The 56,391-nt window shown below is 66.9% G+C and carries 53 protein-coding genes (1 of these 53 only partly in view); 25 read left to right on the top strand and 28 right to left on the bottom strand.

The window, feature by feature from the left end; translation table 11 throughout:
* Positions 1–55 precede the first annotated feature (55 nt).
* Together AC5JLE_RS14785 and AC5JLE_RS14780 are read left to right on the top strand one after the other, a co-directional pair.
* Positions 56–379: a hypothetical protein gene (locus tag AC5JLE_RS14785; protein WP_496065424.1), complete on the top strand. Its 324-nt coding sequence runs from the start codon at positions 56–58 to the stop codon at positions 377–379.
* A gap of 3 nt (positions 380–382) precedes the next feature.
* Positions 383–2,815 (top strand): bifunctional diguanylate cyclase/phosphodiesterase, encoded by a 2,433-nt coding sequence (locus AC5JLE_RS14780; RefSeq protein WP_496065437.1) that lies wholly within the window; start codon positions 383–385, stop codon positions 2,813–2,815.
* A 124-nt stretch (positions 2,816–2,939) separates the two neighbouring features.
* Here AC5JLE_RS14780 and AC5JLE_RS14775 read toward each other — a convergent pair whose 3' ends face one another.
* The 7 genes from AC5JLE_RS14775 to AC5JLE_RS14745 all read right to left on the bottom strand — a co-directional run bounded on the left by AC5JLE_RS14775 (position 2,940) and on the right by AC5JLE_RS14745 (position 7,923).
* Positions 2,940–3,446 (bottom strand): hypothetical protein, encoded by a 507-nt coding sequence (locus tag AC5JLE_RS14775; RefSeq protein WP_478444559.1) that lies wholly within the window; start codon positions 3,444–3,446, stop codon positions 2,940–2,942.
* Between the two features lie 67 nt (positions 3,447–3,513).
* Complete coding sequence (locus tag AC5JLE_RS14770; protein WP_049403982.1) at positions 3,514–3,729, bottom strand: hypothetical protein; 216 nt, start codon at positions 3,727–3,729, stop codon at positions 3,514–3,516.
* 98 nt (positions 3,730–3,827) lie between these two features.
* Positions 3,828–5,018 carry a methyl-accepting chemotaxis protein gene (locus AC5JLE_RS14765; protein WP_014647075.1) on the bottom strand — a complete coding sequence of 397 codons (1,191 nt, stop codon included), beginning with the start codon at positions 5,016–5,018 and terminating at the stop codon, positions 3,828–3,830.
* A 218-nt stretch (positions 5,019–5,236) separates the two neighbouring features.
* Positions 5,237–5,851 (bottom strand): high frequency lysogenization protein HflD, encoded by a 615-nt coding sequence (gene hflD, locus AC5JLE_RS14760; protein WP_032961893.1) that lies wholly within the window; start codon positions 5,849–5,851, stop codon positions 5,237–5,239.
* Positions 5,848–6,990 carry a tRNA 2-thiouridine(34) synthase MnmA gene (gene mnmA, locus AC5JLE_RS14755; RefSeq protein WP_049403980.1) on the bottom strand — a complete coding sequence of 381 codons (1,143 nt, stop codon included), beginning with the start codon at positions 6,988–6,990 and terminating at the stop codon, positions 5,848–5,850. The genes hflD and mnmA overlap by 4 nt, the downstream gene beginning before the upstream one ends.
* Entirely contained in the window at positions 6,987–7,448 is a 462-nt protein-coding gene (locus tag AC5JLE_RS14750; protein ID WP_053495616.1) for an NUDIX hydrolase, read from the bottom strand. Before AC5JLE_RS14750 ends, mnmA begins: the two co-directional genes overlap by 4 nt.
* A 1-nt stretch (position 7,449) precedes the next feature.
* The gene (locus AC5JLE_RS14745) at positions 7,450–7,923 is read right to left on the bottom strand and encodes a hypothetical protein (RefSeq protein WP_014647079.1); all 474 of its coding nucleotides are present in this window, start codon (positions 7,921–7,923) and stop codon (positions 7,450–7,452) included.
* A 112-nt stretch (positions 7,924–8,035) separates the two neighbouring features.
* On the opposite strand from AC5JLE_RS14745, the gene clpS reads away from it, so the two are divergent.
* Positions 8,036–8,362, top strand: coding sequence for an ATP-dependent Clp protease adapter ClpS (gene clpS / locus AC5JLE_RS14740; RefSeq protein WP_005416477.1), 327 nt, complete (start codon positions 8,036–8,038; stop codon positions 8,360–8,362).
* A gap of 161 nt (positions 8,363–8,523) precedes the next feature.
* Here clpS and AC5JLE_RS14735 read toward each other — a convergent pair whose 3' ends face one another.
* Positions 8,524–9,336 carry an APH(6) family putative aminoglycoside O-phosphotransferase gene (locus AC5JLE_RS14735; RefSeq protein WP_049405424.1) on the bottom strand — a complete coding sequence of 271 codons (813 nt, stop codon included), beginning with the start codon at positions 9,334–9,336 and terminating at the stop codon, positions 8,524–8,526.
* Between the two features lie 138 nt (positions 9,337–9,474).
* Between AC5JLE_RS14735 and clpA the strand changes: the two genes are divergently transcribed.
* The 3 genes from clpA (at position 9,475) to AC5JLE_RS14720 (ending at position 12,514) form a co-directional block, all read left to right on the top strand.
* Positions 9,475–11,760 carry an ATP-dependent Clp protease ATP-binding subunit ClpA gene (gene clpA, locus AC5JLE_RS14730; protein ID WP_032961881.1) on the top strand — a complete coding sequence of 762 codons (2,286 nt, stop codon included), beginning with the start codon at positions 9,475–9,477 and terminating at the stop codon, positions 11,758–11,760.
* Positions 11,761–11,942: 182 nt separating this feature from the next.
* Positions 11,943–12,218: a type II toxin-antitoxin system RelE/ParE family toxin gene (locus AC5JLE_RS14725; protein ID WP_423172614.1), complete on the top strand. Its 276-nt coding sequence runs from the start codon at positions 11,943–11,945 to the stop codon at positions 12,216–12,218.
* A gap of 8 nt (positions 12,219–12,226) precedes the next feature.
* Complete coding sequence (locus AC5JLE_RS14720; RefSeq protein ID WP_241883843.1) at positions 12,227–12,514, top strand: HigA family addiction module antitoxin; 288 nt, start codon at positions 12,227–12,229, stop codon at positions 12,512–12,514.
* Positions 12,515–12,562: 48 nt separating this feature from the next.
* Here the strand turns inward: AC5JLE_RS14720 and AC5JLE_RS14715 are convergent, their stop codons facing one another.
* Positions 12,563–12,937 (bottom strand): hypothetical protein, encoded by a 375-nt coding sequence (locus tag AC5JLE_RS14715; protein ID WP_229767389.1) that lies wholly within the window; start codon positions 12,935–12,937, stop codon positions 12,563–12,565.
* Here AC5JLE_RS14715 and AC5JLE_RS14710 point away from each other — a divergent pair.
* Positions 12,930–13,091, top strand: a complete 162-nt coding sequence (locus AC5JLE_RS14710) for a hypothetical protein (RefSeq protein ID WP_153643327.1) — start codon at positions 12,930–12,932, stop codon at positions 13,089–13,091. The genes AC5JLE_RS14715 and AC5JLE_RS14710 overlap by 8 nt on opposite strands.
* 55 nt (positions 13,092–13,146) lie before the next feature.
* Here AC5JLE_RS14710 and infA read toward each other — a convergent pair whose 3' ends face one another.
* From infA to AC5JLE_RS14695, 3 genes are all read right to left on the bottom strand, one after another.
* The gene (gene infA / locus AC5JLE_RS14705; protein ID WP_005409596.1) at positions 13,147–13,365 is read right to left on the bottom strand and encodes a translation initiation factor IF-1; all 219 of its coding nucleotides are present in this window, start codon (positions 13,363–13,365) and stop codon (positions 13,147–13,149) included.
* Positions 13,366–13,451: 86 nt separating this feature from the next.
* Positions 13,452–14,192, bottom strand: coding sequence for a leucyl/phenylalanyl-tRNA--protein transferase (gene aat, locus AC5JLE_RS14700; protein WP_134966824.1), 741 nt, complete (start codon positions 14,190–14,192; stop codon positions 13,452–13,454).
* A gap of 65 nt (positions 14,193–14,257) precedes the next feature.
* The gene (locus tag AC5JLE_RS14695; RefSeq protein ID WP_496065423.1) at positions 14,258–15,382 is read right to left on the bottom strand and encodes a GNAT family N-acetyltransferase; all 1,125 of its coding nucleotides are present in this window, start codon (positions 15,380–15,382) and stop codon (positions 14,258–14,260) included.
* Between the two features lie 192 nt (positions 15,383–15,574).
* On the opposite strand from AC5JLE_RS14695, the gene AC5JLE_RS14690 reads away from it, so the two are divergent.
* Positions 15,575–17,053, top strand: coding sequence for an N-acetylmuramoyl-L-alanine amidase family protein (locus AC5JLE_RS14690; protein WP_496065422.1), 1,479 nt, complete (start codon positions 15,575–15,577; stop codon positions 17,051–17,053).
* A gap of 93 nt (positions 17,054–17,146) precedes the next feature.
* Here the strand turns inward: AC5JLE_RS14690 and trxB are convergent, their stop codons facing one another.
* A complete protein-coding gene (gene trxB, locus AC5JLE_RS14685; RefSeq protein ID WP_100450018.1) occupies positions 17,147–18,118 on the bottom strand; it encodes a thioredoxin-disulfide reductase in 972 nt (323 codons plus the stop codon).
* 233 nt (positions 18,119–18,351) lie between these two features.
* Here trxB and AC5JLE_RS14680 point away from each other — a divergent pair, with 233 nt between their 5' ends.
* From AC5JLE_RS14680 to AC5JLE_RS14660, 5 genes are all read left to right on the top strand, one after another.
* Positions 18,352–20,712: a DNA translocase FtsK gene (locus AC5JLE_RS14680; RefSeq protein ID WP_197561075.1), complete on the top strand. Its 2,361-nt coding sequence runs from the start codon at positions 18,352–18,354 to the stop codon at positions 20,710–20,712.
* 39 nt (positions 20,713–20,751) lie between these two features.
* Positions 20,752–22,695 carry a DUF3857 domain-containing protein gene (locus AC5JLE_RS14675; protein WP_197561076.1) on the top strand — a complete coding sequence of 648 codons (1,944 nt, stop codon included), beginning with the start codon at positions 20,752–20,754 and terminating at the stop codon, positions 22,693–22,695.
* A gap of 111 nt (positions 22,696–22,806) precedes the next feature.
* On the top strand, positions 22,807–23,445 hold the full coding sequence (gene lolA, locus AC5JLE_RS14670) for an outer membrane lipoprotein periplasmic chaperone LolA (protein ID WP_005413289.1): 639 nt from the start codon (positions 22,807–22,809) through the stop codon (positions 23,443–23,445).
* A 230-nt stretch (positions 23,446–23,675) separates the two neighbouring features.
* Positions 23,676–24,953: a replication-associated recombination protein A gene (locus AC5JLE_RS14665; RefSeq protein WP_262217303.1), complete on the top strand. Its 1,278-nt coding sequence runs from the start codon at positions 23,676–23,678 to the stop codon at positions 24,951–24,953.
* A 225-nt stretch (positions 24,954–25,178) separates the two neighbouring features.
* A complete protein-coding gene (locus AC5JLE_RS14660; RefSeq protein ID WP_014647091.1) occupies positions 25,179–25,550 on the top strand; it encodes a DUF805 domain-containing protein in 372 nt (123 codons plus the stop codon).
* 74 nt (positions 25,551–25,624) lie between these two features.
* Here the strand turns inward: AC5JLE_RS14660 and AC5JLE_RS14655 are convergent, their stop codons facing one another.
* Entirely contained in the window at positions 25,625–25,999 is a 375-nt protein-coding gene (locus AC5JLE_RS14655) for a hypothetical protein (protein ID WP_014647092.1), read from the bottom strand.
* A 281-nt stretch (positions 26,000–26,280) separates the two neighbouring features.
* Here AC5JLE_RS14655 and AC5JLE_RS14650 point away from each other — a divergent pair, with 281 nt between their 5' ends.
* The 9 genes from AC5JLE_RS14650 to AC5JLE_RS14610 all read left to right on the top strand — a co-directional run bounded on the left by AC5JLE_RS14650 (position 26,281) and on the right by AC5JLE_RS14610 (position 36,389).
* A complete protein-coding gene (locus AC5JLE_RS14650; RefSeq protein ID WP_496065421.1) occupies positions 26,281–27,309 on the top strand; it encodes an alpha/beta hydrolase in 1,029 nt (342 codons plus the stop codon).
* Positions 27,310–27,431: 122 nt separating this feature from the next.
* Complete coding sequence (locus tag AC5JLE_RS14645) at positions 27,432–28,808, top strand: YncE family protein (RefSeq protein ID WP_032961048.1); 1,377 nt, start codon at positions 27,432–27,434, stop codon at positions 28,806–28,808.
* Positions 28,809–28,859: 51 nt separating this feature from the next.
* The gene (locus AC5JLE_RS14640; protein WP_401732787.1) at positions 28,860–29,906 is read left to right on the top strand and encodes a heme/hemin ABC transporter substrate-binding protein; all 1,047 of its coding nucleotides are present in this window, start codon (positions 28,860–28,862) and stop codon (positions 29,904–29,906) included.
* A complete protein-coding gene (locus tag AC5JLE_RS14635; protein WP_053494715.1) occupies positions 29,903–30,946 on the top strand; it encodes a FecCD family ABC transporter permease in 1,044 nt (347 codons plus the stop codon). Before AC5JLE_RS14640 ends, AC5JLE_RS14635 begins: the two co-directional genes overlap by 4 nt.
* Positions 30,943–31,704, top strand: a complete 762-nt coding sequence (locus AC5JLE_RS14630) for a heme ABC transporter ATP-binding protein (protein ID WP_049403890.1) — start codon at positions 30,943–30,945, stop codon at positions 31,702–31,704. Before AC5JLE_RS14635 ends, AC5JLE_RS14630 begins: the two co-directional genes overlap by 4 nt.
* Positions 31,705–31,767: 63 nt before the next feature.
* A complete protein-coding gene (locus tag AC5JLE_RS14625) occupies positions 31,768–32,517 on the top strand; it encodes a hypothetical protein (protein WP_032961060.1) in 750 nt (249 codons plus the stop codon).
* A 442-nt stretch (positions 32,518–32,959) separates the two neighbouring features.
* Positions 32,960–34,996 carry an elongation factor G gene (gene fusA / locus AC5JLE_RS14620; protein ID WP_197561082.1) on the top strand — a complete coding sequence of 679 codons (2,037 nt, stop codon included), beginning with the start codon at positions 32,960–32,962 and terminating at the stop codon, positions 34,994–34,996.
* 254 nt (positions 34,997–35,250) lie between these two features.
* Positions 35,251–35,523 carry a hypothetical protein gene (locus AC5JLE_RS14615; protein WP_005409616.1) on the top strand — a complete coding sequence of 91 codons (273 nt, stop codon included), beginning with the start codon at positions 35,251–35,253 and terminating at the stop codon, positions 35,521–35,523.
* A gap of 110 nt (positions 35,524–35,633) precedes the next feature.
* Entirely contained in the window at positions 35,634–36,389 is a 756-nt protein-coding gene (locus tag AC5JLE_RS14610; protein ID WP_032961063.1) for a SapC family protein, read from the top strand.
* Here AC5JLE_RS14610 and AC5JLE_RS14605 read toward each other — a convergent pair whose 3' ends face one another.
* The 12 genes from AC5JLE_RS14605 to AC5JLE_RS14550 all read right to left on the bottom strand — a co-directional run bounded on the left by AC5JLE_RS14605 (position 36,390) and on the right by AC5JLE_RS14550 (position 51,427).
* Positions 36,390–38,717, bottom strand: coding sequence for an ATP-binding protein (locus AC5JLE_RS14605; protein ID WP_241883847.1), 2,328 nt, complete (start codon positions 38,715–38,717; stop codon positions 36,390–36,392).
* Complete coding sequence (locus tag AC5JLE_RS14600) at positions 38,714–39,340, bottom strand: response regulator transcription factor (RefSeq protein WP_032961138.1); 627 nt, start codon at positions 39,338–39,340, stop codon at positions 38,714–38,716. Before AC5JLE_RS14600 ends, AC5JLE_RS14605 begins: the two co-directional genes overlap by 4 nt.
* Before the next feature lie 261 nt (positions 39,341–39,601).
* Positions 39,602–43,081, bottom strand: coding sequence for a DEAD/DEAH box helicase (locus tag AC5JLE_RS14595; RefSeq protein ID WP_496065420.1), 3,480 nt, complete (start codon positions 43,079–43,081; stop codon positions 39,602–39,604).
* 306 nt (positions 43,082–43,387) lie between these two features.
* A complete protein-coding gene (locus tag AC5JLE_RS14590) occupies positions 43,388–43,921 on the bottom strand; it encodes a lipocalin family protein (RefSeq protein WP_111206860.1) in 534 nt (177 codons plus the stop codon).
* Between the two features lie 8 nt (positions 43,922–43,929).
* Entirely contained in the window at positions 43,930–45,003 is a 1,074-nt protein-coding gene (locus tag AC5JLE_RS14585; protein WP_241883850.1) for an SAM-dependent methyltransferase, read from the bottom strand.
* A complete protein-coding gene (locus AC5JLE_RS14580) occupies positions 45,000–45,785 on the bottom strand; it encodes a DUF1295 domain-containing protein (RefSeq protein WP_126412147.1) in 786 nt (261 codons plus the stop codon). The genes AC5JLE_RS14585 and AC5JLE_RS14580 overlap by 4 nt, the downstream gene beginning before the upstream one ends.
* Positions 45,782–46,327, bottom strand: a complete 546-nt coding sequence (locus AC5JLE_RS14575; protein ID WP_262217305.1) for a DUF2878 domain-containing protein — start codon at positions 46,325–46,327, stop codon at positions 45,782–45,784. Before AC5JLE_RS14575 ends, AC5JLE_RS14580 begins: the two co-directional genes overlap by 4 nt.
* Before the next feature lies 1 nt (position 46,328).
* Positions 46,329–47,588, bottom strand: a complete 1,260-nt coding sequence (locus AC5JLE_RS14570) for an SAM-dependent methyltransferase (protein ID WP_041863424.1) — start codon at positions 47,586–47,588, stop codon at positions 46,329–46,331.
* Positions 47,585–48,352 (bottom strand): DUF1365 domain-containing protein, encoded by a 768-nt coding sequence (locus tag AC5JLE_RS14565; protein ID WP_164109217.1) that lies wholly within the window; start codon positions 48,350–48,352, stop codon positions 47,585–47,587. Before AC5JLE_RS14565 ends, AC5JLE_RS14570 begins: the two co-directional genes overlap by 4 nt.
* Positions 48,349–49,626: an NAD(P)/FAD-dependent oxidoreductase gene (locus AC5JLE_RS14560; RefSeq protein ID WP_496065419.1), complete on the bottom strand. Its 1,278-nt coding sequence runs from the start codon at positions 49,624–49,626 to the stop codon at positions 48,349–48,351. Before AC5JLE_RS14560 ends, AC5JLE_RS14565 begins: the two co-directional genes overlap by 4 nt.
* Position 49,627: 1 nt before the next feature.
* On the bottom strand, positions 49,628–50,578 hold the full coding sequence (locus tag AC5JLE_RS14555) for an acyl-CoA desaturase (RefSeq protein WP_075075970.1): 951 nt from the start codon (positions 50,576–50,578) through the stop codon (positions 49,628–49,630).
* Positions 50,579–50,659: 81 nt separating this feature from the next.
* Entirely contained in the window at positions 50,660–51,427 is a 768-nt protein-coding gene (locus AC5JLE_RS14550) for a hypothetical protein (protein WP_262217307.1), read from the bottom strand.
* Between the two features lie 134 nt (positions 51,428–51,561).
* Here AC5JLE_RS14550 and AC5JLE_RS14545 point away from each other — a divergent pair, with 134 nt between their 5' ends.
* From AC5JLE_RS14545 to AC5JLE_RS14535, 3 genes are read left to right on the top strand one after another with little or no spacing between them, the layout of a single operon-like run.
* Positions 51,562–52,185 (top strand): sigma-70 family RNA polymerase sigma factor, encoded by a 624-nt coding sequence (locus AC5JLE_RS14545; RefSeq protein WP_164109223.1) that lies wholly within the window; start codon positions 51,562–51,564, stop codon positions 52,183–52,185.
* Complete coding sequence (locus AC5JLE_RS14540) at positions 52,182–52,856, top strand: ChrR family anti-sigma-E factor (RefSeq protein WP_046430513.1); 675 nt, start codon at positions 52,182–52,184, stop codon at positions 52,854–52,856. Before AC5JLE_RS14545 ends, AC5JLE_RS14540 begins: the two co-directional genes overlap by 4 nt.
* A gap of 13 nt (positions 52,857–52,869) precedes the next feature.
* Positions 52,870–53,562, top strand: a complete 693-nt coding sequence (locus AC5JLE_RS14535; RefSeq protein ID WP_032961090.1) for a Rossmann-fold NAD(P)-binding domain-containing protein — start codon at positions 52,870–52,872, stop codon at positions 53,560–53,562.
* Between the two features lie 2 nt (positions 53,563–53,564).
* On the opposite strand, the gene AC5JLE_RS14530 is transcribed toward AC5JLE_RS14535, so the two are convergent.
* Positions 53,565–55,964, bottom strand: a complete 2,400-nt coding sequence (locus AC5JLE_RS14530; RefSeq protein ID WP_164076853.1) for a response regulator — start codon at positions 55,962–55,964, stop codon at positions 53,565–53,567.
* Positions 55,957–56,391 carry the 3' portion of a response regulator gene (locus AC5JLE_RS14525; RefSeq protein WP_046430516.1) on the bottom strand. The gene runs 33 nt beyond the window's last position, so only the last 435 of its 468 coding nucleotides appear in the window; the start codon falls outside the window, past its right edge — the gene reads right to left on this strand; it ends in the stop codon at positions 55,957–55,959. The genes AC5JLE_RS14530 and AC5JLE_RS14525 overlap by 8 nt, the downstream gene beginning before the upstream one ends.

Genomic DNA, 56,391 nt, shown 5'->3' with positions numbered 1-56,391 from the left:
CGCCGTTAACCACTGCGTGCCCCGCTGACGGGCGTGTCATCCGGAGCAAGATCGCGTGGACCAAGGGATCATCGCCAGCCTGCTGCAGCACCCGCTTGCGTCGGCGCTGGTCATCGTCGACCGTGCCGGGCGCCCGCTGGCGGCCAATCCGGCCGCGCGCGAGCATGGCCTGCCGGCCACCGTGGCGGCCTATGCGCCGATGCTGGAAGATCTGCGCCTGATGGCCGCCGATGGTGGCATCGTTGCCTGCACGCTGCCGGGCGGCCCGCGGGGGCACTACGACGGTCACCTGCGTGCGGTGCACGACGGTGCCGGCAACCTGCTGGCGTTCACCCTGAGCATTCCCGAGCCGGTGCCGGTCGATGGGGGCGGGCGCTAGGAGCTGGCATTGGACAGCGCCGGCCACAGCCTGTGGGACTGGGACATCCCCAGTGACCGGGTGGCGCGCACGCCGGCGCTGGGCGACGAGACCGCCACTGAATTGCTGTCTCGCGTGCACGGCGAGGACATCGCCCAGGTGCGCGCCGCGCTCGACGAGCACCTGCGTGGGCACAGCGAGCAGTACAGCGCACAGTTCCGTTTCCGCCAGGCCGATGGCCAGTGGCGTTGGGTGCTCGATCGCGGCCGGGTGGTCGCTCGCACCGCCGATGGCCAGCCCCTGCGCATGGTCGGCACGCATACCGATATCGAGCAGCAGAAGCAGCTCGAATCGCTGCTGCAGGAACAGCAGCTGCACCTGAGCGAGGCCCAGCGCATCGCCAGCATGGGCAGCTGGTCGTTTGACCCCAACAGCGGGCACTTCTGGTGGTCGCCGGAACTGCGTTCGCTTCTGGCACTGGAGCAGGGCGCCGTTCCGGGCCAGCGGCGGTGGCTGAAGCAGCTGCATCCACGCTCCCGCGGCGCGCTGCGCGCGGCATGGCGGCGGTTGTGGCGCGATGGCCGCGCTGCCAACCTCGAGCTGGAGCTGACCCGCGGCCATGAGCCTTCGCAGCACCTGCGGCTATGGATGCAACCGCTGCTGGACATGGACGGGCAACCCAAGCGCTTGCTCGGCCAGGTACAGAACATCACCGAACAGCACCAGACCGATGCGTTGATCCGCTGGCGCACCGAACTGCTGAACCGGGTCTCCGCGCTGGGCCGCATCGGCGGCTGCGAGATCGAAGTGCAGACCCGCAGCATGCAATGGACCGAGGAGTGCTACCGCATCCATGGCCTGCGCAAGGAACCGATCACCCTCGACCAGGCGCTGGCGCTGTACACGGAGGACTCGCGCAACGCGTTCGAGGCGGCGCTCGCCCGTATCGCCAACGGCGGCCTGCCCGAGCAGCTGGACCTGTGCTTCTACCGCCAGTCCGGCCTGCGCGTCTGGGTGCAGGTGCTGATCGAACTGGACCGCCGTGACGGCCTGCCGCCGCGGTTCGTTGTCCTGTTCCGTGACATCACCCGCGAGCGCGAAGCCAACGAGCGCATCGAACTGCTGGCCCACTACGACCTGCTGACCGGCCTACCCAATCGCGTACTGCTCGGCGAACAGACCGCCGAAGCCATCGAGGAAGCACGCGACCGCGGTACCTCGCTGGCCATGCTGTTCATCGACCTGGACGGCTTCAAGACCATCAACGACAGCTTCGGCCACGCCACCGGCGATGCGCTGCTGAAGGCCGCAGCCACCCGCCTGCACCAGAACCTGCGCAACAACGACCTGTTCGGCCGCTTCAGTGGCGATGAGTTCATCGTGGTGCTGCGCGACCTGGCCGAGCCGGAAGATGCCGGTCATGTCGCCCGCAAGCTGATTGCCTCGCTGGCTGAGCCGCTGCGCCGTGGCGAGACCACGTTGAAAGTCGGCGCCAGCGTCGGCATCGCGATGCTGGGCGATGCGCAGACCGATTTCGACTCACTGCTGCGCGCGGCCGACGCCGCGATGTATGCGGCCAAGGAAGCCGGGCGCAACACCTACCAGTACTACAGCCAGGACGCCCTGGCCCGCATCCAGCGCCGGCTGGACGTCGAGCATGCCCTGCATGGGGCGATCGAGCGCGACGAGTTCAGCCTGGCCTACCAGCCGCTGCTGCACGCCCACCACGGCGAGCCACCGGCGATCGAGGCACTGTTGCGCTGGCACCGCCCCGGCATCGGCTACTGCAGCCCGGCCGAGTTCATTCCCATTGCCGAAAAGTGCGGCGAGATCGTGCGCATCGGCGACTGGGTGCTGAACGAGGCCTGCCGCCAGGCGACCGCCTGGGACCGTGCCGGACTGCACTTTGATCGCATCGCGGTCAACGTGTCGGCGGTGCAGCTGCGTGATCGCGGCTTCGCCGAGCGCGTGATCGAGATCTGCCATGCCCATGGCTGGCCGCCGCAACGGCTGGAACTGGAGCTGACCGAGTCGGCGCTGATCCGTGATACCGACATCCTGCGCCATTGCTTCGACGTGCTGGAACGGCACGGCGTGCCGCTGGCGGTGGATGACTTCGGCACCGGCTTCTCCAACCTCAATTACCTCAATCGCTTCCCGGTGGGGCGCCTGAAGATCGACCGCAGTTTCGTGCAGGGCATGCTGCATGATTCGGGCACGGCCGAAGTCACCCAGGCCATCGTCCACCTGGGCCACGCGCTGGGCATGAAGGTGGTGGCCGAAGGCGTGGAAACCCACCAGGAAGAAGACATGCTGCGCCGCCAGGGCTGCGACGAGATCCAGGGCTACCTGTACTCGCGCCCGCTCAGCCCGCGTGATCTGGCGCAGTGGCTGCGCCAGCAGCGCCCGGCGCCGATGCGCACCGACGCCGGCGGCGAAGCGGTGCTGGTGCGCTGAGGGTCTGCGCTGGCGGATGCCGGCGCGGTGTGGCCTGACTCTGGTGCGCCCAGCTCTGGTGGGTGCCGACCGTTGGTCGGCACGGATGCCCTGGCGCTCGCGATCATCCACGCATGGCGTGGAACTACCTGGGAAACTCCGCCTTCAACTGCATGCGCAGGGCCTCGACGATGGCCGCATAGCGCCGCTTCTGGACCAGATAGCTGGCCAGGAACAGCGGCAGCACCAGCAGCATCGGTGCCACCATCGGGCGCACCGCCACCAGCGGCAACAGCAGCAGCGACAGGATTGCCACGAACCAGCTGCACAGGCCGATCACCCGCACCTCGTGCCGTCGCGCGTTGAGAACGATGCGTCCACGCATCACCGGGAAGTAGCGCAGGCCGAAGCTCGGTGCGAAGCTCTCGCGGAACGCCATGCTGCCATCGGGCAGCGCATGGAAGGCCAGTTGCAGCCATCTGTCCTGCGGCAGGTCACGTTCCAGGCTGCCCAGCGAGAGCCGGGCCTGCATGGCCGGTGACGCCGCGATGCGTTCGTTGAACAGGGTGATGCCCCAGCTGAAATAGCCGGCCACCCAGGCCATCAGAAGGACGGCTTCGATGAGGAGCACTGCGATCAGGGCGATGGCCATCGGTCTTCCATGAACGGGACCGGTGGATCATGCCATGCGGGACGGCCCATCCACGCAGGACGTGGATCTACTTCAGGGCTCCGCCATCCAGGCCCAGGTCCCATGCCAGGCCCAGCAGTTCATCGTCGGCTCGGGAGGGGGCGGGGCGCGCATCGGCCAGCTGCTGCAGTTCGAGCAGTTCCTCGCGGGCCACGTCTTCCAGCCGCTGCAGCTGCTCACGCACGCTCGCGTTGTGCGGGCGCTCGGTATCGGTGAGGGAGGGCAGGGCGCGGATCAGGGTCATGGTGCGCGTACAGGATGCATCCAATGGCGGGTTACAGGCAAAGGCCCCGGACGAACCGGGGCCTTGCGGGCTGCCGGCGAGGGCAGCGGACATCAGGATCAGAACAGCTCGACGGTGCCGGCGCCCATGCTCTGCTGGGCGACGGGCTTGTGCGGCGGGCGTTCCCATTCGCTGCGCAGCTCGCGCAGGCGATTGCCGGTGCGCTGCAGGGCGCTGGCGATCTCTTCGTCGAACACGCCGCCATTGCGGTGCAGCAGCTCCTGCAGGGCCACCGCTTCGCGGTTGATGGCAGTCAGGCGGTCCAGGTGGGTGTGCACGCCGCCCAGCGCCTGGGTGGCGATGTCTTCGAACTGCAGGGCACGCACGGCTTCGGCCACGCTGCCATCGATCGCACGGGCGCACTCGGACACTTCGCGCATGCCGTCGCCCAGCGAGGCGTTGATCTGCGCGACGTTGTCGAGCATCGCTGCTGCTTCCTGGCGGGCTTCGCGGGAGCGGTCCATATCGCGCGAGGCCATGTGCGAAACCGTCTCGCGCACCTTGGCGATGGCGTCCTTGGAGCTGTGCGCCAGCTTGCGGATCTGCTCGTTGAAGGTGGTCGAGCGCTCGGACAGGTTGCGCACTTCGTCGGCGACCACGGCGAAGCCACGACCGGCTTCACCGGCGCGCGCCGCTTCGATGGCCGCGTTCAGCGCCAGAAGGTTGGTCTGGTCGGCGATCGACTTGACGTCTTCCAGCAGCGCGAAGATGCCATCCAGGTGCTGCGCCATCTGGTCGATGTGCTGCACGGTGGTGCTGCTCTGGCCGCTCACCTGTTCCAGCGCTTCCACCAGCTGTTCCATGCGATGGCTGGCGTGCTGGGCGAAACGGGCGACGTCGAGGCCGGCATTGCCTTCATCACCGGCGCGGTCGACGATGCGCGACAGGGCCTGGCTCTGCTGGCGCGACTTGCGGTTCATGGCATCGAAGCTGCCGCCCAGGCTGGAGACGGCCTGGCGGATCAGGTCACGGGCGCGTTCCACTTCGCCACGCGAACCGTCGATCTCGTTGCCGACGAAGTTGCGCAGCTCGGTCAGCAGCTGGTCCTGTTCGCGCAGGACACGGGCGTGCTCGGGGGAACGATGTGCCTGGGCGCGGGTGGTCCACCACGCAAAGCCGAGCCAGCTCAGCGTCATCGTGGTCAGGATCGCCCAGCGCAGGGCGGCCGGCCATTCGAAACCGATGGCGAAGGGGAGCAGCAGGGTCAGAGCCAGGGGGGCGGCCAGACGGATGAAAATGCGTGAGTACATGGACGTTCTCGGGAGGTGCACGGAGGATGTATCGGCCGTACCCCCTTTCTCTTTAACGTCGATGTGCCTCGAAGTGCATTCTGAATGCGCCGGTTTTCCGGCGCCTTGGCGGCCTCGGGGTCAGAGCCCTTTCCGTGCCGGAAAGGGATCCGACCCCTTGGGCAGGCGCAACGGGGTCGGATCCCTTTTCCATGGAAAAGGGCTCTGACCCCACACCCTCAGGCCAGCAGGCGGTCCACGGCCTCGATCATCGCCTTGCGGCTGAACAGGAAGTCCCAGTAGCTGCCGCCCAGCTGGCGCCACAACACCGCCGAACGCACCGCGGCCAGCAGCAGGGCACGGATCTCGGCGACCACGCCGGCCTGGCCCAGGTAGTGCGGGTTGCCCTGCACCATCACCCGCGGTTTCAGGTGGCTGATGGTGTCGGCATACAGGCCGCCGAGGTTGGCCAGTACGTCCGGGTGGCCACTGTCGCCCAGTTCGGTGGCCTGGCGCTGGGCGCGCTCGATGCCCGAGGCGACCTTGTTCACGGTCGCCCCATCCTGCACGAAGCGGCGCTCCAGCTGCAGCACCGACAGGGCCAGCTTGGGCAGGATCGGGTCCTGGCCCTGGCTGCGGAAGTAGTTGTGCAGCAGGCGCAGGCCGGACTTCAGTGCATGACGGTCACCGAACACCGCCTGCGGCGAGGACGCATCGACGCGGAACACGCTGTCCACGGCGGTGCGCACGGCGGCGGCGTCGGAATGGCCGGTATCGGCGATGCGGCGCACCTGCTGCAGGGCCTGGGCAATGCCGGCCAAGGCCAGGACGCGGTCGTCGACAGTGAAACTCATGCAGCGATTACCTCAAAAGGGGAGGGGGTGGTGCGCAGGCGTTGTTCCAGCGGCGCATCGGTGGCGGCGATCACCGCGCCGCCCAGGCACACATCACCGTCATACAGCACCAGCGATTGACCGGGGGTAACGGCACGCTGCGGGCGCGCAAAGGTGACCAGCACGCTGCCATCGTCCAGCACCTGGACCGTACACGGCTCGTCGGGCTGGCGGTAGCGGGTCTGGGCGGTGCATTCGAAGCGCCGTGCCGGCGGTGAGCCGGCGATCCAGTGCGCGGTTTCCGAACGCAGGCGGTCGGACAGCATCCACTTGCTGTCGCGGTCCTGGTCCACGTACAGCACGTTGCTGGCCACATCCTTGCCAACCACGTACCACGGCGCGGCCGGGCGGCCACGCACGCCGCCGATGTTCAGGCCCTCGCGCTGGCCCAGGGTGAAATAGAACACGCCCGGGTGTTCGGCAATCACGCTGCCGTCGGCCGGGTCGAGGATCTGGCCGGGCTTGGCCGGCAGGTAGCGGCCGAGGAACTCACGGAAGTCGCGCTCGCCGATGAAACAGATGCCGGTGGAGTCCTTCTTGGCGTGGGTCGGCAGGCCGACGTCGCGCGCGATCCGGCGCAGGTCGCTCTTTTCAAGGTCGCCGATCGGGAACAGGGTGGCTGCCAGCTGTTCCTGGCCCAGTTGATGCAGGAAGTAGCTCTGGTCCTTGGATCGATCGGCGCCGCGCAGCAGCAGCCACTGGTGGCCGCGCTGGGTCACCCGTGCGTAATGGCCGGTGGCGATGCGCTCGGCGCCCAGCTCGCGGGCGGCGTCCAGGAAATGCTTGAACTTCACTTCACGGTTGCACAGCACGTCCGGGTTCGGGGTGCGGCCGGCCGCGTACTCGGCCAGGAAGTGCTCGAACACGCCCTGCCAGTACTCGCTGGAGAAGTCCCGGAAGTGGAACGGGATGCCCAGCAGGCCGCACACGGCCACCGCGTCGCGACGGTCATCCTCGGCACGGCAATCACCGCTGCCATCGTCGGCCCAGTTCTGCATGAACAGGCCGGCCACGGCCTCGCCCTGCTGTACCAGGCGCCAGGCGGCGACCGAGGAATCGACGCCGCCGGAGACACCCACCATCACACGCGGAGTGCTCATGCGACCTCCCGGACCAGCGAAAGCGGGTGGCGCTGGCCACCCAGGTAATCCGCCACCACCTGCCACACCAGCGGGCTGCGCTGGCGCTCGCCGGCGGCCTGCAGCTCGGCCGGGGTCAGCCACAGCGCGCGGTCGATGCCGGTGTCCAGCGGCTGCGCCGGATCGTGCGAAACCGGGTGCGCCGCGTAGCAGAAGCGCAGGAAGGCCGTGCCGTCGCCGGCAGTCCACTGGTAGCAGCCGATGAAGTGGGTCAGCTGCACCGTCCAGCCGGTTTCCTCGCGGGTCTCGCGCAGGGCGGCCTCGGCCAGGCTTTCGCCCGGCTCGAGGTGGCCGGCCGGCTGGTTCAGCACCTGGCGGCCGTCAATGGTCTCCTCGACCAGCAGCACGCGGCCGCCGTCGATCACCACGGTGGCAACGGTGGCGTGCGGTGCCCAGCGCGGGTCCGGCGTGGCGTTCAACTCAGAACTCGTCCTTCTTGGTCAGTTCCAGCTCCATCGCGTCGGCGGTGCGGATGGCCGCATCGATGGCGTCGCTGAGCTGGTCGGCGGTGGCATCGGCGTCGATCTTCACCACGAACATGGCGGTGGTGTCCTGCTTTACCCAGCCGCCCATCTTGGCGTCCTGCGAATCTTCCAGCAGGCGATTGGCCACGGCCACCGGGAACTGCTTGGTCTTGGCGCTGTAGGCCGGCGACCAGATCTCGCGGATGTTGTGGCTGCCGAAGTCTTCCACCGCCGAGCGCACGTAGACCATCTGGGTGCGGTCACCCTCGACGTCGAAGACCATGCGGTAGTCGCCATCCTCGTCGACTTCGTAGGTATAGCCCAGCTTGTCCAGGTGGCGCGCCACGGACTTGTCGGCCTGGGGCGCGGCGGTGGCAGCACCGGCAGCGGCCAGGGTGATCAGCAGGGCGGGCAGAAGGGTCCTTTTCATGAAGATCCTGTGAAGCAGTGTTGAAAGAAGCTGCAATTGTGACGTTGGGCGTGCGTGCCGTCCAATCCGCGGCGGGCCGACGCAGGTCCGGCGCTACCCCTATAATGGAAGGATGCCCCATGAGTCCTCCCCCGATTCCCAGCACGAGCACGGCGTTGCCGTGGAGCCCGCGCGCCCGGAAGTGGCGCCGCCGCCGTTCTATCAGGTGATGCTGCTCAACGATGACTACACCCCGATGGATTTCGTGGTGGATGTGCTGCAGCAGTTCTTCAGCATGGACCTGGACAAGGCCACGCAGGTGATGCTGCACGTCCATACCCGCGGCCGCGGCGTCTGCGGGGTGTTCACCCGCGAAGTGGCCGAGACCAAGGTTGCCCAGGTCAACGAGTACTCGCGGATGAACCAGCACCCGCTGCTGTGCACGATGGAAAAGGCCTGACCGGCTGCCGATCCTCGTCCGGGTACATCGACTCCGGACACGGCGTGCCCACCAAGGTGGGCACCTACCAAGGCAGAAACCTGTAGAGCCGAGCCCATGCTCGGCTGCTTTTCGTCCCGGCGCAATGATCCCGGATGGAGTGCGCCCACCACGCGCGGAGGTCACGCCTCCGCCAACGCCTCCAGCGCCATCCGCGCCACCGTCTCGTCGACGTCGGCGGGGTCGCCGTCATCCCTGAACCACACCGCCGACAGCGCAGTGCTGGCCGCGATCCAGCGCAGCAGGCGCGTGCGTTCCAGGCCGGCCAGTGCGCTTACCTGTTGCAGCCGGGCGGCAAACCGCTCGGGCCGGGTGGCCACATGGATGCCCGGGCCACAGAGGTCCGGGTTGCTGAACATCGTCGTGTAGTCGAACGCGCGGTCGCCCAGCAGCCGCTTCGGGTCGATCGCCAGCCAGCCACGCGCGCCGAAATCCAGCACGTTGTCGTGGTGCAGGTCGCCGTGCAGCGGCCGGATCTCGCGTTCTTCCTGCAACACCCGCTCCGCCAGTGATCTGCACTGTTCCAGCAGTGGCGGCAGCGCGGCCCTTGGCTGCAGCAGATCGGCGAACCATGTACGCAGGCAGACCAGTTCCGCTGGTGGCGCGCTCCGTGGCCGGTGCAGCTGCCGCAGGACCTGGCACAGGATCGTGGTACAGGCATCATCGTCGCCCTCGATCGAACGTTGCCGCAGCGAATCGCCGCCGGCACGCTCGATCAGGATCGCCGGCCCCTCGTGGGCCAGCAGGCGGGCGGCACCATCGCCGTCCCACCAGCGCAGCAGGCGATGGCCGTTCTGCTCCTCGGTTTCGCTGCTGACCTTCAGCATCGCCGGTTCGCCGTCGGCGGTCAGCACCGGCCAGAGCTGGGCGTGGGGCGTCTCGATGGCCGCGCCATCACGCCGCAATCGCCAGCGGCTCAGGTAGGGTTCGCTCATGCTGGGTGGGCTGTCCTGGAGTGAATGAAGATCAAGCGATCTGCACTGCTAACGCCATCTGAACGCAGCAATCCGCTAGGGTGATGGAAATCGCGTAGTCAGGCCGCATATTGTCCCCATCTGCCGCCGGAGTAATCCATGTTCAGCAAAGACCTCGAACACACCATCGGCCAGTGCTACAAGCGCGCCCGTGAGGCCCGGCATGAATTCATGACGGTCGAACACCTGCTGTTGGCACTGCTCGACAACCCGTCCGCCCAGGCCGTACTGAAGGCCTGTGGTGCCGACGCCGAACGCCTGCGCCAGGAGCTGGAGCAGGCCATCGAGGCTTCCGTGTCCCGCCTGGCCGAAGATGACGGCCGTGATACCCAACCGACCCTGGGCTTCCAGCGCGTGCTGCAGCGGGCCGTGTACCACGTGCAGTCCTCGGGCAAGAAGGAGGTCACCGGCGCCAACGTGCTGGTCGCCATCTTCGGCGAAAAGGACTCCCACGCCGTCTATTACCTCAACCAGCAGGACGTGACCCGGCTGGACGTGGTCAATTACCTGTCCCACGGCATCGCCAAGCTGGGCGAGGAAGGCGAGCAGCCGTCCTCCTCCTCCGAGGGCGAAGGCCGCATCGAAGGCGGGGAGGGCGAGCCGAAGGGTGATGCCCTGACCGAGTTCGCCAGCAACCTCAACGAACAGGCGCGGTCCGGCCGCATCGATCCGCTGGTCGGCCGTGCCGACGAGATCGAGCGCACCATCCAGGTCCTGTGCCGCCGCCGCAAGAACAACCCGCTGTACGTGGGCGAGGCCGGCGTGGGCAAGACCGCGATTGCCGAGGGCCTGGCCCGCCGCATCGTCGAGGGCTCGGTGCCCGACGTGCTGGCCGACGCGGTGATCTACTCGCTCGACCTGGGCGCGCTGGTGGCCGGCACCAAGTACCGCGGCGACTTCGAGAAGCGCCTGAAGAGCGTGCTGACCGCACTGAAGAAGGTCCCCAATGCGGTGCTCTTCATCGACGAGATCCATACCATCATCGGTGCCGGTTCGGCCTCGGGTGGCACCATGGATGCGTCCAACCTGATCAAGCCGGCGCTGGCCTCCGGCGAGCTGCGCTGCATCGGCTCGACCACCTTCCAGGAGTACCGCGGCATCTTCGAGAAGGACCGGGCGCTGGCCCGCCGCTTCCAGAAGATCGACATCGTCGAGCCGACCGTGGGCGAGACCTACGAGATCCTGCAGGGCCTGAAGTCCAAGTACGAGCTGCACCACGGCGTGACCTATTCGGACGAAGCGCTGCAGGCGGCGGTGGATCTGTCGGTGAAGCACATCGGCGACCGCCTGCTTCCGGACAAGGCCATCGACGTGATCGACGAGGCAGGTGCCCGCCAGCGGTTGCTGCCGGAAGGCCAGCGCAAGGAGCTGATCGACGTCGAGGAAGTGGAGGCGATCGTGGCCAAGATGGCGCGCATCCCGACCAAGCAGGTCAGTGCCACCGACAAGGATGTGCTGCAGCACCTGGAGCGCAACCTGAAGATGGTGATCTTCGGCCAGGACCCGGCCATCGAGACGCTGTCCTCGGCGATCAAGCTGGCCCGCTCGGGCCTGGGCAATCCGGAAAAGCCGATCGGCAACTTCCTGTTCGCCGGCCCGACCGGTGTCGGCAAGACCGAGGTGACCAAGCAGCTGGCGCTGCAGCTGGGCATCGAGCTGGTCCGCTTCGACATGTCCGAATACATGGAGCCGCATTCGATCAGCCGCCTGATCGGTGCCCCTCCGGGCTATGTCGGCTTCGACCAGGGCGGCCTGCTGACCGAAAAGATCGTCAAGACGCCGCACTGCGTGCTGCTGCTGGACGAAATCGAAAAGGCGCACCCGGACATCTTCAACATCCTGTTGCAGGTGATGGACCGCGGCGTGCTGACCGATACCAACGGGCGTGAGGCCAACTTCAAGAACGTAGTGCTGGTGATGACCACCAATGCCGGCGCGGCGCAGGCCTCGCGGCGCTCGATCGGCTTCACCAAGCAGGACCATGCCACCGACGCGATGGAGACCATCCGCCGCAGCTTCACCCCGGAATTCCGCAACCGACTCGATGCGGTGGTGCAGTTCCAGGCGCTGGGCTTCGAGCACATCCTGCGCGTGGTCGACAAGTTCCTGATCGAGCTGGAGATGCTGCTGCAGGACAAGCACGTCAGCCTGTCGGCCACCCCGACCGCGCGCGACTGGCTGGCCCACCATGGTTTCGACCCGCTGATGGGTGCCCGTCCGATGGCCCGCGTGATCCAGGACAAGATCAAGCGTCCTCTGGCCGACGAGCTGCTGTTCGGCAAACTGGTCAACGGCGGCAAGGTGAACATCGATGTCCGCGACGACGAGCTGGTCGTCGAGACCCAGGCCGAGCCGGAGCGCCTGCTGCCGGTCACCGTGGAGTGAGCTGACGCCGGGCCTGGCCCGGCGGACCTGAAATGACAAGGGCGGCTGCGGCCGCCCTTGGTTGTTTTGGGCCTGTCGCCTGCGGCCTTGCTGAGAGGGTACGGAGGCATCAATGCTGTTCCGTGAGCGCGATGGGGCATTGCTTCATGTGTATCGCGCAACGATACGGGATACAGTGATGTATCATCGGTTTTCGCCACAAGGGCCTCGAGCGGCTCTACCGTTCCGGTAGCAGCAGCGGGGTCCGGCACAGTCACACCAGCAGAGTGCTGATGATCCTGTCGATCCTGGATGTGGCGTCAGGTCCCGAGGATCTCGCCATGCCTGGATTGCGCCTCCACAAGCTGCGCGGCGACCTGAAGGGGCATTGGTCTGTGTGGGTCAATGGGAACTGGCGGATCACCTTCCGTTTCACCGGTGGCGACGTGGAGCTGCTGGACTACCTGGACTATCACTGAGGCCGCGCATGATTCATCACCATCCACACCCGGGGCAGACGATCAAGGCAATGGTTTTCGATCCGATGGATCTCTCGGTGACCGAAGCGGCCGAGCGCTTGGCAATGTCGCGGGTGGCATTGTCGCGGGTGTTGAACGGGAAGGCGGGCATCAGCCCCGATTTGGCCATTCGCTTGGAAATGGCCGGGGTCAGTACGGCGGCTTTCTGGATGGGGCTGCAATCCAGCTACGATCTCTGGCTGGCGCGGCAGCACGAGCAGCCGCGGGTGCTTCCACTGGTTGCGCCTGTGCGGTGACGCCCTTCATGACAAGGGCGGCTTCGGCCGCCCTTGTCATATGCGCCATCAACGGCCGCGCTGGCGGGCCTTCTTCTGGAAGGTGGCTTCGTCGATCGGTTCGATCTGCGCCACCCGGCAGTGGTCGGCATCGGTGCGCAGCTGGCTGCGGCCGGCGCTGCACAGCAGGCCCTGCTGGCCTTCGGTGATGAAGCTCAGTTTCCGCGAGTAGCCGGCAGTGGAGCAGTCGTTCTGGAAGTGCACGACATAGTGGTCCTGGCCATTGCGCAGCAGGATGTTCCGCGAAACGCCGGCGCGCACGATCTGCTGGTCGCTGCCCAGCTGGATGCAGTCACTGGCCGTGGAAGGGGGCTCGGCGGCGCGCACAGGCGATGCGCTGGCGGACGCGGCAACGGCGACGAGCAGGGCGGTCAACGTGAGCATGTTCATGGCGGGGCAGGGGAATGGCGATCCGGACTGGATCGGGTCCCACGATGCCGCCACGGATGAAGATGCGAATCTGCCGCAAGCAGGGCTGACCGACGCCACGGTGCGTTCGGTCACGATGACCTCCGGCAGGGCCGGATTGCAGGCATGACAAAAGGCCAGCAACCAGGGCTGGCCTTGTCGAAGTGGCGCAACGCGCCGACCGCTTACTTCATGCGGTAGGTGATACGACCCTTGGTCAGGTCGTACGGGGTCATTTCAACCTTGACCCGGTCACCGGTGAGGATGCGGATGTAGTTCTTGCGCATGCGGCCGGAAATGTGGGCGATGATTTCGTGCCCATTTTCCAGGCGAACGCGGAAAGTGGTGTTCGGCAGCGTCTCGCTGACGGTGCCCTCGAACTCGATGGAATCGTCTTTCGACATGTAGTCCTGTGCGGTTCAGAAAACGGCCACGCTGGGCCTAAGGCGCAGTATTTTACGCGTGACCGGCCCAGCTTGCAAAGTTTGTGTTAACCCCCGGCCAAACGCTGTGCCGGCAGGCGTCCGACCGCCTGCGTCCACGGGCCTTCACGGCCGTCATGGCGCACCGCGTGGCGGACGTGCTGCAGGAACGCCGCGCGCGGCAGGTGCTCGGCGCCCATCCGCAGCAGGTGCGGATTCTCCACCTGGGCATCGATCAGCGCCCAGCCCCAGCCGTGAAGCGTGGATGCCAGCGCGGCCAGGGCGATCTTGGAGCCGCCGCTGGCGCCACTGAACATGCTCTCGCCGAAGAACATCGTCCCGATCGCCACCCCGTAGATGCCGCCGACCAGCGTCTGCCGGTCCCAGACCTCGAAGGAGTGGGCAAAGCCGAGGTCATGCAGCTGGCTGTAGGCCTCGACCATGTCGGGGCTGATCCAGGTGCCGTCCTGGCCGGGCCGCAGTGCCGCCGCACAGGCGCGCATCACCCGGCTGAAGGCGGTGTCGGCGGTGACCTCCCATGTGCTGCCGCGCAACTGGCGGCGGAAGCGGCTGGACAGATGCACGCCATCGGTACGGAACACCATGCGCGGGTCGGGCGACCACCACAGGATCGGCTCGCCCTCGCTGAACCATGGAAAGATGCCGCCCGCATACGCGTTGAGCAGGCGCGCCGGGTGCAGGTCGCCGCCCACGGCGAGCAGGCCGTCGGGCTGGCGCAGGGCGGTCTCGGCCGGCGGGAAGGGGGCGTCCGGCGCGTCGGCCAGGCGCCAGGGCAGCTGGCGGGTCATGCCGGCATTGTATTCGTCGCGGCCCCGCGTGAATGCCGCGGTAGATGCCAACCTTGGTTGGCAGGTCACCCGTCCGCGCGAAATGGGCTGTGCCCCTGCAGCTCCTGCTGGTAGCGCCGCACATCCCGTCGCTCCTGCCGGCACCACTCCTGCAACGCCTCGGCGAAATCCGCATCAGCCACCCAGTGCCGGCTGCGCACCAGTGTAGGCAGGAAGCCGCGCGCCAGCTTGTGCTCGCCCTGTGCGCCGGGTTCGAAACGGCTCAGGCCTTCGCGCAGGCAGTACTCGATGCCCTGGTAGTAACAGGCTTCGAAGTGCAGGCCGGGCAGGGTGGCGCCGCCCCAGTAGCGGCCGTACAGCGTGTCACCGCCGCGCAGGCAGAGCGCGCCGGCAATCGGCTGGCCTTCCTGCTCGGCCAGGAACAGTACCAGCCCGCGCCCCAATGAAATGGCCAGATGGCGCAGGAAGGCCTCGGTCAGGGCCGGGGCATTGCCGTACTCAAGGAAGGTCTGCAGGTAGAAGCGGTACATCGCCTGCAGGTCGGCGCGGCTGGCGTCGTCGCCATGCACCACGCGGAAGGTGATGCCCTGGCGGGCGACCTTGGCCCGTTCCTGGCGGATGTTCTTGCGGTGCTTGTGGTTCATCGCGCCGAGGAACTGGTCGAATGTCGCCCAGTCACCCGGGTTCTGCCACTGGAACTGCACGTCCTCGCGCAGCAGCCAGTCATCGCCGAACAGCGCCTCGTCCGCTGCGGCGTGGAAGTTGATATGGGCCGATGACACGGCCAGTGCCGGCAGTGCATCGCGCAACGCCGACAGCAGCGTGGTGCGCTCTGAATCGTGACGGGCCAGCAGGCGCGGCCCGGTGACCGGCGAGTACGGCACTGCGCCCAGCCACTTCGGGTAATAGTCGCGGCCATGGCGGGCATAGGCGTTTGCCCAGGCATGGTCAAACACGAATTCACCGTGGGAGTTGGTCTTCAGGTAGCCCGGAATTGCGCCGACCAAGGTGTCGCCTTCCCAGAGCGTGAAGTGCCGGGGCTGCCAGCCCCAGTCCTCGCGTAGGCAGCCGTGCTGTTCCAGGCCGGAGAGGAAGGCGTGGCTGACGAACGGATTCTGGCCGTCGTGCAGGGCATCCCAGTCGGTGGCGGGAATGAACTGCAGGGAGTCGAGGAAGCGGGGGGAGAGCATGGTTGGCAAGGATAGGCCAGGTGGATAGCGAACGGGGCTGGCGGGGCTGGGTTGGTTTGTTCCGGTTGGGGGTGAGGAAAGTTTGAATTGTCCATCCGTGTGCGCTTGGTGCGGAATCACCGGCGCACGGCTCGGCAGGGTGGCGGGGCGCTGCACGAGCGGCGCGCATCCCACCACATGGAGAAATCAACAATGAAGGGACTGAAGCTTGCAACTGCCGTGGTCGCGTGCGGCCTGATCTTTGTACCACCCGTGTTGGCTTCTGGAGATCAGCCGGCAAAAGTGCTTGAGGATCCAGGTGCCTACGCGGAAGTAGTTGCGCTGTTGGAGCGTGAAGCTGCGAACCAGCTGACGCGTCATTTGCAGGAGAGGGGTGAGCTGCGACAAATCAGCGTCAGCATCAGTCTTGATGTGAAGGCAAGATCGATGGTGATCAGCTTTGGGCCTGGATACCTTCCCGGCCCGGATCGCGGTTATGACGAGCTCTTCCTGATTCCGATGGCATCTACGTTGAGGTTCTACGCCGAGAAGTCAGGACTGGATGTGAATGATATTGACTTCCTGTTTGACGGAAAAACACTTGAGGAATACTACCCCGAGGATCTGGCCGTCCCGCCGAAGACGAAAGAGAAGTTGACGCATACATCAGCTTTGGTGTCAGCAAGCCATGGCTACATCAGCTTGCATCCCAGCAGGGAATGGAAGTTTCAGCGCCCAGCGCCTCTCGGCATTCAGGAAGACACGCTGAGTCCACTGTTTGGTGACGAACTGCAAGTATTGATGGAACAACGTAGCGGCCTGACGGTGCACCGGGCACGGAGCCGCTCCACGGAACTCCATCCGGAGTCCGGGAAGCCATGGGAGCACATGTCATCCCGCTACCACCTCAAGGCGCTTTTCCCCGAACGCACCGACATGTGGAATGAGTTTCCGAACAGCCCAGAGTCTGCTCGCGAAAAGGAAGAGGACATACGGGCTCGGCCAAACTATGCAAACCATCTGGGTGTGGATGTGATGCTGAGCCTGCACACCAATGGCAGCGATTCAGCCAGTCTGCGTGGAACCGAGGTCTACTATCATCAGGACAAACCGCAGGACAAGGCGCTGGCGGATAGCATTCTCTGTGGGATGCGTGAAATCATCCGAGCGCAACCGGGCTATCGGGATTTCCCGATTCGCGAGAGTTCGACCTCGGCCAGGCACGGCGAGAACCGCATTGGGAAGATGCCCTCGGTGATCATCGAAACCGCCTACCACTCCAATCCTGACGATGTGGCCGCCTTGCAGGACCCCGTCTTCCGCTCGGCGGCGATGAAAGGGGTGGAGAAGGGCTATCGCCTGTGGGCACAGGGCAAGGCTTGTGAGCCTTTGACGCTTCACCCCCTTCCCGATGTCGAGGTTTCGCTGCAGGCGGTGCGCGAGCTGACAGTGGGTTTCGCGGGCAATCCCCAGTACCCCCTGGAACTTGAAGTGGCCGTGGCAGATTGCGACCGGCCCGGATACTGCACGCCGTGGAAGGGCCGCTTTGAAGATCCGGATGCGCCGGTGAAGTTCGAAGTGAGCTGCTCCTCCACGGAGCCCGGCTCAGTCCGCTGGAATGTCCTGTTGCGCGATGCGGACGATGTCGTCGCGGCACCGGTGGCGTTCACCCAGTCCTGCGTCCGGGCCTGAGTGATGCCTGGAGAGGGTAGAAGGGTTGCGAAAACGGGCGCTTGCGCGCCCGTTTTCCTTAGTCGAGCATAGCTCGACTCTACAAACCACCGGTCAGCTGGCCTTGCCCTGCGCGTCCAGATAGCGCTCGGCGTCCAGAGCGGCCATGCAGCCGAAGCCGGCCGAGGTGATCGCCTGGCGGTAGTGTTGATCGGCCACGTCGCCGGCGGCGAACACGCCTTCCACCGAGGTCTGGGTAGCGTTGCCGCCCAGGCCCGAACGGATTTCCAGGTAGCCGTTGTTCATCGCCAGCTGTCCGTCGAACAGGGTGGTGTTCGGGTGGTGGCCGATGGCCACGAAGAAGCCGTGGGCGTCGATGTCGCGGGTGCCGCCGTCCAGGGTGGACTTCACGCGCACGCCGGTCACGCCGGCATCGTTGCCCAGCACTTCCTCCACCTGGTGGTGCCAGACGGTCTCGATCTTGCCTTCGGCCACCTTCCTGAACAGCTTGTCCTGCATGATCTTCTCCGCCTTCAGGGTGTCGCGGCGGTGGACCAGGTAGACCTTGCGGGCGATGTTGGACAGGTACAGGGCTTCTTCCACGGCGGTGTTGCCGCCGCCGACCACGACCACGTCCTGGTCGCGGTAGAAGAAGCCGTCACAGGTGGCACAGGCGGACACGCCGCGGCCCTTGAACTGGTCTTCGGTCGGGATGCCCAGGTACTTGGCGGTGGCGCCGGTGGCGATGATCAGCGCGTCGCAGGTGTACTCGTGGCTGTCGCCGATCAGCTTGAACGGGCGCTGCGACAGGTCGGCGGTGTGGATGTGGTCGAAGATGACCTCGGTCTCGAAGCGCTCGGCGTGGGCCTGCATGCGCGCCATCAGGTCCGGGCCCATCAGGCCGTGGGCGTCACCCGGCCAGTTGTCCACCTCGGTGGTGGTCATCAGCTGACCGCCCTGCTGCAGGCCAGTGATGACGACCGGCTTCAGGTTGGCACGGGCGGCGTAGACGGCGGCGGTCCAGCCGGCCGGTCCGGAACCGAGGATGACGAGGCGCTGGTGGCGGGAGGGCAGGCTGGTGCTCATGTAGACTCGCGAAAAGGTAGATGGGACAAGGCGCTGGCGATGTTTGCGCAGCATCCGTGGCTGGTCATAGAGTGGCGGCTGGGGCAGGGCGATTCAAGCCGATGAACAGAACGCCGTCATCCAGCGGTGGTTTCGGCCCTGTCCGGGCCCGGTCAGAAGTCGCATAACTGAAAACTGACGCCGTCTCATTTATTATCAATCACTAACAGCGCATTCCAAAGGTATGGTCTAAGGTGGCGAAGCAGGTCCCTGAACGCTCCAAGTCGGACGACAGCAAGGCGTCACGTCGCACGGCCGCGGCGGCGACGACCGACAATCCACGCCGCCAGCGCCTCTGGCGCGACCTGGGCCTGATCGCGATCGCGCCGGCCCTGCTCTATCTGGCGGCGAGTCTTTTCACCTATTCAGCGACGGATCCGGGCTGGTCGCATACCGGCAGCGTGGTCGCGCCGGTGCACAACCTCGGTGGTCGCGCGGGCGCCTGGATCGCCGACGTGCTGCTGCAGTTGTTCGGCTACATCGCCTTCCTGCTGCCGGTGGTGCTCGGTGCGCTGTCGTGGATTGCCATGTTCGGCCTCAAGCGCGAGAGCAAGGGCGAGAACGACCTGGACCCGGCGCTGCGCCTGGTCGGCCTGGTCGGTTTCCTGATTGCTGGCACCGGCTTCCTGCATGTACGCCTGTTCAGTGGCGATGTCTCCAGCGCCGGCGGCATTCTCGGCAAGCTGGTTGGCAATTCGCTCACGGTGGGCTTCGGTGCGCTGGGCGCGAACCTGTTCGTGCTGGTGCTGCTGCTGGCCTCGATTACCCTGGCCACCGGGCTGTCCTGGTTCACGGTGATGGAAAAGATCGGCCGTGGCGTGATGTCGCTGGCACCGTTGCTGGCGCGCAAGAAGGAAGAAGTCACCGAGTGGCAGCAGACCCGGGTGATGCGCGAGGAGCGCCAGGAAGTGCGCAAGGCCGATGCCGAGGTCCGCGCCAAGCGCGAGCCGGTGAAGATCGAGCCGCGCCCGGAACCGGTGATCGAGAAGAGTGACCGGGCCAAGCGCGACACGCAGATCCCGATGTTCCGTGGCGTCAACGGCGACGGCTCGGACCTGCCGCCGTTGGCCCTGCTGGACGACCCCAAGCCGCAGCCGGTGGGCTACGACAAGGAAACCCTGGACGCGCTGTCACGGCAGATCGAGTTCAAGCTGAAGGATTTCCGCATCGACGCCCAGGTGGTCGGCGCCAACCCCGGGCCGGTCATCACCCGCTTCGAGATCGAGCCCGCGCCGGGCATCAAGGTCAGCCAGATCAGTTCGCTGGACAAGGACATCGCGCGCGGCCTGTCGGTGAAGTCGGTGCGCGTGGTCGACGTGATTCCGGGCAAGTCGGTGATCGGCCTGGAAATTCCCAACGTCACCCGCGAGATGATCTACCTGTCCGAGCTGTTGCGCTCGAAGGAATACGACAAGTCGGCCAGCGTGCTGACCCTGGCGCTGGGCAAGGACATTGCAGGGCGCTCGACCGTGGCCGATCTGGCGCGCATGCCGCACCTGCTGGTGGCCGGTACCACCGGTTCGGGCAAGTCGGTGGCGGTCAACGCGATGGTGCTGAGCCTGCTGTTCAAGGCCTCGCCGAAAGACCTGCGGATGCTGATGATCGACCCGAAGATGCTCGAGCTGAGCGTCTACCAGGGCATCCCGCACCTGCTGGCGCCGGTGGTCACCGACATGAAGGAGGCTGCCAACGGCCTGCGCTGGTGCGTGGCCGAGATGGAGCGCCGCTACAAGCTGATGAGCGCGGTGGGCGTGCGCAACCTGGCCGGCTTCAACAAGAAGGTGAAGGAAGCGCAGGATGCCGGCCAGCCGCTGATGGACCCGCTGTTCAAGCCGAACCCGGAGCTGGGCGAGGCGCCGCGTCCATTGGAGACGCTGCCGTTCATCGTCATCTTCATCGACGAATTCGCCGACATGATGATGATCGTCGGCAAGAAGGTGGAAGAGCTGATCGCGCGCCTGGCACAGAAGGCGCGTGCGGCCGGCATCCACCTGATCCTGGCCACGCAGCGCCCGTCGGTGGACGTGATCACCGGCCTGATCAAGGCCAACATCCCGACCCGTATCGCCTTCCAGGTCAGCTCCAAGATCGACTCGCGCACCATCCTCGACCAGTCCGGCGCGGAGACCCTGCTGGGCCACGGCGACATGCTGTACCTGCCGCCGGGCACCGCGCTGCCCGAGCGCGTGCATGGTGCGTTCGTGTCCGATGACGAAGTGCACCGCGTGGTCGAGCACCTCAAGGCGATGGGCCCGGCCGACTATGTCGACGGGGTGCTGGACGAGGTGCAGACGATGGGCGACGGCGTGGTCGTCGGTGCCACCGGCCTGCCCGAGACCAGTGCGGCCGGCGACGAGTCCGACCCGCTGTATGACGAAGCGCTGCGGGTGGTCACCGAGACCCGCCGCGCCTCGATTTCCGGCGTGCAGCGCCGGCTGAAGATCGGCTACAACCGTGCAGCGCGACTGATCGAGGCCATGGAAGCGGCCGGCGTGGTCAGCCCGCCCGAGCACAACGGCGACCGCACGGTGCTGGCACCGCCGCCGCAGAAGTAAGGCCCGACGTATCCCCCACGACGTCCAAGGAACCGACGCATGCTTCACCCCGTACCAAGCGCGCTGGCGCTGGCGCTGGCAGCCTTCCTGGCTGCCGGCCCGGCACTGGCAGAAACCGCCACCTCCGCGCCCGCCACGGCGCCGCCTTCCACCAGCGGCGATACCGAAGCCAGCAATAATTTCAGCATTGTCCGTTACCGCGCCGACTACCAGGTGCGGCCGGATGCGGGCAATGTGCAGACCGAAACCTACGAAGTCCTGCTCAAGACCAAGGCCTCCGTCGAGCAGTTCAGCCAGGTGCGGCTGAGCTACAGCGAAAAGATGGAGACGCTGGAAGTGCTCGGTGCCTACACCATCACCGCCGATGGCCAGCGCCGCGACGTGCCGGCCGATCGCATCTACACCCAGGAGAGCTACTCCAGCGCCTCGGCGGCGATGTATGCCGACCGCAAGGTGCGGGTGATCGTGTTCCCGAACCTGGCCCCGGGCACGCGCCTGTACTACCAGGTGCGCCGCACCCAGGCCACGCCGTACTTCCCGGGCTATTTCGGCCTGTGGGAGACCTTCAACGTCTTCACCGAGTACGAAGACGCCGAGGTCACCCTGACTGCGCCGGCCAGCCTGCCGATGTTCGTCGACAGCCGCGGCGTGCAGGGCAGCGATCGCCCGACGGTGAAGAACGGCCAGGCGCAGTGGCGCTGGCGCTACCAGCGGCGCGAAGCCATGCCGGCACAGAACTGGTCGGCGGCGGGCTGGGAGTTCGGCCCGAACATCATGGCCAGCACGTATCGTGACTGGTCGCAGATGGGACGCGCCTACCAGCTCAAGGCCGGCCCGGCGGCCGACGTGACCCCGGCGCTGCAGGCGCTGGCTGATGAAATCACCGCTGGCATCAGCGACCGGCGCGAGCAGGCCGATGCGCTGTACCGCTGGGTGGCGCAGAACATCCGCTATGTGGCGGTGTACCTGGGCAATGGCGGCCTGGAGCCGAACAGCGCGCAGAGCATCCTCGACAACCACTATGGTGACTGCAAGGACCATGTGACGATCCTCGAGGCACTGCTGGCAGCCAAGGGCATCGCCAGCTCGCCGGTGCTGATCGGTGCCGGCGGTGGCCCGACGCTGCCGAAGATTCCGGTGCTGGGCCGCTTCAACCACGCCATCACCTACATCCCGGAATTCGATCTGTACCTTGATTCGACCACCGCGTGGGCCCGCTTCGGGCAGCTGCCGGAAGGTGACCTGGGTGCGCCGGTGATGCGTACCCGCGACGCCACGCTGGCACGCACCCCGGCCAACACGCCGCAGCGCAATGCCACCTCGATGGAAGTGCGTTTCACCTTCGACGCCAACGGCAACCTGCGCGGCGAGACCATTCCGAAGCTGGGCGAGAACGCCGAGATCGGCATGCGCGCCCAGTTCTCCCAGCTCAACGCGCAGAATCGTGCGCGCGCCGAGGAGCAGATCATGGCCGCGTCCGGTTTCGACGGGCGAGGGCAGCTGCAGATCCAGGGCGTGCCGGTCGACCTGACCCGGCCGTTCGGCTATCGCATGGCCTTCCAGGCCGAGGACTACGCCGACTTCAGCGTGGCCGGCGGCATGGCCGTGCCGGATCCGCCGGGCGGCGAGTCGGTGCGTGGCCTGTACGCCACCGCTTCTGCGCCGGCCAACGAGACGCCGTTCTACTGCAATGCCAGCCTGCGCGAGGAAACCTATCGCCTGCAGTTCCCTGCCAATGCGCCGATCATCGCCATCCCGGCCAACCAGCGTTTCACCAACGCCGCTGGCGAGTACCGCGTGGACTGGAGCCGCGAGGGGCAGGACGTGATCGTGCGCCATCGCCTGCAGCAGAACGCGGTGCGTGGCCCGGAGGCGCTGTGCCAGCCGCAGGACTACACCGCATTCCGCGCGTTGTATCGCGAAGTGCGGCGTGGCTTCCGTGGCCAGGTGCTGTACGGCAAGCTGCCGGGCTCGGGCGGCTGAATCGCCGATGGACGTTCAGGGCGGCATAATGTCGCCCTGATCGCCCATTCATCTTTCCCCGGGCACACTGGCAACCACCTTTCCTGGCGCCCGCGCCCACAGGATTCCCGCATGAACTTCCGCTTCCGTCGTTTCCTTGCCACCACCACCCTGGCCGTGGCCTGCGCCGCCGCCGGCAGCGCCTGGGCAGGCGCCCGCGATGACCTGAAGACCTTCACCAGTGGCCTGAAGGGCCTGGATGGCCAGTTCAGCCAGCAGGTGTTCGACAGCCGCGGCAAGGTGAAGGAATCGACCAGTGGCCGCGTGGCCCTGTCGGCGCCGCGCCTGTTCCGCTGGGAATACGTGCGCCCGCACGAGCAGTTGATCGTGGCCGACGGCAAGAAGGTCTGGATGTACGAACCGGACCTGGAGCAGGCCACCGTGCGCGAGCAGGGCAAGGAAGAGCAGAACAGTCCGCTGACCGCGCTGATCAACCCGGCGCTGCTGGAACAGCAGTACGACGTCAGTGAAGAGGCTGCGCAGCGCGACGGCCTGCAGTGGCTGTCGCTGTCGCCGAAGCGCGAGACCGAAGCCAGCTTCCAGTACGCCGCGCTGGGCTTCAATGCCCAGGGCCTGGCCAAGATGGAAATCACCGATGCGGTTGGCCAGCGCACCGTGATCAGCTTCAGCGGCTGGAAGCGCAACCCGGGCTTTGCCGCCGGTACCTTCAGCTTCACCCCGCCGAAGGGCACCGACGTCATCGGTAATTGACCTGTGGGCGGAGGCGCCTTGGTGGGTGTCAACCTTGGTTGACACGCTTTTGATCTGCCGGCCAGCGGCCGGCACTACCAGACATCGCGTCCCGCCCGCCGGGCACGGCCCGGCGCTACCGTTGGGCGGCGCGGTACAATGACCGGGTGGCAAGACATCGTTCAACTTCCTTCCCTGGTCCCGATCTGCTGAGCGTCGATCGGGAACACCTGCGCCCGCTGGCCGAGCGCATGCGTCCGCGCACTCTCGACGAAATGGTTGGGCAGAAGCGCCTGCTGGCGCCGGACAGCGCGCTGCGTCGCGCGGTCGAATCCGGTCGCGTGCATTCGATGATCCTGTGGGGGCCGCCAGGCTGTGGCAAGACCACGCTGGCGCTGTTGCTGGCCGAGTACGCCGACGCAGAATTCCGTGCCATCTCCGCCGTGCTCTCCGGCCTGCCGGAGGTGCGCCAGGTGTTGGCCGAGGCCGCGCAGCGTTTCGCCGAAGGCCGGCGCACCGTGCTGTTCGTGGATGAGGTGCATCGCTTCAACAAGGCGCAGCAGGATGCGTTCCTGCCGCACATCGAGCGCGGCACGATCCTGTTCGTCGGCGCTACCACCGAGAATCCGTCGTTCGAGCTGAACTCGGCGCTGCTGTCGCGTTGCCGCGTGCATGTGCTGGAAGGTGTTTCGCCGACCGATATCGTCGAGGCGCTGGAACGTGCGCTGGCTGATCGCGAGCGCGGCCTGGGCGAAGAGGGTATCGAGGTCGCCCCCGAACTGCTGCTGGAAATCGCCACCGCCGCCGATGGCGACGTGCGCCGTGCGCTGACCCTGTTGGAGATCGCTGCGGAACTGGCGGGCGGGGAGGGGGGGCGCATCACCCCACAGACCCTGGCCCAGGTGCTGGCCGATCGCACCCGTCGCTTCGACAAGGGTGGCGAGCAGTTCTACGACCAGATCTCGGCGCTGCACAAGTCGGTACGCAGCTCCAACCCGGATGCCGCGCTGTACTGGCTGACCCGCATGCTTGATGGTGGCTGCGACCCGTCCTACCTGGCGCGCCGGTTGACCCGCATGGCCATCGAGGATATCGGCCTGGCCGATCCGCGCGCGCAGAGCATGGCGCTGGAAGCCTGGGACATCTACGAGCGGCTGGGCAGCCCGGAAGGCGAGCTGGCGTTCGCGCAGCTGGTGCTTTACCTGGCCAGCACCGCCAAGTCGAACGCCGGCTATGCCGCCTTCAACCAGGCCAAGGCCGACGTGCGCGAGAGCGGCACCGAAGAAGTGCCGCTGCACCTGCGCAATGCGCCGACCAAGCTGATGAAAGAGCTCGGCTACGGCGCCGAGTACCAGTACGACCATGACGCCGAGGGTGGCATCGCGCTGGACCAGACGGGTTTCCCGGATGCGATGGGCGAACGGGTGTACTACAACCCGGTGCCGCGTGGCCTGGAAATCAAGCTGAAGGAAAAGCTGGACCGGCTGCGTGCCGAGCGCGAAGCGGCGAGGGCGGCAAAGGGTCGCTGACCCGGTTTATGTAGCGTCGAGCCGCGCTCGACTCCGCTCTGGACCGGGCCAGCAGCGCCTGCGGCAACGGCAGCCGAGCATGGGCTCGGCTCTACAGGGCCAATGGCAGCCGAGCATGGGCTCGGCTCTACAGGGCCAATGGCAGCCGAGCATGGCTCGGCTCCACATTGTTCCCGGCGGCGGTCTTTGGCACACTGCGCGGCCACTTTTTCAAGGATTGATGCCGTGCAGGAAATGATTCTGCCGTTGAAGCGCTACGCCCAGTTCGAGGGGCGTGCCAACCGTCGTGAGTACTGGATGTTCCAGCTGTTCATGCTGATCGTCTCCGCCGTCCTGATGGTGCCGCTCGTTGCCGGGCTGGTGATGCAGTCCGACGTCCTGGGCATCGCGTCGATCATCCTGTTTGTCGTGTTCTGGCTGGCCACGTTCGTGCCGGTCATCGCCGTCACCGTGCGCCGCCTGCACGACTGCAACCAGTCGGGCTGGATGTACCTGCTGGCCTTCGTTCCGTTCGGCGGCCTGGTGATCTTCGTATTCGCGCTGCTGCCGGGCACGCCGCAGGAAAATGCTTATGGTCCGGTGCCTTCGGGGCCGTGACATTTCGCGAGTCGGGCATGGCTCGACTCCACAAGAGGCAAAGAAAAGAAGCCGGCATTTCGCCGGCTTCGTCTTTACTTGATGGTGCAGTCGCCGAAGGACAGGTAGTCCGTGCCGGAACTGAACTGCAGCGTGCAGCTGGCGGTGAACGTCGCGCCTTCTTCCAGTGCGCCCAGCTTGGCCGCCTGCTGTTCGTCGTCGCTGGTCAGTCGGGCCAGGACATTGCCCTGGTCGTCGCCGGCCTCGATCAGCGGCTCGCCCGCCAGGTTGCTGGAAACGCTCAGGGCTACGGCAGTGAATGTCACCGTCTGGTTGAGTTGGTCCATGCCCAGTGACGAATTGCCGGCTTCTTCAAAGGCCTGGTAGAGCGTTGGCAGGTCCTGTGCGGCATGGGCGGCCAGCGGCGCAAGCAGGCCGAGGGAGAGGGCGATCAGGGTGGTGTGCTTCAAGGGAGTCTCACAATCATGGGATCCAATCCCATGGCGGTTGTGTGCAGATGAACGCGACCCGGATGGCGGCGAGTGCCCGCCATCCATGGCTGCGCTGGAAGCGGGGCGATCCAATGCCCCGATGGGCGGCAAAATAGGGGAATTGCTGCCCCTTGCGCAACCCGGGCATGCGCGCGCGTGATACACAGCGTGACGTTTGATCGATGTGATAATCATTCGCGTTTAAGGTAGACTGCGGTCCCTTGTGAACCGGCGGCCCTGGGCCGCTTCTGCCGCCCCTGATGAAGCACTTTGTTCCGCCTTCGCGCCGTGGTCCGCTGGCCCGCGGCTTGGCCGCCTTGATGATGGGTCTGCTCCTGGTCACCCCATATGCCCATGCACAGCAGCGCAACCCGCTGCAGAAGATCGGCCGCACCGTGCTCGACGAGCCTGCGGCCAGCTATCGCTTCGAGCATTTCGTGGTGGACAGTCCCGACCAGCAACGCCGCTGGCGGGTGAACCTGGCGATTCCGGCCAAGGCCGGCAAGACGCCATCCCCGGTGCTCTACGCGCTGGACGGCAACGCCGTCGCGATGGTCCTGGATCAGCCGTTGCTGGCCGAGCTCGCCGCGCGCAAGGCGCCACCGGTGCTGGTGCTGATCGGCTACGACAACGACCTGCGCATCGACTCCAAGGCGCGCACCCGCGACTACACCGCATGGATCGATCGCGCCGACGACGAGAGCGGTACGACCCAGGCGGTTGGCGGTGGGGCTGCCGCGTTCCTGGATGTGATCGAGCGCCGCATCAAGCCGGAAGTGGAGCGTCGCGCGCGCATCGACACGCAGCAGCAAGCGCTGTGGGGCCACTCACTGGGTGGGTTGTTCGTGCTCAATGTGCTGTACACGCGTCCGGCCGCCTTCCAGTCCTATCTGGCCGCCAGCCCGTCGCTGTGGTGGAGCCAGGGTGCGGCGCTGGGGGATCCGGAACAACAGTTCGTGCAGAACGTGCACGGCCAGCCGGCAAGGCTCTGGCTGATGCTGGGCGGTGCCGAGCGTGTCGGTGATCGCGGTAAGCGCGACATGAGCAATCCGCGCGTGGTCGCGCACCTGCGCCGCATCGGTGGCGCCACCCCGGATGCGGCGATGCAGCTGTCCGAGCGCTTGGGCAAGGTGCCGGGCCTGAGCGTGCAGTACCGCGAGTTCCCCGGCCTTGGCCACGGCCCGATGCTGCCGGCGTCGTTCCATGCGGCGCTGCATGAGCTGTACGGCGTGACCGATCGCAGCGCCGGCGATGGCGCGCCCAATGGCGGTGACAACGCCGCCGAATGAATCCCTTCGCACGCGCTGCCGTGCGACCCCACTACCCAGGCGAGGCTGCCGACGTGCAGCGGCCCAGGCAACCGATGACCCCCGCGCCACGTGGCGCGGCCTACGTGTGCAAGGAGCCTGCCATGTCGTTCCGTCCGTCTCTCCGTCTTACCTCTCTCGCTGCCGGCCTGCTGCTGGCAGTGACCGCCACCGCGCAGCCGGTGTTCGACCAGCCGGCCAACGCCACCTTCAAGGGTGAGGTCGTCTCACGCGGTGAGAACGTGGTTCCCGGCAGCACCGCCGACGTGGTCGGCCGTGGTTTCGTGCCGGGCCAGAAGGTCAGCCTGCTGCGTGGCGACAGCGTGCTCAACGCACAGCCGGTGGTGGTCGATGCCGATGGCAACTTCAAGACCCAGCTGAGCATTCCGGCCGACGCGGTGCCGGGCACCCACCCGGTGGTGGTGCGCGCCAGCCAGCCGGCTGCGGCCACGGTGCTGAAGCTGCGCGTGTCGCCGCAGTTGCCGCTGTCCGGCCAGGCGCAGTTCGCCACCCGGTCCAGCAAGCTGGTGCCGGGCCTGTACCAGTCCGCCTACAGTGCCGCCAGCAACGCAGTGTTCGTGACCTCGGCGGTGGGTCGCCCGCCGGTGACCCAGTCGCAGCTGCTGAGGCTGGACCCGACGTCGCTGAAGGTGACCAGGGCGATCACCCCGGCGCAGGTGCCGGGCAGCACCAATGGTGCGGTGTACGCGGTCTACGGCGTGGGCGTGGATGACACCAACGGCAATGTCTGGGTGACCAACACCCGCCAGAACTCGATCGCGGTCTACCGGCAGAAGGACCTGTCGCTGGTCCACCAGTTCCCGGCCGACACTGTGCCGCACGCGCGCGACGTGGTGGTCGATGGCACCCGCGGCAAGGTGTTCGCCTCGGCAACGGGCGAGGACCACCTGTCGGTGTTCGACGCCAGGACCTTCAAGGAGCTGCCGGCAGTGACGCTGGAATCCGGCGTGGACGACGGCACGTTCACACCGATGAGCCTGGTGCTGGACGAGAAGGGTGGCAAGCTGTTCACCGTCAGCATCGGCACCCCGGAAGCGGCGGTGATCGATGTGGCCAGCGGCAAGGTCGAGAAGGTCATCGATCTGGGCAATTCGATCAGTGCCTCGGGCGTGGCCTTCGATGCGGCACGCAACCGCCTGTACGTCGCCTCGCAGGGCACCGACAACCTGCTGATCGTCGACGTGGCAGCCGGCAAGGTGCTGCATGACGTGCCGGTCGGCGCCGGTGCGCTGAACGTCGCCTTCGATGATGCCTCCGGCCTGGCCTATGTCAGCAACCGTGGCGCTGGCACGGTCACCGTGGTGAATGGTGACGGCAAGGTGGTCGCCAATCTTGATGGCGGCACGCTGCCGAACCACGTCCGCGCCGATGGCAAGGGCAACGTGTTCGCGGTGAACAAGTCGCGCGGCGCTGAGGACCCGAAGGGTGACCGCATCACCCGCATCACCCCGAAACAGTAAGTCACACGGTGGGGCGGCGCGCGCGTCGCCCTGCCAGCAAGGAGAACGAGCATGAACATCGCGTCCCGTCTGCGCCTGTGTGCGCTTCCGTTGGCTGTTTCGCTGGTACTGGCCGCCTGTGGCGGCGCGTCGACACCGCCTGATGGCCAGAAGGCCGCCGAACCGCCCGCCGCAACGGCCGCTGCCGAAACCGCGTTGCCGGCAGGCTGGCAGCGCGTGGCCGGTGCCGAACTGCCGGCCGTGCATGACCAGAAGGCGGTGCTGCCGGCCAAGGTGCATTCCGATGACGGCGCCGATATCGAGGTGACCGATACCAGCCGGATCATTGCCGGTGGCGACGACGTCATCGCGGTGATCGAAGCACTTGGGTTGGGCACGCAGGTATTCGCCGCGCCGACCAACACCACCACCCAGGCCGGCCTGGCCGCGCCGCACCAGTTCCTGTTCAACCGCACCACTGGCGTGGAGGGCGTGCTGAGCCTGCAGGGCTCGCTGTTCCTCGGCAACAGCCTGCGCCGCCACACCGAGCTGGCCAAAAAGCTGCGCGAAGTCGGTGAGCCGGCGGTGGTCATCGATGATCTGCAGCCGGCGCCGGACAAGGTGCGCAAGGTCGCCGCCGCACTAGGGCTGGCCGAAGCGGGGCAAACACTGGCCACGCAGGTGCAGCGCCAGCTCGACGAGGCTGCAGCGATTGGCAAGGGCCTGGGCCATGCGCCACGACTGATCCACGTATCGGCCACCGGCGCTGGCGGCTCGCCCACTGTCGCCGGTGCCGACAGCGCGTCAGCGCAGCTGATCGCGCTGGCCGGCGGCATCAACATTGGCACCGAGGCTGGGGTGAAGAACTACTCGCAGCTGAGCAACGAGGGGGTGGTCGCCGCGGCACCGGAGGTGATCCTGGTGACCGAGCATGACCTGCGGCTGTTCGGCGGTGCCGAAGGCCTGTGGAAGGCGTACCCGACGCTGAAGCAGACGCCGGCCGGGCAGGCCAATCGGGTCTGGGTGATGCCGGATGTGCAGCTGAAGTACACCAGCGTGGGTTCTGGTGCGGGCGCGCTGGCGCTGGCCAAGGCCCTGGCGGCGTTGCCCAAAGCATGAGTCCGGCGGATCGGCGCCGCCGTCGCGGGCGGACGATGTTGATGGTGGCGTTGCTGGCACTGCTGGGGGCAGTGCTGGCGTCGTTCGCCGTGGGTCCGTTGCGGTTGCCACCGCTGGAGGTGATGCAGGCGCTGGCGGTGAAGCTGGGCCTGCTTGACCCAGAGGCAGTCAGCAGCCGTGATCTGGCCGTGGTCTGGCAGCTGCGCATTCCGCGCGCCCTGTTGGGTGCGATGGTCGGTGCGTCGCTGGCGATGGCCGGTGCCAGTCTGCAGGGCCTGTTTGGCAATCCGCTGGCCGACCCCGGCATCGTCGGTGTCAGCCAAGGTGCTGCGCTGGGTGCGGTGGCCGCCATTGTTCTCGGCGCTGCCGGTGCGGCCGGCTGGCTGGTGCCGGTGGCAGCCTTCGTCGGCGGCGCGCTGGCGATCGGCCTGACCTATGCGCTGGCCCGGCCCGGCAAAGGCAGTGGGAATGCCACGCTGCTGCTGGTCGGCATCGCGATGGCCGCGTTCTGCTCGGCGCTGATTGGTTTCCTTACTTACATCGCCAGCGAAAGCGAGCTGCAGTCGCTGGTGTTCTGGCAGATGGGCTCGCTGGCGCGCGCCAACTGGGCCGACGTGGCCGCGGTGGTGCCGCTGTTTGCGCTCGGCGTGTTTGCGCTGCAGCGACTGGCCACGCCGCTGGACATGCTGGCGCTGGGTGAGCGCCAGGCGCAGCACCTGGGGCTGGACGTGACCCGTACGCGGCGTCGCCTGGTCGCGTTCAGTGCGCTGCTGGTGGGCGCAGCGGTCGCCTTTGCTGGTTCGATCAGTTTCGTCGGCCTGGTGGTGCCGCACGTGGCGCGACTGTTGGTCGGCCCGGGTCATCGCTGGCTGCTGCCGTTGTCCGGGCTGCTCGGTGCGCTGCTGATCGTGGTGGCCGACACCGCCGCACGCACGCTCGATCCACCTGCGGAGATTCCGCTGGGCCTGTTCTCGGCCGCGCTGGGTGCGCCGTTCTTCCTGTGGCTGGTGCTGCAGCAGCGCCGCAAGGCGGCGCCATGAGCGTGCTGCTGAAACTGCACCAGGTGGTGGTGCGCCGCCAGCAGCGCGAGATCCTGCATGGCATCTCGCTGGCGTTCGAGCCGGGCACGGTGACCGCGCTGGTTGGCCCGAACGGCGCGGGCAAGTCTACGTTGCTGGCGGTGGCGGCCGGTGACCTGCGCGCCGATGCGGGCGAGGTGAGCCTGTTGGACAAACCGCTGGCCAGCTACAAGGCCGGGCCGCTGGCACGCGAGCGCGCGGTGATGCCGCAGGAGCATGGCGTGCGCTTCGCCTTCAGCGTGGAGGAAGTGGTGGCGATGGGACGGTTGCCGCATCCGCCGGATCCGCGTGTGGACGATGCACGGGTGGAAGCTGCCATCGATGCCGCCGAACTGCAGGCGCTACGCCTGCGCGAAGTGCAGCAGCTGTCCGGTGGCGAGTCCGCCCGGACCACGTTCGCGCGCGTGCTGGCGCAGGACACGCCGCTGCTGTTGCTTGATGAACCGACCGCGGCGCTGGATCTGCGCCACCAGGAGCGTACGTTGCGCAGTGTGCGTGCCTGTGCCGAAGCCGGTGCGTGCGTGATCGTGGTGCTGCACGATCTGAACCTGGCCGCCGGCTATGCCGACCGCATCGTGTTGCTGGAACAGGGCAGGGTGGCCGCCGATGGCACGCCGCTGCAGGTGCTCACCGAAGACAACCTGCAGCGGGTCTATCAGCAGGATGTGGTGGTGCTGGAGCATCCGCGGCGCGGGGTGCCGTTGGTGGTGGTGACGTAGTCCGGATCTGCTGCCGTCGCCGCGTATCATGTCTGACCGGTATTCCCTCAATGGACTGATGCAATGATCTGTAGCATTTCGCGCGGCACGCTGCTGGCCGTGTTGGTTGGCTTCGCAGGCGCTGCGACTGCGGCTTCCACCTCTCCGGTTTCGCTGACCGATGCGGCGGAGAATGCCTCGCTGATCGAGATACGGCATTCCGCTGGCGCGGGTTCTCCTGTTGCGTCCATCCGGACGCAGTACTTCGCCAGCGAGGAAATGTCCGTGAGTTGGGATGACCAGCAGGTGCTGGTGCTTTGCAAGGAGGCGGCATACCTGCAGATTCCCCCTGCCAAGCTCAAGGCCGCTGCGTTGAGCACCGAGCAGCGGCAGATGATCGTCTACCAGGCGCTGATGTCCGGCCTGGGTGCTGTCGCGGGCGTGGTCGGGCCGGCGGGCGAGGTGGTGGCTGTGGCGGATGACGGAAGCGAGACCCGCAGCATTGGTGAAAGCCATTGGGCGTACGGTATCGAGCGCTACGACGTCACCACCCAGCGCATGCCGGGCGGCGCGCTGCGTGTGCATTCCCGCAAGACCGAGACCGTGAACACGACGCCCCCGGCGAGCCCGGACGACACGTTCAGCACCGAGGATGACCAGGCGGCACGCCTGTCCGAACTGGCGCCGGTGGGGAGCTGGACCGAGGTGCTGATCCATGGTGGCCCGCAGCTGCCGCACATTGACCCGGCGACGTCGCTGAAGGGGTGGATTTCGATGGGGGATGACCAGGCGGCGACCGTGGCCGAGGCGCGCACGCTGCACGGCTGCAAGTAAGGGCTGAGAGGAGGCAGATCCCTTTGCCCAGGGGCAAAGGGATCTGACCCCGATCATTGTCGGCCTCATCGTTCCATTTATGTTTGCAATATTCACTTGCGCGCCAGATTGGCAGGTCTAGAATGCGCCCCATGAATCGGATGCCGCTCCTGAAGTTTTTCACCCTGACCCGCGCCAACGCGGAACGGGCGTGTCTGCCTGGAGCCCCACGAGGCCGTTGAAGCGGCCATCGCTGGACCTTCGACAGAGCGCCCCCCGGGGCGCTCTTTTCGTTTCTGTTTCTTGTGAGTCGACTGACAGTCGACGCTACCCAGCCGACGCTACCCAGTACTGCAAAGGAGAACGTGCCATGCACCAGATCGCCGAGACCGAACGCTAGCCGCGCACCCTGTCGCCAACCGGGGGGCGCGGCCCCTGAAGTTGGCTTTGCAGGAACCTCTATATGAACACCCAAGTCCTTTCCCGTCGTCGCAACCTTGGCATCATTGCCCACATCGACGCCGGCAAGACCACGCTGACCGAACGCCTGCTGTGGAAAAGCGGCGAGATCCACCGCGTCGGTGAAGTGCACGACGGCAACGCGACCACCGATTTCTCGGCGATCGAACGCGAACGCGGCATCACCATCGGCGCTGCCGCCGTGCAGGCGCAGTGGGCGCCGCGCGACCTGCCGCCGCATCGGCTGACCCTGATCGACACCCCTGGCCACATCGACTTCGCCATCGAGGTCGAGCGTTCACTGCGCGTGCTCGACGGCGCCGTGGCCGTGTTCTCGGCCGTGGATGGCGTGCAGCCGCAGTCCGAAACCGTGTGGCGCCAGGCGCGTCGCCACCGCGTGCCGCTGATCGCTTTCGTCAACAAGATGGACCGCGTCGGCGCTTCGTTCGAGCGCGTACTGGAGCAGCTGCGGGACAAGCTGCGGGCGCGGCCGTGGGCGCTGGGCGTGCCGTTGGGCAGCGAAAGTGGCTTCAACGGCTGGGTCGATCTGGTCGATGAGCGCGTGCTGCAGTGGCAGGATGGTGCCGCAACCACGGTGACCCCGTGGGAGCAAGCGACGCGGGCCCAGTGGCAAGCCCAGCGCGATGCGCTGGTCGAGGCCGTGGCCGATCACGATGAGCAACTGGCCGATGCCTGGCTGGAAGGTCGCGTGATCGATGCCGGGCAGCTGCGCGCGGCGATCCGCCGGGCGACGCTGGCGGGTGCGGGCGTGCCCGTGCTGGCCGGTGCTGCGTTCAAGGACAAGGGTATCGAGACGCTGCTGGACGCCGTGGTCGATTACCTGCCGTCGCCGCTGGATCGCCCTGCCGTCAGCGCCGAAAGCGATGAGGGCGAGGTCGTGCTGCCGCCGGACCCGGACGGTCCGCTGGCCGGCCTGCTGTTCAAGATCACCCACCAGCAGCACGGCGCGTTGAGCTTCGTGCGGCTGTACTCGGGCACCTTGAAGGTGGGCGATGCGGTGGCCAGTTCGCAGCATCCGCAGGGGCGGCGTGTCAGTCGCCTGGTGCGGGTGCAGGCCGACCAGACCCACGACATCGAACAGGCCGTGGCCGGTGACATCGTTGCAGTGCTGGGCTGGAAGGATGCGGTCAGTGGTGAAACGCTGAGCGGTCGTGCGCAGCCGCTGCGCCTGGAGAACATCCAGGCACAGGCACCGGTGCTGGCGTGGCGGTTGGAGCCGGCGCGTGCGGCCGACCTGATCCGGATGGCACAGGGTTTGGCCAGCCTGGCCCAGGAAGATCCCTCGTTCCGCGTCGAAACCGATCGCGACACGGCGGAGACCCTGGTCTGGGGCATGGGCGAACTGCACCTGGAGGTGATGGTCGAGCGCCTGCGCAGCGAATGGAAGGTCGACGTAGGCGTAGGTGCGCCGCGCGTGGCCTACCAGGAGACGCCGACGCGTGCGATGACCGGCGTCGTCGGGCGGCTGGTCAAGCAGACCGGCGGCCAGGGCCAGTTCGCGCACGTGGTGCTGGATGTATCGCCGCGCGAGGACGACCAGGTCGTATTCAACGACCGCATCGTCGGTGGCGTGGTTCCGCGCAGCTTCATCGCGGCGGTGGAGAAGGGCGTGCGTGCTGCGTTGTCGGAAGGTCCGCAGGGCCATCCGGTGGTCGGCATCGAGGTCAGTCTTGTCGATGGCCAGACCCATGCCAAGGACTCCTCGGAGATGGCGTTCCATCGCGCAGGCGCCGAGGCGATCAAGGCGGCGCTGGCCGAAGGCGGCACGCAGCTGCTGGAGCCGGTGATGGCGGTGACGGTGCATTCGCCGTCAGCGTCGGTGGGTGATGTGGTCGGCGACCTCAACCGCCGCCATGGTCGCATTGCCCGCATCGACGATCAGGATGGTCGCGCCGAGGTCAGTGGCTTCGCACCGCTGGCGCAGCTGGTGGGCTATACCACCTCGCTGCGTTCGCTCAGCCAGGGGCGGGCCAGCAGCGAGGCGCACCTGCATGGCTACGAGCCGGTGCGCGCTGCATGAAGAAGGTGAGGGGAGCCCGTTCGCGGGCTCCCTTTTTTGTGGGTTCGGGTTGCCGCATCCATGCATGGCGTGGATCTACCGGGTGATCGGGTCGCGAGCGCTGCACTAGAGCCACGCCATGCGTGGATGGGGCCCTCGCGATGCGCTTTTTTTTGCATTGCGATGCAACAAAACTGCAGAAAAAGCTGGATTAAAGTGATGCCTCACGATAAATTGCGCACCCCCCGTTGCTCGCCGCCGCCCGCACCCCTCTCATGCGTGATGACAAAGACCCCGGAACCCTGGAGCTGACCCTGCCGCGCAAGCGCGGTCGTCCGCCCAAGTTCGGGTATGCGATGAGCGATGCGCAGCGGGCCGCACGCTATCGTGCGCGCCGGGCAGGGCAGGCCAACCACGCCGATGTGCGCTCCTGCAGCGACATGGTGCTGCTGGACAAGATCCGTGCAGCGGTGAGCGCGCGCGACACCGAACTGGCCGGATTCCTGGTCCACGTGCTCTGGCAGCGCTACCCCCTGCAGCTGAAATAGTTCGCTGGCGGGGTGGCCGTTGTCATCGAGCTTGTTGATAATGCGGGATTCAGGTTGTTCCCGCTGGCGTGCCCGGGATGGCAGGCGCGCATGATCGAACGGTTCCCAAGATGACCACCACCAGCGACACCACCACCGAAGCGGCGCCGAGCGGCGCTCCCCTGTTCTATACCCGTCCGGTGCCGCTGCAGGCCGATGTGCACGCCGATCTGCGCATCCTGCCGGGCAAGCTCGAGTTCGCCGCCGGCAACAACGCCATTCCGCTGGTGCTGGGCGAGTTCTCGCTGGCGCTGCATCATTTCCCGATCCTGTTCGCCGGCCCCGGTGCGGTTCCGATGGCTGCCGTCGGCGTGTCCGACCAGAACCTGTTCATCAAGGACGGCCTGTGGGAAGACGAGGCCTATATTCCGGCCTACCTGCGCCGCCACCCCTTCATCTTCATCGACACCGGCGCGGAGAATGACTTCCTGCTGGGCATCGACGAAGAAAGCCCGCGCGTGGTCAAGGGCGGCGAGGAAGGCCAGCCGCTGTTCGTTGACGGCAAGGCCACCGAAATGGTGCAGCAGGCGCTGGAGTTCTGCGGCCAGTACACCCGCGAGCACGAACAGACCCTGGCCTTCTCCAAGGCCCTGACCGACAACGGCCTGCTGGTCGAGCGCAACGCCACCGTGCGTACCCCGGATGGCCGCGAGTTCAACCTCAATGGCTTCCTGGTGGTGGACGTCGAGAAGTTCGTTGCGCTGCCGGAAGCCACCGTGGTCGAGTGGCACCGCAGCGGCTGGCTGGCACTGATCCACCAGCACCTGATGTCGCTGGGTCGCTTCAATGACCTGACCCGTCGCCAGGTCGAGCGCCTGGCCGCCTGATCAAGGCATTGGCAGGGTTCCCGCTGGGCGGGAGCCCTGTCCGGCCTTCAGCACGTCCAGCAGGCGCCGCGCATCGGCCCAGTCCGGCGCGGCGTCATGCGCCAGGTCGACCAGCTCCGCCGCGATGGCCGCATGCTCGCATTGGCCCAGCATCTGCAGCGTGCCCTGCAATCGGTGCGCGTGATGGCCCAGTGCCGATGCATCCGCTCGATCAATAACCCGTTCGATGTTGCCGAGCTCATCGTGGATGTCGGCGATGTAGGCCGCGTCCATGTCAATCGTCTGCGCGGCTGCGCCCAGGCCCTGTGGTCGCGCAATGTCGAGCGCAGGCAGCAGCTGGGCGGCGCGCAGCGGCTTGGCCAGCACCGCGTCGAAGCCCGAGCGGTGGCAGCGTGCGCGATGACGCCGTCCGGTGCGGGCAGACAATGCGATCAGGCGAACGGTGCGCCCGGCAGACCCGCGTAGCTCGCGCGCCAGCACGTGACCATCGGCGCCAGGCAATCCAATGTCGATCAGAGCAACGGAGCGGGGCTGTCGTGCCTGTTCGGCCAGGGCACTGGCCGCATCTTTCACGGCGCACACCTCTGCGCCCCAGCGCCGCAGCTGTTCGGCGATCACGTGGCGATTGAGCTCGTGGTCCTCGACCAGCAGCAGGTGCAGTCCGGCCAGTGGCGTATCGCCCACGGGAATGTCCTGGGCATCCACGCCGGTGCCAGCCGGGCACACCGGCAGGCGCAGGATGAAGCGGCTGCCACGGCCCAGCACGCTGTGCACGGTGAGGTCGCCGCCCATTGCGCGGGCCAGTTCGCGCGCGATGGAAAGCCCCAGGCCACTGCCGCCACGCTGGCGTCCGCTGCTGCCTTGCTGGAAAGGCTGGAACAGGGTGGCTACCTGCGCCGGCGCGATGCCGATGCCGCTGTCGATCACCTCCAGCAGCAGCGCCCGAGGACGCGCCGCCGGCATCAGTTGCAGGCGCAGCTCGATGCGGCCGGAATCGCTGAACTTCACTGCGTTCGCCAATAGATTGCTGGCAATCTGGCGTAGCGCATCGGCGTCCACCAGGATGTTCGACGGGGATGCGCCCTGGGCATCGAGATGCAGCTGCAGGCCTTTCCGCTGGGCCTGTGGCCGGATCGCCTCCAGAGCCTGCCGGCACAGCTGGGTTGCATCGCAGGGTTGCGCATGCGGCTTGAAAGCGCCGCTCGCAAGGCGCGAAAAATCCAGTGCGCGATTCAACAGGCTGCGCAGGGATTGGCTGGCGCTGCTGGCAGCGGCGAGCAGGTCACGCTCGCCCTTGGGCAATGTCGATTGCCCCAGCAGCTCGATCGAGGTCAGCACGGCCTGCGCCGAGTTGCGCATCTCGTGGCTGATCACGCCGATGGCATGCGCGCTGCTTCGGTCACCGCGCGCCCGCAGGTGGCGCATTGCGAGCCACAGCAGCGGCAGGGCAATCAGCAGTGGGGCCAGCAGCAGCCACCCGCGCGGGGGCGACGCCTGCATCCAGTCCAGTGCATTCCCGGCCGCGGCAGGCAGGGTCTGGCCTGCCCATAGGTGGAGCAGGCCTGCGTGCTCTTCCAGTGTGACCTCCCGCAATGCCTGTTCGATGCGCCCAAGCAGTTGCTGGTCTTCCCGGCGAACCAGCAGGTAAAGGTCGGTGGAGAAGCCGCTATCGAACGGCTGCAGGCGCAGGCTGCCATTGAAATGGCGTCGAACCAGGGGGCGCAGCGTGGACTCCAGGCCAATCGCCACGTCCGCCAGGCCGGTTTCGACTGCCGCCAGTGCTGCATGCCGGTCTGGCAGCTGCCGCAGCCGGACCTGCGGGTGATGCGCGTGCAGCCAGCTGGCGTAGGGTCCGCCTTCAACGACGGCGATGACCCGGCCGTCGAGTTCGCGCATCTCCCGTGGCAGCCACTCGCCGGCGCGTCCGGCCAACAGGGTGGCGCCGCCACGGAACGGGGTGGACGCGGCAAGGCCGGGGCAGGGCAGCGCCTGGTGCCTTGCGCCGCCAAACACCATGACCAGGTCAGCCTCGTGATGGCATACAGCGAGGATCGATGCGGCGGTTGTCGGGTAGGGGTGTTCCAGGAAACGGAATTGGGCGTGCCGCGCCACCAGGTTGGCATAGCCATGGGCGAGCGTTGGCGGTGATGACGGATCGGCCAGGGCCGCGGGCAGGGGGCGCAGGGAGGGAGTCGTGGCGACCCGTACAGTGCTGCCCGGCAGCCAGCGTGGCGAGCGGATATCTTCGGCCGAGGCAGCCGGCAGGAGAAGGAGCGCCAGCAGCCCCGTGGACAGGAAGCGGCGGCGCAACGGCGGCTGGCGCCTCACGGTGTCTCCAGTCGTTCGCGCAGTGCGTAGATTTCCACGTCGCTGCGCAATCCCAGCTTGCGCAGCACAGCAACCTTCTGCGTGCTGACAGTCTTGATGCTGCGGTGCCGCCGCAATGCGATCTCGGAGACCGTCAAGCCTTCCAGCAGCAGGCCCAGCACTTCGCGCTCGTTGCGGCTGAGCTCGCCGCGGTCGCCGGCCAGCCTGACGTCCGGTGGAACCCGGGTCAGGCCCTGGGAAACACGTACGATGGCGTCGGACAATGCAGCAAGCGGTTCGGCCTTGCTGACGAATCCGTTGAGTCCGGCATCGATCAGGCTGTTGAGGTTGGTGGTGGGGCAGAGCGTGGCGAAGGCCAGCAATGGCGTGCGCGGGAATTCCCGGCGCAGCAGCGCAACGAGCTCGAGGCTACCCAGGTCGTCACGGGCAAGCGTGAGATCGATGATGGCCACATCCACTGGTGTGCGTTGCAGGCTGCAGAGCAGTTCGTTGCTGCAACCGTGGCTGGCGACGATGTCGAAGCGGAGATCGCCTGACAGGTGCAGGGCGGTGCCGCGACGGACGACTTCGTGATCGTCCAGGAGCGCCAGGCGAAGCCGACGCGGTGCAGGAAATCCATTCATGCGCGGGAGGTGGTCGGCGCCCATGGGCGTGGCCGCCATTCTGGCGCCGCTGTCGCGTCGAACATCGAATTCGTTGCGTTTTTACGACTATTCCTAAAGATCGATGGATGCAGTTGATCGGCCGGGGCTTACGCATTCGTGACGTAAATGGATGGGGTGCTGCAGGCGTCCCGTCGTGGCTGCCGGAACCATTAATGTGACGCGTCACGCTGGCGTGACCCTGCGCCCCTGACCTGAGTCGTTGACGCCGTCAGGGCAGGGCTATCGAGTCTGCACGCGGGGGATCGACATGCGACCCAGGAACTGCGCCGGGGTGATGCGGGGCAACTGTTTGGCATGGGCGTCTGAGAAGTGGCGCAGGCCGCCCCAGAGTGCGGTGTCTCCGATCAGGAAGCAGCGGTGCTGGGCACGGGTGACGGCGACGTTGAGCAGATTGGGCTTGCTGGAGGCCCAGTGCGCCGCGCCCACCGTGTCCGTGTCGCAGCCCAGGACCATCCAGACAATGCTTTCCTCCTTGCCCTGGAAGGTGTGCACGGTGCCGACGCGCTCCCTGCACCACGTGCGCAGTTCGGTGGTGCGTGGCGCCTGCGTGCCGGGTGGGGCATCCGGGCCAAGCCAGGCGTCCTGGCTCCGCAGTCGCTCGAGCAGGGCATTCTTGATGCGCTTGAAGGGCGAAATGATGTAGACCGGGGGAAGGCTTCCGGTGCTGTGGTAGAGCGCGGCCAACGCCTGCTGCACCAGGTCGATCTGGCACGGCACGACCTGCTTGTCGCTGGTGCGGCCGGGGGCGTGTACCCAGGCGCTGCTGCCGATGTCCAGGCTGTCGGCGGGTGGCCGCGCCGCACTGGGTTCCCAGGGGTTGGAGAAGATCATCTTCCCCTCGTAGGCAATCGTGTTGGCAATGGAGAACATCGGTTCGACGCAGCGACGATGCACGCGCAGCGGACTGCCGATCCAGAGCGGCGAGCCGCCGGACTCCATGCGGGCACCGAGCGGGTTGGCCTCGTCGGCCAGTACCTGTACGGAGGTCTTGTCGGGCGAGACGTTCACGCCTGCGGGCAGTGCGCTGGTTCGGCCCAGCGCCTGCAGCAGCTTGACCGGCACGGTGAACACCGGCTCGATCTGCAGCGGATCACCCACCACGACCGCGCGCCTGGAGCGCAGCAGTGCACCGACTGCCGCCTGCGGCACGGCCTGGCCAGCTTCATCGATGAACAGCCAGCTGATCGAGTCCGGCCCCAGATGTCGGAACTGGCGTGCGACCGAGGCGAACGTGCTGGAGACAACCGGCACGATCATGAACAGGCTCTGCCAGATGGCCAGCGCATCGCGTGGCTCCTGCAGCCGCTTGCCACTCAGCAGGTGGCACAGTGCAATGACGTTCTGGGCGAAGCCGCCGCCCTTCTGCACCACTTCGTGCAGCCAGGCCTGGTGAAGCTGCAGTGCCGCCACGAAGAGATTGGCGCGCTGCTCGTTGAGCTGCTCGCTGTTCCAGACTCCCTTGATCTGCCAGTCCTGACCTTCCAGTTCGGCCGCGTCGGCGGGATGGGACGCGGTGCCGAATTCGGCTTTCAGTTGTTCGAGCTGTTGCGTCATTCCAGCCCATTGCTGCGCCCGTGCCTGCGCGGCGGCCGATGCCTCGGCCAGGGTGCTCGCGGTTTGGCCCAGGTGCTGTTGCGCCGTATCACATTGCGTCCCGAGTTCGAGCCCGCGCTGGGTCCATCGGTGCTGATGATCTGCGTTCTGCACCATTGCGGCCGCATGGCTGTGCGCGCGCTGCCGGTCAAAGATGCGGGCCCACCAGCCAGGCTTCTCTTCCCTGAGCAGGATGCGTTGCGCCTTGAGCAGGGCGAGCTGTTCATCGGATCTGCTGCGCTGGCTCTCGAGTGCACGGCACTGCTGTGCAGCTTCCTCATGCGCGCGCTGTGCATCGCGAAGCTGAGAAGTCGTTTGCCGGCAGAAGCTCTCCTCATCGTTGCCGCTGATTTCACGGCTGAGCGAGGCAAGCCGATCCAGCTTTTCGACCAGGCCATTGACGATCGCATCGGCCTTGCCGAACGCCTGCCTGGCCTGCTGGAAGCTCATGGCTGCTGGGTTGTCCCGCCACTCCCAGAGCGACTGGTGGCGGGCGCGGTCGTAGCCCTTCGGTGCGGGGGTTTTGCCATCTTTTGGGGCGCTCCTGCTGATGGCCCGCACAAGTGCCTCGCGGTTGGCCTTCCTGCCCAGCGCGCAGCTGATCAACCCCCAGGCATCGCTGTCTGCCGCCGGTCGTTCATAGGCGCCCCTGCCGTTCCATTCGAGCAGGTTGCGGGCCAGTGGCCGCAGGTAGTCGAAGGTCACGTCCCCTGTGCTGTTGCGCCAGCGCGATCCTCCGGGCTTGCCCAGTGACCGGCTCTTCGGCAGGTCACGCGAAATATTCTCCACGGCGGCATTGTTCGACGATGCGACCACCATCTCGAAGCCGGTCAGGTCGGCCTTCAGTGGCGAGACCCTGCACGGCTTCTCACCTTCGAAGTTCACTTCGCGGGCTGGGCCGAGCGCAGCGGCTGGCGTCGCGTACTGTGACAATGCACGTGCGCGCCGCACGATGTTCTCAGCGAAGACCTCACGCAACAGCGTGGTCTTTCCGGTTCCGGGCGGGCCATTGACCGAGAACATGCCTGAATCGCACACCTGCTCGAAGATGCTGTTCACAGCGAACTGCTGCATCAGGCTCATCGTGTGTGCAGGATCGCCGGGCCAGTGGCCCCGATTGATGTGGCGCGGGCGCAGCCGGTCGGCAATCAGCGCATGGCCTTCTGGGGTGTAAAGGTCTTCGCGTCGGCTTTCAAGCAATGGGCTCAGATAGGCGCGTAGCGGCGCACTGGCCTTGCCCTGGTCGAGTGCGCCGATGGCCCGCGCGATATCCTCGACGAAGAAACTGTTGAGGATGCTGATCTCCGCGTCCTCTTCGGGCTGGGCCTCGTCGTCCTCGGCGTCGTCCGCTTCCGCCGTTGGCTCGTTGTCCGGCCCTGGGGGTGTGGCTTTTGCTGCCCGTTCCGGCTTCGGCTTGTCTTCAACGCTTTTCGCCCGGATGACCAGCAGCGGAGCGGACGCGTCGCCCGCGGAAGGGTCATGACCCGACCAGTTGCACAGGATGTCGAGCAGGCGCAACAGGTCGTCGGGGCTGCAGGGCGTTGGGCCCTCACCCTGTCCGGCGGGGGTGGCAGCGGCGCTGCGGAACGTTGCTACGTCGCGCTTGAGTGCTTCAAGGCTTGCCTGGAAGGCGTCGAAGTCCAGGCCCTGCAAGCCACGCCTGGAGATCGTGCCCAGTGCCCACGGAACGGTCGATACCGAGATTTCACCCAGCTGCAGCACGCCCTCGGCGCTTGCCCGCAGGCTGGCCGCGCAGGTCAGGCCTTCCAGTTCGGCCCGTTCGTCCTGTTCCAGCGACTCGTCTCCGCTTGGCGTCTCAGCCAGTACCCGCTGGGTGATATCGGCCAGCTGGGCTTTGTCGAATATGCCGAGGTAGACATCGAATCCGCTCAGCCTGCGACCGAATGGCAGGGGTGGGGACCACAGATCCTTCGGGTCCAATCGCTCGAGCTGATCCCTGGACAGCTGCCGTACGCTCCAGTCCGCGTCCTTCGACTCAAGGACCTGGCCCTGCAGATCGTAGGGTATGAAGAACTCAACCCTGTGCCAGAAGCTGAGGATCGCGCGATGACTGGCCTGCAACGTGTTGCGTCGTTCTTCCTTCAACTGCCTGTTCCTTCCATTGTGAAATCCGCCACGACCGGAATGCACCCTTCGTCGGCCATTGTGGCCGGCGCGCACAGCCCTGTATTGGCCATTAGCGGCCGTCGCGGGCGAGTCTTGAGTGTTCGCGACCCCGGCGCCAGCTACTGCAGGCAGGGCAGGGGCGGCGTCGCTGTACGCACGGGTCTGGCAGCGGCTGCGCGCGTGCTGGATGAACAATGCGGCAGCGGTGATGAATGCGACATCCGGCGCAAGCAGATGTCGACACGCCCTGCCGTCAGCAGGTGCTGCGTGGGGATGACCGATGGCTCAGCGCACCGACTGCGGCACGCGCCTCAGCTTTGCGGTGTCGTAACCCATGGCCGCGATGCGCTGCACGGCCTGCTGGTAGTCGCTCTCGGACACCTGTGGCGTGCGTGCCATGTACCACACGTAGTCGCGCTTGCTGCGCGCGACGATGGTCTGGCCGTAGTCATCGCGCAGCCAGGCAATCACATACTCGGCCTGGATCGGCCAGATGAACTGCATGCCCCAGATGGCGCCGTTGCCGTCCTTCTCGACCCGTCCCACAGGGTGCATCGACTTCTGGGGGGCGTCGAAGCTGCCCTTGCGATAGGTGAAGGTGGTCTGGATGCGCCCGTCGGGCTTCAATGCGTAGCTCTCCACCGCGTCGAAAGCTTTGCGCTCCGGCCATGAGGGGATGTGGGCGATCACATACCAGTCGCCCATGAAGCGTGGCACGTCCACTGAGGGCGGGCGGGGCAGGGGACGGGTATCGGTGGAACTGCAGCCGGAACCAAACAGGCTCAATGCCAGCAGGGGAAGCAGCGAGCGCATGCGCATGTCACACCTCAACGGGGGCGGAACAGATAGTGGGCGACCAGCCACTGCTGGCCGTCGTCGTAGCCGAACAGCTCGGCGCATGCCATCCAGAACATGCGCCAGCGCTGCCACCAGATCTTCGCGGCGGCCTGGCCGTAGGTCGCGACCAGCACCGGCATCACCGCCTCGCGTGCTGCATCCTGGTTGGCCAGCCAGTGGTCGGCCGTGCGCTGGTAGTGGGTGCCGTCCAGCAACCAGCGCTGGTCAAGCCGCAGGTCGCGCTGGAAATGCAGCAGCGTGTCGGCCGCCGGCATCAGGCCACCAGTGAAGAAATGGCGGCCCATCCAGTTGTCGCCGCCCTCGGTCTCGAACGGGTACATCAGCGTGCGGTGGGCGAAGATGTGCACGAACAGCGCGCCGTCGGGCTTCAGCCACTGGCTGATGCGCGCCAGCAGGCGCTCGTAGTTGCGCACATGCTCGAACATTTCCACCGAGACGCAGCGGTCGAAGCGTGCGGTTGGCAGCTCGAGCTGGTTGACGTCGCGGGTGATCACCTCGACGTTGTGCAGCCCCCGGGCCTGGCACTGCGCCATGATGTGCTGGCGCTGGCTGTGCGAATTGGACACGGCGGTGATCGCGGCGGCGGGATAGCGCTCGGCCATCCACAGGGTCAGCGAACCCCAGCCGCAGCCCAGTTCGAGGATCTGCTGGCCATCGGCCAGTCCGGCGCGCTGGCCGTACAGCTCCAGCATGGCGTCCTCCGCCTGGTCCAGCGTTTCGCGCCCGGTGGGGTAGTAGCAGCTGCTGTACTTCAGGCGCCTGCCCAGGCAGGCCTGGAAGAAGGCCGCCGGAACCTCATAGTGCTGGCGGTTGGCCGCGTCGGTATGCAGCGCGAGCGGGCTGTCGGCCAGCTCGGCGATGCGACGGCCGAAGCGTGCGGACTGTGCTTCGATACCGCCCAGCATTTCCTCGTGCAGGCGTTGCGCGCACAAGCGACGGATGCCGGCGCGCAGCGCGGCATCGGGAACCAGGCCGCGTTCGGCCCAGGCGATCAGCCCGGTTTCCGCGTCGTCGGCCGGGGTCAGTGACGGAATCGCGCTCATGCGGAATGCTCCTTGGAAGGACGAGGGAACCAGGGGAAGAACATCGGCGTGCTGCGCTGGTAGGCGCGGTAATCGTCGCCGCGGCTGCGCAGCGCCTGCTTTTCGGTGAATGGAATGCCGCTCAGGTAGCGCAGGAACACATACATCAGCAGCGGGCCGGACCACGCCAGCCACCACAGCGGCGAGCCGACCGCGAGCAGGACATAGCTGAACCAGTGCAGCCACTCGAAGAAGTAGTTGGGGTGGCGGGAGTAACGCCAGAGCCCGTCGCGGCAGGTGCGACCCTGGTTTGCAGGATCCGCGCGGAACCGGGCCAGCTGATGGTCGGCCAGGCTCTCGCCGCCGACGCTCAGCAGCCAGACGAGTGCGGCGGCCACGACCCACAACGTCATGCTGGTCTGTGGATTGGCAGCCACCGCGACGAAGGGCAGGGCGAACAGCACGACCAGCAGTGCCTGGGCCATGAAGAAGCCGAAGATCTTGGCTTGATGCCCTTGCCAGTACTCGCGCAGATAACGGTAGCGACCGTCTTCCTGTTCATGGCGGACCCGATGCCACAGGTGCAGTGCCAGTCGGCTGCCCCACAGGCCACCGAGCACGCCCAGTGCAATGCGTGGCGCCGCCGCACCATCGCCGAGCCACGCCAGCAACAGGGCCGAAGCACCCACGCCCTTGGCCCAGAGCACATCGACCACGCCGATGTTGCGGTGGCGCCGCTGCCAGGCCCAGCCCCAGCTCATCACAAGCACGGCATACAGCAGTACCCACACCAGATTGATCATGACGGCGCTCCGGCCAAGGGCGGCGGGATGGTGCGGGAGCCGCGACGAGCGGCCATGCACAGCAGCGAAAGCGCGATGCTCCAGCCCACCCCCAGTACCAGCAGGCCCTGCCACAGCGGCGTAGTGAATCGAACCGCATCGAAACCGCGCGCTGCGGAGAGATAGGCCAGCGGGGCCAGCAGCAGGCCGAACGCGGCTGGCAGGGCAGGGTGGCGCAGCAGGAAGCGCATCGAAGTGGTCAGCGTCATCGCAAACGCGGCCCACAACGCCATGATCCAAAGGGGTGGCGTCCAGCCCAGCGGGGCCGCGGCGTAGCGCACGGTGCCGCTGGCGGCGGCACTGGCGTCGACCAGCCACGCGCAGGCCAGCGCCAACAGCATCAGCCGAAGATCCAGCCGAGGTTGCGGCGAGATCAGCAGCTGGCTGCCGATGTAGAGCGACGCTGCCAGCAGCGCCGGCCATTGCCAGCCGCGCCCGGCGCCGGCCACGGCGCACAGCCAGACCAGCTGGTTGCCAAGCAGATTGGCCCAGAACCGGCGCACCTCAGCCGCCTTGACCCGATGCGCCAGCGGGACGATGCCCGGGGCGCGCCAGCAGCAGATGCGAAACGCCGATCGAACGCTCCAGGAAGCCGCCCTCGCAATAGGCCAGGTAGAACTCCCACATCCGGCAGAAGCGCGTATCAAAGCCCTGTGCCTGCACAGCGGGCAGCTGGGCAAGGAAGCGTTGGCGCCAGGCGCGCAGGGTCAGTGCGTAGGAGTGACCGAAATCCTGCTGGGCGACCAGCTGCAGGTCACTGGATCGGGTCTTGGCCGCCATGATCGCGTTGATCGACGGAATGAAGCTGCCCGGAAACACATAGCGCTTGATGTAGTCGACGCTGCGCCGTGCCTGCTCGTAGCGGTGATCTTCGATGGTGATGGCCTGCAGCAGGGCGACACCATCGGGCTTGAGCAGGCGCTGCAGCGTTGCCATGTAGGTGTCCAGGTATTCGGCGCCGATGGCTTCGATCATCTCGATCGATACCAGCTTGTCGAACTGGCCCTGCAGGTCGCGGTAGTCCTGCATCAACAGCGTGACCTTGTCCTGCAGCCCGGCTACGCGGACGCGCTCGCTGGCCAGTGCATGCTGCTCGGCGGAGATCGTGGTGGTGGTGACGTGGCAGCCGTAGTGCTGCGCCGCGTGCAGCGCAAAACCACCCCAGCCGGTACCGATCTCCACCACGCGGTCGCCCGGCTTGAGCTGCAGCTGCTGGCAGATGCGGTCCAGCTTGCGCCGCGAGGCGGATTCCAGCGACTCGCCCTCTTCGGCGAACAGGGCCGAGGAGTACATCAGGTCCGGTGACAGGAACAGGGCGAAGAAGTCGTTGCCGAGGTCGTAGTGCGCGGCGATGTTGCGGCGGCTGCCTTCACGGCTGTTGCGGCGCAGGCGGTTCCAGCCGCGCAGCAGCCAGCCTCCCACGCGCGCCGGGCCGTGTTCCATGCTGTCGAGCAGATCGCGGTTGCGCACGAGCAGCCGTATCAGGGCGACCAGGTCGTCACAGCGCCATTCGCCATGTATGTAGCTTTCGCCGGCGCCGACGCTGCCCTGGGCCGCCACCTTGCGATAGAACGCCGGGTCCTCGATGGTGACGGTGACATGCAGCTCACCGCGGGCATCGCCCAACCAGACTTCGCCCAGCGCGTCGCGCACGCACAGGCGGCCGTCGCGCATCGGGGCGAGCTGGGCCAGCAGGCGGCGGCGCAGGAAGGCATCCAATGCGCCGGGGCGCGGCAGCGCGACCGAAGGAATCATCGAATTCATCGCGGTTTCTCGGCAAGGGTAGGGTGGTCGTGTACGGGATTGCGTTTCAGCCACAGCCGCAACGCATGCCAGTGGATGGCGGCCACCACCTGGGTGGTCATCAGTGGATAGCAGGCCAGGACGCGGGCCAGCCCGCGGCCATCCAGGGGGTGTCGTTGCATGACCTGGGTGGCATCAAACTGGCGCGCGCCGTCGCGCCAGACCTGCATATGCACGCGCAGGTCCTCATCAGGGCAGTTGAACCGCCAGTCGTAATGACAATCCATCGGCATGAAGGGCGAGACATGGAAGCACTTTTCGAACCGCCAGCGCAGCGAGGTGCCTTCCTGCGTGGCCGTTGCGACCGGCAGCACGTAGGCGTGCCGTTCCTTCCAGGGTGTGTTGGTGATCTCGGCGACGATGCAGTCCAGCGTGCTGCCATCGGCCCGGTAGCAGTAGTAGAAGCTGACCGGGTTGAACACGTGACCGGCGAAGCGCAGATGGGTGAGCAGGCGGACCGGGCCGGTGGGCCGGTAGCCCAGGGTTGATGCAGCGTGGTCGCGCACTGCATCGGCCAAGGGCCGCGCGGGATCGCCGAAGTAGTCGCTGCGACGGAACTCGGCCAGATTGCGGCGATTGATCGACCACAGCCAGCGCCCGGCGAACACGCTGTCGAGTTCATCCAGGTCGAGCAGCAGCTGTGCGATCGGATAGCGGAACGCATGCGGGTGTGGCAGGTGCCTGCGGTGCGCCACCTGCCCGAAGTAGAGCGCACTGGCGCTCATGCGGCCACCTCGCCGGGAGCCGCCATGACGTGGTGCGGTTCATAGGTGCGCAGTGCATCGACCACGCGGCGGGCGCTGCGGATGCCGTCCTCATGGAAGCCCCAGCCCCAATAGGCGCCTGCGAACCAGGTGTGGCGGCGGCCCTGCAGCTCGGCCCAGCGCTGTTGCGCGCGCACTGCGGCATGGTCGTGCACCGGGTGCGCATAATGCAGGGTGCGCAGCACCTTGCCCGGGTCGATTGCCTCGCTGCGGTTGAGCGTGACCACCAGGGGCGTGCTGCCGGGCAGGCCCTGCAGCTGGTTCATGCAGTAGCTGACCGTGCAGGGCGCGGCAGGGTCGCGGGGCACATGGGCATTCCATGCCGCCCACGCCTTGCGGTTGCGCGGCAGCAATGACGCGTCGGTGTGCAGCACCGCTTCGTTGGCCTGGTAGCGGATGGCGCCGAGCACGTCGCGTTCGATGGGGTCGGCGTCACGCAGCAGCGCCAGGGCCTGGTCGCTGTGGCAGGCCAGGATGACCTCATCGAAGCCTTCCACGCCGGCCGCGCTGTGCACGCGAGCGCCCCACGGCATGCGCTCGACCGACTGTACCGGGCACTCCAGCCGCTCATGCACCCGCCAGCGGGCGCGCAGGGCATCGACATAGCGGGCCGATCCACCGCTCACCACCCGCCACGGTGCACGCCCGGTCATCTGCAGCATCTGGTGGTTGGCCATGAACTGGGCCAGATAGCGCGCCGGAAAGTCCATCACCGTGGCCGTCGGGGACGACCACAGCGCGGAGGCCATCGGCAGCAGGTGCTCGTCGATGAAGGCATCGCCGTAGCGCTGGCTGCGCAGGTACTGCCCCAACGTTGGGCCCTCGTCTTCTGCCAGCAACAGGGGGGCATCGCGGTAGAACCGGCGCAGGTCGGCCAGCATGCCCCAGAACCGCGGCGACACCAGGTTGCGGCGCTGGCAGAACAGGCCATCCAGCGAGGTGGCGTTGTACTCCACGCCGCTGCGCTCGCTGTGCATCGAGAAGCTCATCGTGGTCGGCTGCGAGGCTACGCCCAGCTCGTCGAACAGTGCGGTCAGCAGCGGGTAGTGCTGGGGATTGAACACGATGAAGCCGGTGTCCACCGCCATGCGGACGCCATCCACCTGCACGTCGTGGGTGTGGGTATGGCCGCCCAGATAGTCGTTGGCCTCGAACAGCGTGACGTCGTGTTCGCCGTCCAGCCACCAGGCGCTGGCCAGTCCGGCAATGCCCGAACCGATGATCGCGATGCGCATGTCAGTACCTCGCCTTGGCCAGCACCCACTCGGGAATCGGCTTGAGCCCTTTGACCAGCCCAAGCGCCGCCATCGCGCGCAGTCCATACCAGGTCAGGTCCACTTCCCACCAGCGGAAGCCCTGGCGGACGGTGCCCGGGAAGAAGTGGTGGTTGTTGTGCCAGCCTTCGCCGAAGGTGAGCAGCGCCAGCCAGAGATTGTTGCGGCTGTCATCGCGGGTCTCGAAGCGGCGGCGACCGAAGCGATGGGCCAGCGAATTGATGGTGACCGTGGCGTGGAACAGCACGATCGTGGAGATGAAGAAGCCCCACACCAGCAATTGCGAGCCGGAGGTATGCAAGCCTGGCGCCCAGCGCTCCAACCCGGCGCCCAGTGCATACAGCGCTGCGGCCAGCAGTACCGGCACAGCCGTATCGAAGCGGTCCAGCCAGCGCAGCTCCGGGTAGCGCGCCAGGTCGGGCACCCGCGACAGGTCGGTGGCAAAGGCCTCGCGGGTCAGGAACCAGCCCATGTGGCTGCGCCAGAAGCCGCCCTCACGGGGGGAGTGCGGGTCCAGCGGCTGGTCGGCGTGACGGTGGTGGTGGCGATGGTGGGCGGCCCACCACAGCGGCCCGCGCTGTACGCTGGAGGCGCCTATCACCGCGAACACGAACTGCACCGGCCGCGATGCCTGGAAGGTGCGATGCGAGAAGTAGCGGTGGTAGAACGCCGTGATGGCGAACATGCGCACCGCATAGAGTGCTGCAGCCACGATCACCGCTGTCCACGAGATGCCCACCCAGATCACCGCGATGCAGGCCAGGTGCATCAGCGCGAAGGGCACGGCGCGCACCCAGTCGATCCGCCCCGGCCGCTCGCCGGTGGCCTCTGCGGCGTTGCCGGTATCGAACCAGCGCTGCAGCGTGCGCAGCAGGCGCCAGCGTCGACGGGGGAGGGGCGCTACAGAGGCCATGGCGGATCTCGGCGGGTTTCGTGTCTTCCTCTACGCGGCAGAAGGCCCACTGGATGCGGAGCGCGGCAGGAAATTTCGATTTCACCTGGCCGTAACGGTGCAGCGATCTGTCAGCGGCTGCGCCCAGGCCTGCTGCCATTCGCTGGCGGGGCGACCAGCCGCTGCGGCGATGAAGCGCACCGTCACCTGTGGATAGGCACCGCGTTGATCGCGCAGGTTGCTGGTGCCACGGAACTCCAGCAGGCGCTGGTCAGCACTGGCATATACCAGCGCAAGGCGTGGCGCGATGCCGCCGTACCAGGTGTCCAGGCTGACCTCGATCGACTGCGCATCGATCCCCTGCCAGCGCTGCGGGCCGATGCGCCTTACCTGCACCGGGAAGTAGCGCTGCCGCGCTGGAACCAGGAAGGGCAGGGTCACACGCTCGCCGCGCATGAGCGCCTGCCAATGCAGGCGCACCGCCGCGTCGAACCCTGCGTCGATGACCGCGCCGGTCGGCAGGTCGAGCTCGCGCTGCACCGGTGGGCTGCCGGCATCCTCCTTCCACGCGATCGAGACCCTGCCGCTGGCGGCCTCGACGTCGGCCTTCTGGCCGCTGCGCCGGTCCTCCAGGGTATAGCCGCGCGCCTGTGGGTCCGCGCTGGCCGGCAGGTGCTTGCGGGCGAAAGGCCGCCCGTCCGCGCATTGGTACAGCACCCAGCGCTCGGCACCCTCGGCCGCATCGCGTCGCCAGTGCACCTCGCGGTAGAGCAGGTCGCCGCGCGGCGACGTTGCTACTCCCTCGCTTCGCAGCCAGGGCGCGGCCAGCGCGACATGGGGCAGGCACAGCAGCAGCCAGGCGGTACGCATCGCGTTCATCCGGGAAAGGAGGGCTGAGGTCATACGGCGGGGATGGGCGGTTGGATGCGTCTGCAGCGGCTGCATCCAATCACGGCCCCTGCGCGTACAGAGGACAGACCTTCACCCGCCCGCCGCGAACGCCGATGTACCCTGACGCCGCCAGCAGCCCCCTCAACTTCGATACCGCACGCATCGTGTCCAGTTCCCAGCAGCCGAGCAGCGAGCCGACGAACTGGGCCGGTGACATGGACGGCGTGGCACGGCTTCGTGACCGCGACTGTTTCATGCGGATCTATGATTACTTCATGCCGCGGCTGTGCGTATACCTGCGGGGCCTGGGCGTGCCTGACGCGGTGGCCGAGGAACTGGCGCAGGAGAGCCTGCTGCGGCTATGGCTGCGCGCGGCCGACTTCGATCCCGCGCAGGGTGCGCTGAGCACGTGGCTGTATCGCATCGCCCGTAACCTGCACATTGACCGCATCCGCCGCGAGCGCAGCTGGATGCAGGTGCAGGCTGCCGTCGAGGACGCAGCAACCCTGGATGTGATCGAACGCAGCAGCGCCGAACAGTTTGCCGACCAGGCCCGGCTGCGCCAGCGCATCAACGAACTGCCCGCCGTGCAGGCGCGCTTGGTGCGCATGTCCTATTTCGAGGCCAAGAGCCACAGCGAGATCGCCGAGGCGATCGGCATGCCCTTGGGCACCGTCAAGTCGCATCTGCGGCGCGCGTTCCTGCAGCTGCAGGCCAAAGTGGGAGGTGCGCTGTGAACCCGCGCCACCACCTGCACGAATCGACGTTGATGAGCTATGCCGCAGGCGCGCTGCCCGCGCCACTGAGCGTGGTCGCTGGTACGCATCTGGAGCAGTGCCCGCACTGCCGCCAGCGCCTGCGCGAGGCCGAGGCGATCGGCTCGGTGCTGCTCGAGCAGACCCAGCCGCCCGCGCCTGATCCACGCCGCGAACAGCTGCGCGAGGCCATGCTGATGCAGCTGGCTGCGGAAATGCCGATTGCCATGGACCAGGCCGCGCGTCCCGTGCCGAAGGAGCGGCCCGAGGCCGACCCGGACCATCTGCCTGCCTCGCTGCACCCCTACTTCGGGGCATCGCTCAGTGGGTTGCGTTGGCGCTGGATGGCACCCGGCGTGCACTGCATCCGTGCCGAGCAGATGCCTTCGCTGATCATGCTGAAGATCGCCCCGGGCAAATGCCTGCCCATGCACAGCCATGGCCGCAGCGAGCTGACCCAGATCCTGCGCGGTTCCTACAACGATGCGCTGGGGCTGTTCGCACCCGGCGACGTGGCGGACCTGGATGAAGACGTGGAGCATCAGCCGGTGACCGCGCCGGGGGTGCCGTGCATCTGTGTGTCGGCGCTGGATGCACCGCTGGTGTTCAGCGGGTGGCTGGCGCGCAAGATCCAGCGGTTCGTGAAACTCTAGTGCGGCCCTGGCCATGGCTCAGGCACGGACATTGCGGATTCTCCTGACCGGCGCTGCAGGCCTGGTGGGGCAGGGCGTTGCCCTGGCCTGCCAGCGTTCGCCGCAGGTTGCCGGCTTGACCGCGCTGGTGCGGCGCCCGGGCAGCCTGCGCGGACCCGGCAGCGAACGGGTGGTCCCGGACTTCCTGCACATCGACGCGCAGCGTGATGAACTGGCCGGGTACGACGCATGCTTCTACTGTGCCGGTGCGCCACCGGTTGGCACTGCCGAGGCCGAGTACCGGCGCGTGACCCTGGACACCACACTGGCAGTGGCCCGCGCCTGGGCTGCGGTGAATCCGCAGGGGTCCTTCCTGTATGTCTCCGGCGCAGGCGCGGACCCGCAAAGCCGGCTGATGCCGCTGCGGGTGAAGGGCGAGACCGAGCGGGCGTTGCAGGCGCTGCCGCTGCGCGCGGTGATGCTGCGTCCGGGCGGGGTCCGGCCGGTGCCGGGGACAGGTACCCGGCATGCCCTGTTGAAACCCCTGTACTGGGGCGGCGCACCGTTGATGAAACTGGCCGGTGCGCTCGCGCCCTCGCTGATGACCAGCAACCTGGCGCTGGGCATGGCCATGATCGCCCTGGCCGGAAGAGAAAACCCGCCGGCCACGATCGAGTGCGCGGATATCAACCGGATCGCGGCAGGCATGCGCGATGCGTCCGCCTGACCTCAGCGCGGCGCAGCCTCCAGCGCGGTGCGCACTGCCAGCGCAAGGTCACTGCGGGTAAATGGCTTTGGCAGCAGGGCGGCTGCACGCCCCTGCGCGCCAACCGCATCGTGGTCGCGTGGATAGCCTGACGTGAACAGGACCGCGATTGCCGGCCAGCGTTCACGCACCTCACGCACCAGCTCCCAGCCGGACATGCCCGGCATCACCACGTCCGAGAACAGCAGGTCGACCTTGGTGTCCGGCCGTTCCAGCAGCCGCAACGCCGAGGGGCCGTCGTGCGCTTCCAGCACGCGGTAGCCCAGCAGGCGCAGCGCATCGACTGTATGCGCACGGACATCGTCGTTGTCCTCGGCCACCAGCACGGTTTCCTCGCGTGGCGAGTAGCCGGCCAGGCCCGTCTGCGGGACGCGAGCCTCGCAAGGCAGCGCCAGAGGCGAGCGCGGGAACATCATGGTGATGCTGGTACCGCCGCCTTCCACCGAATCGATCAGCACGTGGCCACCGGACTGCTTCACGAAGCCGTGCACCATCGACAGGCCGAGCCCGGTGCCGCGGCCGACCTGCTTGGTGGTGAAGAACGGCTCGAACACGCGCGCCAGGGTGGCCGCGTCCATGCCGTGGCCGTTGTCGCGCACCCGCAGCATCACATACTCGCCGGGGGAAGCATCCGGGAACAATGCGGCGTAGTCGTGGTCGAGGTGGCTGTTGTCGACTTCGATCACCAGGCGGCCGCCGTGCGGCATCGCGTCGCGCGCATTGACCGCCAGGTTCAGCACCGACGCTTCCAGTTGGCTGATGTCGATCTCCACGCACCAGATGTCCTCGGCGGTGCGGATGTCCAGTTGCACCAGTTCGCCCAGCGCCCGCCGCAGCATGTCCTGCATGTCCAGCAGGCACTCGTTGAGGTTGGCTGCCTGGCTGTGCAGCGGCTGGCGCCGGGCAAAGGCGAGCAGGCGCTGGGTGAGGCTGGCGGCACGGCCAACCCCCTTCAGGGCATTGTCCAGGGCACGGCTGGCCATCGCGCCGGCTTCGCCGGCCCGTTCGCTGAGCAGCATGGCGTGCTCGATGTTGCCCGAGATCACCGTCAGGATGTTGTTGAAATCATGCGCGATGCCGCCGGTGAGCTGGCCGACCGCCTCGATCTTCTGCGACTGGCGAAGCGCATGCTCGGCCTGCCGCCGCGCAGTAGTTTCCACCGCCTCCGATACCACGGCGGTGGCCACGCCGTCGGCGTCCAGCAGCGGGCGCAGCGAGACGTCGAAGCTGCGCCGGCCGGTGGGCAGTTCCAGCTCGAGGGAATGCAGCGAGTTGCGACCCTGCGCCGCCGCGGCGACGGCCTGGTCAACCACCGCGCCGACGCCATCGGTGTTGGCGAACCACAGGGATTCGCCGAAGCGCTGGCCGACAATGTCCTTCTTGTCCGCCAGCACGGCGGCCAATGAAGCGTCATTGGCATCGACCACGCGCCCGGACAGATCCAGCAGCACCTGATGCTGGAAGCTGGATTCAAAGATTGCCTGCAGCCGCCGTTTGCTGGCCCGCAGTTCGGCGGTGCGCGCCTGCACCTGCTGCTCCAGGGCCTGGTTGTCCTCACGCAGGGCCAGTTCGGCCTGCTTCAACACCGATACGTCGCTGCCCATGCAGATGTAGCCGGCCACGCTGCCATCGGCGGCATGCTCCGGCACGCAGTCCATCTGCACGAATCGTGACTGGCCGCTGCGATGCACGAGCTCGACCTGGAAGCTGGTGCGCTCGCCCTGCAGCACGCGTTCCAGGCTGGGGAGGGCACGTTCGAAGGCGCTGATGCCGCTGACATCGCGGGCAAGGCGTCCCAGCAATTCGGCCTGGCTCACGCCATGCCAATCCAGGAACGCCTTGTTCGCGAAGCGGTAGCGGTGGTCCTTGTCGAGCCGGGCGATCAGCGCCGGAACGGCGTCGGTCACCTGCTGCAGCTGCGCCTGGCTCTCATTGAGCGCAGCCTGCGCCTGCACCAGCTGGTTGCGCTCGTGGGCTTCCTGCCGCGCGCGACGGATTGCATCCGGCAAGCGCTGCAGGCGCTGCTTCACCACATAGTCGCGTGCGCCGCGGGTCAAGGCCTGCACGGCCAGCTCTTCGGTCAGGGTGCCGGAGACGAAGATGAAAGGCGTGTGCGGGATGCGCTCGCGCGCCAGCGCAAGGGCGGCATCGCCATCGAATCCAGGCAGTACGTGGTCGGCCAGGATGATGTCGAAGGGGCGATTGTCGATCGCCTCGATGAACGCATTGCGGGTCCACAGCCGCTCGGCCTCGAAGTCGAGGCCTGCGCGCTGCAGCTGTGCGCTGATCAGCTCCGCGTCAAGCGCGCTGTCCTCCAGCATGAGGATGCGCAGGCGCTCACTGCGGCGCGATCCATCACGCATGGTGCTGCCCCGAACCGTTGGGCCGGTGCGGCGGTGGCTGGTTGGTGATGCCCCAGAACATGCCCAGCCCCTGGATGGCATCGAAGAATTCCTTGAAATCGACCGGCTTGACCACGAATGCATTGACGCCCAGTTCGTAGCTCCGCACCAGGTCCTGCTCCTCGCGCGAGGAGGTCAGCATCACGATCGGGGTGCTGCTCAGCTGCGCGTCGCCACGGACCTGTTCGAGCACTTCCAGGCCATTGACCTTGGGCAGCTTCAGGTCCAGCAGCACCACGACCGGGCCACCGTGCATGGCGCCGGCGAACTTGCCTTCGCAGCGCAGGTACTCCAGCGCCTCGGCGCCATCGCGCACGTGGATGACGTCGTTCAGCAGCTGGCAGCGTGACAACGCGGCCATCGTCAGCTCGGCGTCTTTGGGGCTGTC

The sequence above is a fragment of the Stenotrophomonas sp. genome, assembly GCF_059505245.1.
The sequence above is the reverse complement of the archived record's forward strand: the minus strand, read 5'-3'. Positions and strand labels throughout refer to the sequence as shown.

Excerpts from the sequence above, each read along its gene's own strand:
- infA (WP_005409596.1), bottom strand. The coding sequence starts at position 13,365 with ATGTCGAAAGACGATTCCATCGAGTTCGAGGGCACCGTCAGCGAGACG.
- AC5JLE_RS14775 (WP_478444559.1), bottom strand. The coding sequence starts at position 3,446 with ATGGCCATCGCCCTGATCGCAGTGCTCCTCATCGAAGCCGTCCTTCTG.
- fusA (WP_197561082.1), top strand. The coding sequence starts at position 32,960 with ATGAACACCCAAGTCCTTTCCCGTCGTCGCAACCTTGGCATCATTGCC.
- trxB (WP_100450018.1), bottom strand. The coding sequence starts at position 18,118 with ATGAGCACCAGCCTGCCCTCCCGCCACCAGCGCCTCGTCATCCTCGGT.
- AC5JLE_RS14635 (WP_053494715.1), top strand. The coding sequence starts at position 29,903 with ATGAGTCCGGCGGATCGGCGCCGCCGTCGCGGGCGGACGATGTTGATG.
- AC5JLE_RS14745 (WP_014647079.1), bottom strand. The coding sequence starts at position 7,923 with ATGAAAAGGACCCTTCTGCCCGCCCTGCTGATCACCCTGGCCGCTGCC.
- AC5JLE_RS14765 (WP_014647075.1), bottom strand. The coding sequence starts at position 5,018 with ATGTACTCACGCATTTTCATCCGTCTGGCCGCCCCCCTGGCTCTGACC.
- AC5JLE_RS14590 (WP_111206860.1), bottom strand. The coding sequence starts at position 43,921 with ATGCGCATGCGCTCGCTGCTTCCCCTGCTGGCATTGAGCCTGTTTGGT.
- AC5JLE_RS14600 (WP_032961138.1), bottom strand. The coding sequence starts at position 39,340 with ATGAATGGATTTCCTGCACCGCGTCGGCTTCGCCTGGCGCTCCTGGAC.
- AC5JLE_RS14645 (WP_032961048.1), top strand. The coding sequence starts at position 27,432 with ATGTCGTTCCGTCCGTCTCTCCGTCTTACCTCTCTCGCTGCCGGCCTG.
- AC5JLE_RS14650 (WP_496065421.1), top strand. The coding sequence starts at position 26,281 with ATGAAGCACTTTGTTCCGCCTTCGCGCCGTGGTCCGCTGGCCCGCGGC.
- AC5JLE_RS14715 (WP_229767389.1), bottom strand. The coding sequence starts at position 12,937 with ATGCTCACGTTGACCGCCCTGCTCGTCGCCGTTGCCGCGTCCGCCAGC.
- AC5JLE_RS14555 (WP_075075970.1), bottom strand. The coding sequence starts at position 50,578 with ATGGCCTCTGTAGCGCCCCTCCCCCGTCGACGCTGGCGCCTGCTGCGC.
- AC5JLE_RS14570 (WP_041863424.1), bottom strand. The coding sequence starts at position 47,588 with ATGAATTCGATGATTCCTTCGGTCGCGCTGCCGCGCCCCGGCGCATTG.
- AC5JLE_RS14615 (WP_005409616.1), top strand. The coding sequence starts at position 35,251 with ATGCGTGATGACAAAGACCCCGGAACCCTGGAGCTGACCCTGCCGCGC.
- AC5JLE_RS14580 (WP_126412147.1), bottom strand. The coding sequence starts at position 45,785 with ATGATCAATCTGGTGTGGGTACTGCTGTATGCCGTGCTTGTGATGAGC.
- AC5JLE_RS14535 (WP_032961090.1), top strand. The coding sequence starts at position 52,870 with ATGGCTCAGGCACGGACATTGCGGATTCTCCTGACCGGCGCTGCAGGC.
- AC5JLE_RS14640 (WP_401732787.1), top strand. The coding sequence starts at position 28,860 with ATGAACATCGCGTCCCGTCTGCGCCTGTGTGCGCTTCCGTTGGCTGTT.
- AC5JLE_RS14720 (WP_241883843.1), top strand. The coding sequence starts at position 12,227 with ATGATTCATCACCATCCACACCCGGGGCAGACGATCAAGGCAATGGTT.
- AC5JLE_RS14695 (WP_496065423.1), bottom strand. The coding sequence starts at position 15,382 with ATGCTCTCCCCCCGCTTCCTCGACTCCCTGCAGTTCATTCCCGCCACC.
- AC5JLE_RS14585 (WP_241883850.1), bottom strand. The coding sequence starts at position 45,003 with ATGAGCGCGATTCCGTCACTGACCCCGGCCGACGACGCGGAAACCGGG.
- AC5JLE_RS14610 (WP_032961063.1), top strand. The coding sequence starts at position 35,634 with ATGACCACCACCAGCGACACCACCACCGAAGCGGCGCCGAGCGGCGCT.
- AC5JLE_RS14545 (WP_164109223.1), top strand. The coding sequence starts at position 51,562 with ATGTACCCTGACGCCGCCAGCAGCCCCCTCAACTTCGATACCGCACGC.
- clpA (WP_032961881.1), top strand. The coding sequence starts at position 9,475 with ATGTTCAGCAAAGACCTCGAACACACCATCGGCCAGTGCTACAAGCGC.
- AC5JLE_RS14560 (WP_496065419.1), bottom strand. The coding sequence starts at position 49,626 with ATGCGCATCGCGATCATCGGTTCGGGCATTGCCGGACTGGCCAGCGCC.
- AC5JLE_RS14530 (WP_164076853.1), bottom strand. The coding sequence starts at position 55,964 with ATGCGTGATGGATCGCGCCGCAGTGAGCGCCTGCGCATCCTCATGCTG.
- aat (WP_134966824.1), bottom strand. The coding sequence starts at position 14,192 with ATGACCCGCCAGCTGCCCTGGCGCCTGGCCGACGCGCCGGACGCCCCC.
- AC5JLE_RS14770 (WP_049403982.1), bottom strand. The coding sequence starts at position 3,729 with ATGACCCTGATCCGCGCCCTGCCCTCCCTCACCGATACCGAGCGCCCG.
- AC5JLE_RS14690 (WP_496065422.1), top strand. The coding sequence starts at position 15,575 with ATGAAGGGACTGAAGCTTGCAACTGCCGTGGTCGCGTGCGGCCTGATC.
- AC5JLE_RS14630 (WP_049403890.1), top strand. The coding sequence starts at position 30,943 with ATGAGCGTGCTGCTGAAACTGCACCAGGTGGTGGTGCGCCGCCAGCAG.
- AC5JLE_RS14735 (WP_049405424.1), bottom strand. The coding sequence starts at position 9,336 with ATGAGCGAACCCTACCTGAGCCGCTGGCGATTGCGGCGTGATGGCGCG.
- AC5JLE_RS14625 (WP_032961060.1), top strand. The coding sequence starts at position 31,768 with ATGATCTGTAGCATTTCGCGCGGCACGCTGCTGGCCGTGTTGGTTGGC.
- AC5JLE_RS14675 (WP_197561076.1), top strand. The coding sequence starts at position 20,752 with ATGCTTCACCCCGTACCAAGCGCGCTGGCGCTGGCGCTGGCAGCCTTC.
- mnmA (WP_049403980.1), bottom strand. The coding sequence starts at position 6,990 with ATGAGCACTCCGCGTGTGATGGTGGGTGTCTCCGGCGGCGTCGATTCC.
- clpS (WP_005416477.1), top strand. The coding sequence starts at position 8,036 with ATGCCCCATGAGTCCTCCCCCGATTCCCAGCACGAGCACGGCGTTGCC.
- hflD (WP_032961893.1), bottom strand. The coding sequence starts at position 5,851 with ATGAGTTTCACTGTCGACGACCGCGTCCTGGCCTTGGCCGGCATTGCC.
- lolA (WP_005413289.1), top strand. The coding sequence starts at position 22,807 with ATGAACTTCCGCTTCCGTCGTTTCCTTGCCACCACCACCCTGGCCGTG.
- AC5JLE_RS14550 (WP_262217307.1), bottom strand. The coding sequence starts at position 51,427 with ATGCGTACCGCCTGGCTGCTGCTGTGCCTGCCCCATGTCGCGCTGGCC.
- AC5JLE_RS14565 (WP_164109217.1), bottom strand. The coding sequence starts at position 48,352 with ATGAGCGCCAGTGCGCTCTACTTCGGGCAGGTGGCGCACCGCAGGCAC.
- AC5JLE_RS14665 (WP_262217303.1), top strand. The coding sequence starts at position 23,676 with ATGCGTCCGCGCACTCTCGACGAAATGGTTGGGCAGAAGCGCCTGCTG.